This is a genomic window from Pseudomonas sp. R3-41 (genome assembly GCF_054161485.1).
On record NZ_CP096421.1, the window covers coordinates 3,963,600 to 4,020,700 of the forward strand.

Genomic DNA, 57,101 nt, shown 5'->3' on the forward strand with positions numbered 1-57,101 from the left:
GCGATATCGGCCACGTTCAGGTCAAAACGCTGCTCCGGTGGCAGGCTTTCGCTGGATTTGGTCTTGAGGATGTCGAAGCCTTCGGCGAAGGCCTGCATCATGCCGTACTCGATGCCATTGTGGATCATCTTCACGAAATGCCCTGCACCGGCCGGGCCTGCGTGGATGTAGCCGCGTTCGGCGCGGTCATCGTCGGATGTGCGGTCACGGGTGCGCGGAATGTCGCCCATGCCCGGTGCCAGGCTGTCGAACAGCGGGTCCAGGCGCTTCACCACCTCGGCCTCACCGCCAATCATCATGCAGTAGCCGCGCTCCAGGCCCCAGACACCGCCGGAAGTACCGACATCGATGTAGCTCAGGCCTTTTTCCGACAGGGCCTGGGCGCGACGGATGTCGTCCTTGTAGTACGTGTTGCCACCATCAATGATCACGTCGCCCGGCTCGAGCAGCTCGCTGAGGACGTTGATGGTGTCTTCGGTGGGTGCGCCGGCCGGCAGCATGACCCAGACCGCTCGTGGCTTGTCCAGGCCGGCGACCAGTGCCGGCAGGTCCGCGACGCCCGTTGCGCCTTCCTGGCTCAGGTTTTCGACAAAAGCGGTATTGCGGTCATAGACGACGGTGGTGTGCCCATTGAGCATCAGGCGCCGCGCAATATTGCCGCCCATGCGGCCCAGTCCAATGATCCCGAGTTGCATGTGCTGATGCTCCCTACTACAAATAAAGGTGTGTCAAAGGTTTAGCTCAAGGGGACTTGTGGAGGCTAGTCCAGAGCATTGCTGCATAGTTTCCGGGTAAATCGCCCGATCACAAAGGATAACGTTCAAAAACCGGCCGAAGACACGGCGACCATGAAAAATAAAAAAGTTCCATTCACGAGCAAAAGTATTCAGAATCGGCGCCGATAAAGAGGTGTCGACCAAAAAAACTGGCGACATCTCTCTAGTTGATGTACGCCATTTGCGAGGTGAGCAATGGGCCCAGTCGTTACCGCACGTCCTCCCCAAACCCTTTATGTGACCATTCGTCGCGATGAATTGCGCCTACTCAAGGAAGAACGCGATCTACTGCTTGATGAAGTGACGCAACTGCGCATGCAGCTGCAACACGCACAGCTGTCCCACCAGAGCCAGTCCCTGGCTCGGTAATCGCCACAGAGGCATAACGTCGGGAAAGTGGCACCAGCCCCAAGCCGGTGTCACCCATACACCCTCTATATAACGGCGCTAGCTGTGGCGGGGGAGCATGCTCCCGCTCGGTTGTGCAGCAACCGCCGAACCTTTGGGGTCGCTACGCGACCCAGCGGGAGCAAGCTCCCTCGCCACAGGATGGGGCGCCTCTCGCCTGTCTTGATTGCCTGATTCACTCCCACCTGCGTTTTGTAACCGAAAAACTAACAAAGTTTTCACAACCGGCTCGTAATACTCCCCGCCTTTAAGATTGCTCGGCGTATGCCTGCGGCCACCAGTCCGGTGCCAGCAGCTTCGTCGACAGAGGCTGGAGCGCTTGATGAGCTTGTTCAAACGCAGCAAAACGACTGCGAAAGGTTTCGACTGGGCCGGATTCGGCTGGCTGTTTCTGTTCTTCTGGTACTTCTCGGGTATCACCCAACTACTCATTCTGCTCAGTGACACCTCGGGTTTCGCCGGCTTTCGCCAAGCGTTCGTGATGAGTGCGGTGTGGCTGGCGCCCCTGCTGCTTTTCCCTGCCCGTACGCGCTTACTGGCGGCATTGATCGGCGTGGTGCTGTGGGCTTGCTCCATGGCCAGCCTGGGCTACTTCTTCATTTACCAGCAAGAATTTTCCCAAAGCGTCATCTTCATCATGTTCGAATCGAACGTGTCTGAAGCCGGCGAGTACCTGACCCAGTATTTTGCCTGGTGGATGGTGGCGGCGTTCCTGGCCCATACCGCCGTGGGTTATTGGCTCTGGACCCGCCTGCGCCCGGTGTACCTGCCCCGGCGCCAGGCCGTGGTTGTCGCAACCGTCATCGTGCTCGCCGTGGTCGGTTATCCGCTAGTCAAGCAGACCCTGCGCACCGGCAGCTTCGCCCGTGGCCTGGAGAAGTTCGAAAACCGGATCGAGCCGGCGGTGCCCTGGCAGATGCTGGTGGCCTACCGTCGCTATGGTGAGCAGTTGGAAAACATGCAAGGCATGCTCCACAGCGCCAGCAAGATCCCTCCCCTGAGCAACCTCAAGGACGGCATGGCAGAACAGCCGGCCACCCTGGTGCTGGTGATCGGCGAATCCACCAATCGGCAGCGCATGAGCCTCTACGGTTACCCGCGGGAAACCACACCGGAGCTGGATAAGCTCAAGGACCAGCTGTCGGTGTTCGACAATGTCATCACCCCGCGCCCCTATACCATCGAAGCACTGCAACAGGTGCTGACCTTCGCCGACGAACAGAACCCGGACCTGTACCTGAGCACGCCTTCGCTGGTGAGCATGATGAAGCAGGCCGGCTACAAGACTTTCTGGATCACCAACCAGCAGACAATGACCAAGCGCAACACCATGCTCACGACCTTTTCCCAACAGGCCGATGAACAGGTGTACCTGAACAACAACCGCAACCAGAACTCCGCGCAGTACGATGGCGACGTGATCGAGCCGTTCAACAAGGCCCTGGCCGACAGCGCGCCGCGCAAGCTGATCGTGGTGCACCTGCTAGGCACCCACATGAGTTATCAATACCGGTACCCGCCGACGTTCAACAAGTTCACTGATCGCCAGGGCGTACCGGCGAGCCTGCGTGATGATCAGGTCCCGACCTACAACAGCTACGATAACGCGGTGTTGTACAACGACTTCGTCGTCTCCAGCCTGATCAAGGATTACGCCAGGACCGACCCCAACGGTTTCCTGCTGTACCTCTCGGACCATGGTGAAGACGTGTTCGATTCGCAGGGTCACGGCACGCTGGGCCGTAACGAAGCCAAGCCGACAGCGCCGATGTATACCATTCCCTTCATGGCCTGGGCTTCGCCCAAGTGGCGCGAAAACCATGACTGGAACTTTGCCGGCGATCTGTCACGGCCCTACAGCAGCTCGCACCTGATTCACACCTGGGCAGACCTGGCCGGCCTGAGCTTCGATGAACTTGACCGCAGCAAGAGTCTGGTCAGCGATGACTTCAAGGCCCGTCCGCTGCTGATCGGCAATCCATATGAAGCCCCGCGCAGGGCTCTGATCGACTTCAGCCTGATGCAGCCCAAGGCGCCCTTGGCTGAAGTGGTGCAAAAATAATCGCACCCCACCAGAAGCCCGCTTTTACAGGGGCTTGATCCAGAACTGCATAATGCCGTGGGCCGGGTCGAACATGCCGGCGGCAAAGCCGAACTTGGCGTAGCTGCCCTGGGCGACGGCATTGCCTTCAAGCACTTCCAGGGTGATCTTGCAGCAACCGCGCTGACGGGCAATGTCCTCGACCTTCTGCAGCATCTTCTGGCTCAACCCGAGGCCGCGAAATTCCGGCATGACCGCCACGTCGTGGATATTCACCAGAGGCCGGCAGGCAAAGGTTGAAAAACCTTCGAAGCAATTGACCAGCCCCGCCGGTTCTCCATTGACGAACGCCAGCACGCTGAAGGCATGGGGCCGCTTGGCCAGTTCCTCCGGCAAGTGCAGCAGTACCTCGGCCGGCAACGGATGCCCCCCACCCATCGGATCCTGCGCATAACCGTTGAGCACATGACAGATCGCTTCGGCGTGGACCGGGTTGGTGTAGCTGGCTTGCAGAACAAGGATGTCCTTGGCTTCTTCCATGACCTTCCATCTCACTTCAGTAGTACCGCGGCACAATGCCGTCGGCGGGATACAGGTCAGGCGTACTGACCAAAACGTTGCATTTGCATTTCCTGGAGGCGACTGAGCGTACGGCGAAACGGGAATTGCAGATAGCCCTCGGTGTACAACTCATCCATCGGCACCGCGGCCGAAAGACACAGCGGCACCTTGCGGTCATAACATTCATCGACCAGGGCGATGAATCGTCGCACGCCGTCGTCGTGGACCGACAACTGCGGTAACTCACGATCACCGGCCACGACCCGTTCGACGCCGTCCTCGGTGCCACGAGCAATGCGCCCTTCACGCTGTTCAGCGCTCAGACAAGGCACGTCACTGAGCAGGATGACATTGAAGCGGTCGCACAGCGCCATGAAATCCAACGCTGAAAACGGTTGCTCGCACAAGTCGGCGTAACGGCTCCACAGCACGGCATCGCTGGCCTGGACCGGTTCCAGCAGACGATGGCCCACTTCAATCGGCGCTCGGCTCGACACCTGCCCGGCGATCAACAGCTCGAAGACATCGCCCAACGGGTCGGGTTGCCCTGGATCGCGCAACCAGTAACGCTGCTGCAATTGGCCTGGGTGTTGGCGATGGTCTTGCCAGCCGTTCACCGGCACGATCTGCATGTGCTGCTTGATCGCGGTGATGGTCGGCAGGAAGCGCTCGCGGTTGTGGCCGTTGGCATAAAGCTCTTGCGGCGGCAGGTTGGAGGTACTCACCATCACCATGCCCAGCTCGAACATCACCTGGAACAAACGCCCGAGGATGATCGCGTCACCAATGTCGTTGACGAACAGCTCGTCAAAACACAGCACCCGTACTTCCGCGCTCAACTCCCTGGCCAGCGCTTGCAAAGGGTCCGGCGTGCCGGTGAGCTGGAACGAACGCTGGTGCACCCACGCCATGAAATGATGGAAGTGCTGACGGCGTGCCGGCACCTTGAGGCTTTCATAAAAGCGGTCCATCAGCCAGGTCTTGCCACGCCCCACCGGCCCCCAGAGATAAACGCCCTGGATCGACTTGCGCCCTTCGTGCAACGCCTGGTGGCATTGCTCCAGTGCCATGATGGCCAATTCCTGGGCCTCATCCTGGACGAAACCGCGGTGTTCGATGGCGTGCTGCCAAGCACTCAGGGGGGAGTCGAAAGTCATACGGCCCGGGTCCGAAAAACGAAGGTGGGGAGTATGCCATGACAGCATGGGGTGATGAGTCATTCACCTGCTTGTGGACTCAACGCGAACCCCTGTGGCGAGGGAGCTTGCTCCCGCTCGGTTGCGCAGCAACCGCAAAAACTTGGGGCCGCTGCGCAGCCCAGCGGGAGCAAGCTCCCTCGCCACAACAGCGTTCACCTCCTGGCACAACAGCAATCATTTCAGGGGGCAGGACGCTAGATTGAAATATCCAACCGACTGATCTTGCCCTGCTCATCGAGCCGGAAGGTATAGCGCAGCTCCAACGGGCTGCCGGGGAATGTGCCGGAGATCAGGTTGTGCACCAGCACCTTGCCTGTGCGTTGCTGCACATCGAGAACCTCGACTCGCGGCTGGAAGCGCTGGGCGGTGTCTTCCATCCATTGGGCGATGGCCTGGGTGCCGACACGGTGCTGGCCTTCATCGAACACATTGGCGTCCTCGGCGAAGAAACGCGTCACCGCCGAACTGTCACGGGCATTGGCAGCCGCGATGTAGCCGGCGATGGCCGGGGCCAGGGAAGAGACGGGGTTGGACATGGCATGGCTCCTTGTTTTATCGATCTGGCACCATGCTAGAACAACGCTGTGTCAGTTTTTGTCAGGAGTGAAACGCCCGGTTTCGTCCAGCTTCATCAACGCAAACCAGTCCCGCAGCAAATCGCTGCGCCGGCCTGGATAGCGCTCGCCCTGCTCGGTGGCCGAGGCAATCCGGTCGGTGCGAAAGGTCCGATAGGCGCCGCGCAATTCGCACCAGGCCACCACTACCCGCGCCTCATTGAAAAAGCCCAGGGCCAGCGGCCAGATCAGCCGTTGGCTCGGGGTCTTGTTCACGTCGGCGTAGTCGATGTGCAGCTTGGCCTGGGCGCGAATGGCCTGGCGGTAGACATTCAGTTCCACGGTGTTCTGCGGATAGCCATAACCCGGCGGGCCAGGCAGCACTGTGGGGTTGCGCAACGCGTCCCGCACATCCGGGGCCAGCACCGCGGCGACCTTCGCCAACGCGTCGGCGGCCGCCTTGCCCAATACTTCGTCGGCACGCTGATCCACGTAGCGCAAGCCCAGCACAATGGCCTCGATTTCATCGGCGGTGAACATCAGTGGCGGCAGGAACAGGCCGCTGCGCAATACATAACCTATGCCCGCCTCGCCCTGGATCGGCGCGCCAAGGGCCGTGAGTTCGGCAATGTCGCGGTACAAGGTGCGCTCGGAGACGTTCAGTTCCCTCGCCAATGTCGCGGCGGTGACGGGGCAACGCTTGCCCCGCAGGACTTGCAACAAAGTGAGCAGCCGAGTGGTACGCGACACGATGGACTGTCCGCAAAGAAAAGATGACGCAGATTAGCAGAGGCTGGTGTCAGAAACTGTCAGGAGCCCTTTGACGGATGAGTCAGTGTGGTATGAATCTGTGGAATGAGTCTTTGTGGTGTGTGAGCTTTTGTGGCGAGGGAGCTTGCTCCCGCTGGGCTGCGCAGCGGCCCAAGCTGTTGCGGTTGCTGCGCAACCGAGCGGGAGCAAGCTCCCTCGCCACAAAAGCGCTCTCGCCAGGGTATCGTGCTCAATCGCTTCCGAGTTTTTTCATTCACTGAGAGTCTATCCATGCGCAGAATCCTCGGCCTTTCCGTATTCCTGATCACGCTCAGCCTGAGCGCCTGCGCCCTCTTCCCGCACCGTGACCCGTTGAACATCAACGTGGTGGGCATCGAGCCATTGCCCAACCAGGGCTTGGAAGTGCGGTTCGCGGTGAAACTGCGTGTGCAAAACCCCAACGAAACCGCCATCGACTACAACGGCATGGCCTTGGACCTGGAGGTCAATGGTCGTACGCTGGCGACCGGGGTCAGTGACCAGGCCGGTTCGATCCCGCGCTTTTCCGAAGCGATCCTGAGTGTGCCGGTGAGCATTTCGGCGTTTTCCGTGCTGCGCCAGACCCTGGGCCTGAGCCAGACCCAAAGCCTGGACAACCTGCCCTATGTACTCAAGGGCAAGCTCGCCGGCGGCGTGTTCGGCACGATGCGCTTCGTCGACCGCGGGAACCTCGAGCTGCCGGGTTCCGCGGCGACGTGGTGAATCACCCTGTGAAGCGCACGCCGGGCTTGGCGCGTTCGTCCACCACCAGTTCGAACACGTCCGGCCTGGCGTAGTGTCCGACCACATCATAGTCATAGCGCGCCCGCACCAGATCATCGGTGTCGATTTCGGCGGTCAATAACCCTGCGGTGTCTTTCAGCGGCCCGGCGAGCACATCCCCCATGGGCCCGACTATCACACTGCCACCGGCGATCAGCGGCCGTTCGGCCGGCCAGTGCGCGACGTCAATGCCCAGGGACTGCGGCGACGCCTGGACCTGACAGGCACTGACCACAAAACAGCGCCCTTCGTGAGCAATATGGCGCATGGTCACCTGCCACATCTCCCGCTCGTCAACCGTTGGCGCACACCAGACTTCCACGCCCTTGGCGTACATCGCGGTGCGCAGCAGCGGCATCATGTTCTCCCAGCACACCGCGGCGCCGACCCGGCCGACCTGGCTGTCGATCACCGGCAAGGTCGAACCATCGCCCTTGCCCCAGATCAGTCGCTCGGTGCCGGTGGGCATCAACTTGCGGTGCCGGGCCACGAGGCCTGCATCGGGTTCGAAATACAGTGCGGTGCAGTACAGGGTGCTACCGACGCGCTCGATGACGCCCAGCACCAGGCTCGCCCCGGTGCGCGCCGACAGCCCGGCCAGCGCTTCGGTTTCCACGCCGGGCACGTCGATGGCGTTGGCAAAGTAGCGGGCAAACGCCTCGCGCCCCTCCGGCAATCGGTAACCCAGTTGCGTCCCGAACCCCTCGCCCTTGGGATAGCCACCCAACAGCGCTTCAGGCATGACTACCAGGCGTGCACCGGCTTGGCGAATGGCGTCTTCGTAGGAAAGGATCTGCGCCAGGGTCTCGCCCTTGCCACCCGGCAAAGAACCGATCTGCAGGGCAGCCACAATGGATTTGGGCATGGTTTTTCAACTCCTTGATCATCAGGTGTTGCTGATTCTCAAGCAGCGGCCGATCATGAATAAAGCCCCGAATGCTGCTAAATGATATGAACCTCATGAATATCGCCGACATCGACCTCAACCTGCTCAAGACCTTCGAAGCCCTGCATGACGAATCCAGCGCCAGCCGCGCCGCCGTGCGCCTGGGCGTGACGCAATCGGCCATCAGCGCCGCATTGCGCAGGCTTCGCGATGTGTATGGCGATCAGTTGTTCGTGCGTACGGGACGGGGGTTGGCGCCGACGTTGCGGGCCAATCAATTGAAACCGGTGATCAGCGAAGCCCTGGACAAATGTCGCCAGAGCCTGGCGATGATCGACCCGGACGCCAGTCATTATGACGGTCGTTCGGTCATCGTCGGCCTATCGGACGATTTCGAGATTGCCCATGGACGCCGCCTGATCGAGGAAGTGGCCCGCCGCGCGCCGGGCCTGCGCTTGATTTTCCGCCAGACCCACAGCCAGATCGTCGGCCGGGCCTTGATGGAGCGCGACTTTGACCTGGCGATCACGGCGGGCGGTTTCGCCCAACGGTTGCTCAGCCGCCAGGTGTTGGGCGAAGGCGACTACGCCTGTCTCCTGGACGCGGCGAGCCTGGCCCAAGGCCAACGAACCCTCAGCCTGGAGGCCTTCGTGGCCCGTGAGCATCTGCTGGTGTCTTCGGGGGGCTTCATCGGCATCACCGACGAAGGGCTGGCCGGGCTTGGCCTGAGTCGGCGGGTCTGTGCCTCGACCACGCATTTTGCCGGGTTGCCGTTCCTGCTCAAGGGCAGCCAGGCCGTGGCGACGATTCCGACCCACGCCGCCCGGGCCATCGCCGACCTCAGCGGCCTGGCCTTGCTGCCCTGCCCCCTGGCCTTGCCCCGCTACCCCATCGAACTGGGCTGGCGAACCCACACGCAAATGGACCCAGCGGTGATCACGGTGCGCGAGGCCATTACCGCGACGTTCGCCTGAGGCTTACTTGTTGGCGGCCATCAGGCGATTGACTTCACTGCGCACCATGTTGGCGTATTCCGGCGGCGACATGCCGTCCAGTTCGGCACGCACCCACTCGGCCCACTTGCCCTTGCGCTTGGAGCGCTCGCCGAACAGGCGGGCGGCATCGCCCTTGGCCTTGCCCAAATTGTTTTGCCACAGTTCAAAGAGTCGGGATTTTTCGTCTTCCAGCGCGGCGCGCTCGGCCAGGGGCTTGTCAGCCAGATTGAAGCTCATGGGAATTACCTGTTGCGTAAATAGGCGCCATCTTACACCTTGCAGGGAAACGTCTTAACCACGATTTGCGATGGAATGCCCTGCCAGGGCCGCGCGCTGCAACTTTTGTGCAAGCGCAACACTCCATTGTTCAATGCCATCATCCACAAGGAGCATTTCCATGGCCCGTAAAGGCACCGTGCAAACGAACGGAGAGCAAATCAAGGATCAAGCCTTCAGCGAACTGAAGGCATTGATTGAAGAATCGGAGAAGCTGCTCAAAAGCAGTGCCTCGCTGGTGGGCGAAGAAGCCGAAAACCTGCGCGGCCAGGTCTCCCAGAAACTGCAACAGGCCCTCGATTCGGTCGCCAGCGCCCGGGAGCGCACCCGTCCGATGGTCGATGCCACCGAGGTCTACATTGGCGGCCACCCCTGGCAGACCGTGGCGATTTCCGCTGGGTTCGGGCTGGTGGTGGGCTTGCTGTTGGGGCGGCGTTAAACATCACCACCTGTGTGCGGGCAAGCCCGGCTCCCTCAGGGACCGGTGGCGCACACAAATATTGCCTACACCACAGAGCCACTGTGGGAGCGGGCTTGCTCGCGAAGGCGGTGTGTCAGTTAAAGATAATGTTTACTGACACACCGCCTTCGCGAGCAAGCCCGCTCCCACATAGTTTTGTGTTTAGCCCACCGCACCGGCCCGCAGGATCGACGCATCCTCCCCGCGATACAACGCCTCCACCTTCCCTGCCCGCCACTGCAACACCGCCCGCTGGTTGATCGAGCCCTTGTCGGTGATTTCACCGCGGTCGATGGAGGCCGGCTCATCGAGCAAGGCAATCCACTCCACTCGACTGGCGTTGCCACTGGCCTCGCGGTTCAGGCGTTGCAGCCACTCGGCGAACCATCGGCGTACCGGCGGGCTGCCAAGGACCTGGGCATCGCTGGCCGCAGCCCCCAGGCCTGACAGGCGTCGGCATTCCGCAAGGCGTGGAAACACCAGTGCGCCCAGGCACTCGCGATCCGGCGCGGTGATCACCAGGTCCTGGACATAGGGCGTGCCTTCCAGCACCGCTCGGTTGCGCAACGGGCCGACGCTGACGAATACCCCGGAGGACAATTTGAAATCCTCGGCGATCCGTCCATCGAACATCAGCCCCAGTTGCGGATTGCTGGCATCGGCCAGCTTGATCGCATCCCCGGAACAATAAAAACCGTCCTCGTCGAACACGTCAGCGGTCTGCTGCGGCGAGCGCCAGTAGCCAGGCATGATGTGCGGCCCGCGAAAGCGCCCTTCGAACTTGCCGTCCACCGGCACCAGCCGGACTTCGCAACCAGGCGCCGGTAGGCCAATGTAGCCGGCCATGGACAAGGGCCCGGTGGTGAAGGTGCAGGACGGCGACGCCTCGGTCATGCCCAGGCCGGCCATCATGCGGATACGTTCGCCGCAATGCTGCTCGGCGACCTTGTCGAGCCGGTCCCAGGTCGTTTGCGACAGGCCCGCCGCGGCAAAGAAGAACAGGCTGATACGCTTGAAGAAACGCTCGCGCAATTCACCGTCCTGCTCCAGGGCGCTGACCAATTCCTCCCAGCCCTTGGGCACGGTCAGGTAGGCCGTCGGCGAGATTTCCTTGAGGTTGCGCAGGGTCTCGGCGAAGCCTTGGGCGGTGGGTTTACCGTCGTCCAGGTAGAACGTGCCGCCGTTGTACAGCACGATGCCGAGGTTGTGGCTGCCACCGAATGTGTGGTTCCACGGCAGCCAGTCCACCAGCACCGGCGGCGTCTCGCCGAATACTGGAAAGGTCTGCAGCAGCATCTGCTGATTGGCGCAAAGCATGCGTTGGGTGGTGATCACCGCCTTGGGCAGCTTGGTGGAGCCCGAGGTAAACAGGAACTTGGCAATGCTGTGCGGCCCGGTGGCGGCGAACGCCTGCTCGGCTTCGATACCACCAGGTTGGGCCAGCAGGCTGGCGAAACGGGCCCCAGGCCGGCCCGCCATCTCGCCACGCACGGTGATCAAGGGGACGTCCGCCGGCAATACGGCATTGATCGCCCGTTCGAAAGGTGCGGCTTCGCTGACAAACACCAGACCCGGCTGCAACAGATCGCAGACGTGGCGCAGCTTGGCGAAATCCTGGGACAGCAATGAATAGGCCGGTGAAACCGGGCAATAGGGAATGCCGGCGTACATCGCGCCGAGGGCCATTTGCAGGTGCTCGATGTCGTTGCCGGAGAGCAACGCCAGGGGTTTTTCCGCCGACAATCCGTAACTCAGCAGGCTTTGGGCGATGGCCCGGACGCTGTCGAGCATCTGCGCATAGCTGACTCGACGCCAGTCGCCACCCGCTTCACGGGCCGCGATAAATGTCTGCTGTGGGCGCACCTCGGCCCAGTGCACCAGGCGCTCGAGCAAACGCGCCGGCAAGGGGGCCAGGGGTTCCAGGGAACGCATGTGCAAGATGCCACGCTCTTCCCGGACTTCGACGGCAGGGTGACCAATCGACACCTGGCGATAACGCCCGGCCTCGGGTCGGGAGGACGATCTGGACTCGGAACTCACGTACATTTCCTCCACCAAGGCACACTCGGGTCGCGATGCGAGCGGAGCGTGGCAACACAGGGCTGCGGCCTTGTCATTATTATTCTGGCCTGCATCCGGGCGGCGGCCTTCATGGCCGGGCCGCCCGCGATGCGGCGGGTTTCAGATCGGGTAATGCCGCGGACCGTTCTGCAAGGTCACCCAACGCAACTGGGTGAAATGCTCGATGGACGCCTTGCCGCCAAAGCTGCCGTAACCGCTGGATTTGACCCCACCAAAAGGCATTTGCGCCTCGTCGTGCACGGTCGGGCCGTTGATGTGGCAAATGCCCGACTCGACCCGCTGGGCCAAGGCCAGCGCGCGGCTGGTGTCGCGACTGAAGATGGCGGCCGACAGGCCGAACTCGGAATCGTTGGCCAGGCGCAGCAGTTCTTCATCGCCGTCACCGCGCAGCAGCACCGCCACCGGCCCGAAGGACTCTTCGCGGTACAGGCGCATGTGTGCGGTGACGCCGTCGAGCAAGGTCGGCTGCAGGATGCTGCCTTCCAACTGCCCACCGCTGACCAGCGTCGCGCCTTTGGCCAAGGCATCGTCGATCAGCCCCTTGATGCGCTGGCCGGCACTGGCATCGACCAACGAGCCCAGCACCGAATCGCCAGCCGCCGGATCGCCGGCACGCAAGGTGGCGATCTTGGCGGTCAACTTGGCGACGAACGCATCCGCCACGCGGGCATCGACGATCAATCGCTCGGTGGACATGCAGATCTGGCCCTGGTTGAAGTAGGCCCCGAAGGCAGCCGCTTGCACCGCTGCATCCAGGTCAGCGTCGTCCAACACCAGCAGCGGCGCCTTGCCGCCGAGTTCCAGCAACGCTGGCTTGAGATGGCGCGCCGACAGTTCGCCGACGATGCGCCCGACATGGGTCGAGCCGGTGAAGTTCACTCGGCGCACCGCCGGGTTGGCGATCAACCGTTCAACAATGGCTGGCGCATCCGCCGGGGCATTGCAGATCACGTTGACCACACCGTCGCCCAGCCCGGCGTCTTGGAGCACCTGGCCAATCAAGCGGTGCACCGCCGGGCTGATCTCGGAAGCCTTGAGTACCACGGTGTTACCGCAGGCCAGGGGCATGGCGATGGCGCGGGTCGCAAGAATCACCGGGGCGTTCCAGGGGGCGATGCCCAGCACCACGCCACAAGGCTGACGCAGGGCCATGGCGAAACTGCCGGGCACGTCCGAAGGAATGATTTCGCCGTTGATCTGGGTGGTCATGGACGCGGCTTCGCGCAGCATGTTCGCCGCCAGGTGCACATTGAAGCCGTACCAGTTGGCCATGGCGCCGGTCTCGCCGGCGGCGGCGATAAACTCGCCACTGCGGGCCTGCAATTGCTCGGCCGCACGCAACAGACGTGTACGGCGCTCGTTGGGCGCCAGCGCGGCCCAGGCGGGAAACGCCGCTTGGGCGGCGGCCACGGCGGCATCGGCGTCTTCCAGGGTGGCGGCAGCCACGCGAGACACCACCTCACCCGTCACCGGGTTGCAGCGTTCGAAGGTCCGGCCATCGCGGGCCGGGCACGACTGGCCGCCAATCAACAGGGGCACGTCCAGCATGGTGATTCCTCTTTAATTGTCTTTATCGGGAACACATTGCAGCGATGTAACAGTAGCGTCAGGGCGATGCAGCGAACAGCGGGATGCGGCCCACCGCTCGCCGGTCGACTCAGCGCTTATAGGTTTGCAGGCCCGGCTTGATGCTCTTGTCGTCCAGGAACTGTTTCATGCCCTGCTCGCGGCCACCCTCGGTGTCGAGCAGGCGCGACTGGTCGAGCTTGGCGTACAGGTAATCCTCGTTCTGCTCCCAGGTCAGTTCGCGGCAGCGCTTGAAGCCATGCTTGGCAGCGCGCAGCACCACCGGGTTTTTCTCCAGCAGGTTGCGCGCCAGTTCCACCGTGACTTCGCGCAGTTGCGCCAGGGGCACGCTTTCATTGACCAAGCCCATCTCGGCGGCTTTCTGCCCGCCGAAGGTCTTGCCGGTCATGATGTAGTACAGCGATTGGCGATGGCCCACCGTATCGGCCATGGCCTTGCTGACCAGGTTGCCCGGCGGGATACCCCAGTTGATTTCCGAGAGACCGAAGGTCGCTTCGTCGGCGCAGATCGCCAGGTCGCACGCCACCAGCGGGCTGAAACCGCCACCGAAGCACCAGCCATTGACCATGGCGATGGTCGGCTTGGCGTACATGCGCAGCAGTTTCCATTGCCACTGCGACGCTTCGCGACGGATCTTCTCCTGGAGGATTTCCGGCCCGGCATCCACTTCGCGGAAGTATTCCTTGAGGTCCATGCCAGCAGTCCACGCATCACCGGCCCCAGTCAGCACCAATACGCCGGCGGCGGGGTCCTGCTCCAGGGTCTCGAGCACGTCGATCATCTCGCGATTGAGGGTCGGGCTCATGGCGTTGCGTTTTTCCGGGCGGTTGAGGGTGACCCAAGCGATGCCCTCTTCGATATCGACCTTGACCGTTGTCCAGCGACCTTCGTAATTGCTCATGATGCGGGCTCTCTTGTTCTTGGCTGAAGATGATCAAAAACTAAACCGGAAAAATAGTTATGTCAATTAACTATTAATCGATTTACCTGTATTTTTCAGAGGCTGGGTTGAAGATTTAAAAAACTGAATGTACCCAAGCCCATAGCCAGCGCGCCGCAACCTCGGCAAACTGGATAGCCTTATTAATCACTTACTTTGAGGAAGCTCACTTCGATGGCCAAGTCTTCCAAGCTTGCCGAACCCGCCGAGCCCCTGGTCGCCGGTACCGACGCGCAGGCACCGCTGGACTCCGCGCTGGACGACCTGATCGGCTATGCCCTGCGTCGCGCCCAGTTGAAACTGTTCCAGAACCTGATCGGCCGGCTCGCCGTCCACGACCTGCGCCCCGCCCAGTTCTCCGCCCTGGCGATCATCGACCAGAATCCCGGCCTGATGCAGGCCGACCTGGCCAAGGCCCTGGCGATCGAACCGCCGCAGGTGGTGCCACTGCTGAACAAGCTGGAAAGCCGCGCCCTGGCCGTGCGTGTGCGCTGCAAACCGGACAAGCGCTCCTATGGCATTTTCCTGAGCAAGACCGGCGAAACCCTGCTCAAGGAACTCAAGCACATCGCCGTCCAGAGCGACCTTGATTCCACCACGGCCCTCTCAGCGGCTGAGCGTGAGGAATTGCTGCGGTTGTTGAAGAAGGTTTATCAATAAGGAACACCGCTTCCCCTGTGGCGAGGGAGCAAGCTCGCGCAGGGTCGCGTCCGCAGGAGCGGTGTAGGAGCTGTCGAGTGCAACGAGGCTGCGATCTTTCCCCACACACTTGAATCTCAAGCGAAAGTCAAAAGATCGCAGGCTTCGCCAGCTCCTACAGAGCCCAGCGGGAGCAAGCTCCCTCGCCACGAGAGCACTGCGTCGCACCCCAATGCATCACCAGATCGGCACGCTGTACGTCACCAGGAACCGGGTCTGGTTTTCATCGCGAAACGCCGCCGTACCCGGGAAGTCGTTGCGGTAGATCGATTTGCGCGCCAGCAGCCCGACGTTTTTCAGTGGGCCGCTCTGGACCACATACCCCAGCTCCATCTGGAACTCGCGCTCCTTGCGATCCTCGGCATTGAGGGCCGCCAGCTCGATGTGGTCACCACGCACATAACGCAATCGGCTCCTCAGGCCCGGCACGCCCACGGCAGCGAAATCGTAGTCATGAATGGCCTGCCAGGTGCGTTCCTTGGCATTGAGGAAATCCGAGCTCATGGTCATTTCGCTCAAGCCCATCAGCTCGGTGCCGGACACATACGGCGTGGCCGTATCGCCACTGGCGTGCATGTAGCCCAGGCTGACGCGATGCCCCCACAGGCGATAACCGACCAGCGCCGAAACGTTGCGGTTATCCACCTTGCCTGCCTTGGCCGCGCCGTCTTCATCACTGAAAAAGCTGCGCAGGTCGGTGGTTAGCACACCGTCGCCCAATGGCAGGTTGTGCAGCAATGCCAGGGTATTCTGTTGGTACAGATCCGCGACTTCGGCGTGGTAGGCCCGCAAGCTGAGGTCTTTGTTGACCTGGTAGTCGCCGCCCACATAGGCCATATGGGATGAAGTCGCCGCACCGTTGAAACGGCGATTGGGCGAGGCGATGCTCATGGGCTGGTAATCGGTGGAATCGCGCCGGGCGATGCGGTCGATGTAACCCGTGTTCAACACCAAACCGTCGAAATCCTTGGAGCTGAGGGTCGTACCGCGAAAGGTCTGAGGCAACAGCCGCGACGGGCTGGCGAAGGCAAACGGCAGGAAAATCGACACGTCGCCGGTCTTCACTGTGGTTTGCGCGAAACGCAGCTTGCCGGTCACGCCCAGGCGCGAATATTCATCCGCCGCGCGCTTGTCGCTGCTCGACACAGGCAGTAGTTCAGTCCCGCTTCGGTCCGGCGACGAGTCGAGCTTGATGCCCAGCAATCCCCTCACGTCGAGGCCGAACCCGACGGTGCCTGGGGTAAATCCCGACTCGACGTTCATGAACACGCCTTGGGCCCATTCCCTGGCTGCGGTCTTGGCGCCGTCGTCCTTGTAGTCGCGGTCCATGTAGTAGTTGCGCAAGGTCAGGGTGCCGTGGCTGTCGTCGATGACGCCTTCCGCCCACGAGACCGGAGAACCCAGGCTCAATCCGAGACAGGCCAGCAGAGGGACAAGGGATGAAACAGGGCGCGCCTTCAGCGCATCCCGGGCAAGGTTTGGCATGTTTGGTGTCCATTTATTGTTGTTGTTTTGATCGGCCCAACCTTGGCGATGGGGGCCGCGCGAACAAAGAATGGAAACGGTACGGGCGCTTCGTCAATCCAGAATGTCCGATAATCGAACATTAATGTAATTAACTAATTTACTTTCTCGCTCGAGGATTCTGCCCAAGCCTCTGATTTACATCATGAACTGGTCGATTGTTGACGTCCTGTCCGCACCCTTCATTTTTTAGTTAGCTTTGTTAATCTTAAATGCACCCACCGGTTTTCCTTCGAGCCGGTGTTCCCTCACAAAAACAATAAGAGGATTTGCCATGGACCGTCCGGCGCGTCGTGCGACGCTGACCATCGCCTTGTGTTTCATCGTTGCGTTGATCGAGGGTTTCGACCTGCAGTCAGCCGGCACCGCCGCCGCAGGGTTGCGACAGACGTTTGCCCTCGACCCGAAAATGATGGGCTGGGTGTTCAGCGCCGGCATCATCGGGTTGTTGCCGGGAGCTTTCTTCGGTGGCTGGATCGCTGACCGCATCGGTCGCAAGAAAATCCTCATCGCGGCAGTCTTGCTGTTCGGCGTGTTTTCCCTCAGCACCGCTTATGTCGAACATTTCTCCAGCCTGTTGCTGGTGCGCTTCATGACCGGCCTGGGTCTTGGGGCCGCCCTGCCCAACCTCATTGCCCTGTGCGCCGAAGCCGTGGGCGAGCAGCGCCGGGGCACGGCCATCAGCGTGATGTACGCGGGGGTGCCGTTGGGTGGTGCGTTGGCCGCCGTGGTCGCCATGCTGTTTGGCGAGCACTGGCAGATGACGTTTTTTATCGGTGGGTTGGCACCCTTGCTAGTGGTCCCGTTGATGCTCCTGTGGCTTCCCGAATCCAGCGCCTTTCGCCAGGCACAGGGTGACAGCGGCTCCTCGCGCGGTTCCACCGCACAGGCGCTGTTCGGTGAAGGTCGCGGTCGTACTACCTTGGCGCTGTGGCTGAGCTACTTCTTCACCCTGACGGTGATGTACATGTTGCTCAACTGGCTGCCATCGTTGTTGCTGGAACAAGGCTTCAGCAAACCCCAGGCCGGCCTGGTGCAGATGCTCTTCAACATTGGCGGAGCCCTTGGCTCGTTGCTGGGCGGCCTGTTGCTGGACCGTTGCAATGGGGTCAAGGTGGTGCTGTTTGTCTACGCTGGTCTGCTGAGCGCCCTGGCCGGGGTCGGGTTGTCCGTTGGTATCGTGCCTATGGCCATCGCCGGGTTTGCCGCCGGGTTGTTTGTCATGGCTGCGCAGTTGGTTCTCTATGCGTTGGCACCGCCCTCCTATCCTACGGCGGTGCGTGCGACGGGGGTGGGTGCCGCGGTGGCCATCGGGCGCCTGGGGTCGGTGGCTGGGCCGCTAGCCGCTGGGCAGATCCTGGCGGCCGGGGGTGGGACCACGGCTGTATTACTGGCGACTTCGCCTGGGTTGGTGGTTGCGACGTTGGCTGTTCTTGGTGTGATTCGTTATTCGGCTGGGCCGGGGTTGAGGGCTAGGAATCCGATGCCGGAGAACTCCTGACTGGGTGTGAGTATCCGTTATTTTGGCTGAACCACCGCCTTCGCGAGCAAGCCCGCTCCCACATTAATCTCCGCCGGGCGCAAAATTTACATCCAACACAGAAACCACTGTGGGAGCGAGCCTGCTCGCGAAGAGGCCAGCCAGCACAACATTCATGTGACTGAACCACCGCTATCGCGAGCAAGCTTTGCTCCCACAGATCTGATGGGTGTACGAGCGGGAGAGCCAGGTCGGCTTTAAGGCCGCCTCGGCTTGGCTTTTGATCTTGAGGCCCCGTTAACCACGCTGGCCGAGCGCAGGTATTGCGCAGTGGGCATCCCGGCATGGATGCCGGGATAGCCGCGCTGGGCCATGGCATGGTCAGATCCTCGAAAACCGACCCTGCCAGTTAAAAACTGTTACCTATGTGCGTGAACTGATTTGTAACCTATGTGGGTGAGTCATACCGGCGGAACCCTAAGTAGCCGTTACCCAAATAACGGATATTCACCCTGAGAAAACATCACCCCCGAACCCACCGCTCCCGCCGACTAAGCACAGGCTTTTTTACAAACACCCTCTGCGGCAACAGTAACCAAGCCAAGGCCGGCAGCAGAATCAAGGCCCCAAGCATGTTCACCAGGAACATAAAGGCCAGCAACACCCCCATGTCAGCCTGAAACTTGATCGGTGAAAACGCCCAGGTCGACACCGCCACCGCCAATGTCATGCCCGTCAGCAACACCACTTTTCCGGTAAACAGCAGCGCCTGGTAATACGCCTGGGCCAAGGTGTCGCCAGCACGCATCCGCACCAGGATCACGCTCAACACATAGAGCGCATAATCGACGCCAATGCCCACGCCCAAGGCAATGACCGGCAATGTCGCGACTTTCACCCCCATGCCCAGCCCCACCATCAGCGCCTCGCACAGGATCGAGGTGAGCATCAGCGGCAGCATCGCGCACAGGGTCGCCCGCCAGCTGCGGAAGGTCAGTAAACACAGCAGGCTGACCGCACCGTAGACCCAGAACAGCATCTCGCGCATGGACTTCTTCACCACGATATTGGTCGCCGCTTCGATCCCCGCGCTGCCGGCCGCCAGCATGAACTTGACCTCCGGCATCTGATGCCCGGCAATGAATCGCTCGCTGGCCTCCACCACCCGGTTCAAGGTGTCTGCCTTGTGGTCGGCCAGGTAGACGTACAACGACAGCATCGAACACCCCTGGTTGAACAACTCCCGCGGTGCGCGGGTTTGCACGGCACCCAGCGCGCCGTCGTTGGGGATCAGTTCATACCATTTGAAGTTGCCTTCGTTATAACCGGCTGTGGCGATCTTGCTCAGTGCCGCCATCGAGGTGGTCGACTCCACACCGGGCAATTGCTCCAGTTGCCAGGCCAGCGCGTCTACCGCGGACAGGCTGGCGTAACGGGTGCACTGATCCTCCGGCGTCTTGATCATGACCACGAAGATGTCCGAGCTGGCCGCGTAGTTTTGCGTCATGAACAGCGCATCGCGGTTGTAGCGCGAGTCGGCCCGCAGCTCCGGAGCGCCGGGGTCCAGGTCGCCGATTTTCAGGTGCAGGCTCACGGCAAAACCAAACGCGGCCAACAGCAAGCCAACCAGCATGGCGCCCATGGCCCAGCGCCGTTGGGTGAACAGATCGAGCACGCGCCACAGCGGATGCTTGATCTGCGCCTGTTGCTCATGGGTTTCCGCACTCAAGCTGCGTTGCGCCGCTGCCGGGCTGACGCCGATGTAGCTGAGCAGGATCGGCAGCAAAATAAGGTTGGTGAAAATCAGCACCGCCACACCGAGGCTGGCGGTGATCGCCAGGTCCTGGATCACCCGGATGTTGATCAGCAGCAACACCGCAAAACCGACCGCATCACAGAGCAACGCGGTGATCCCGGCAGCGAACAGCCGGCGGAAGGTATAACGCGCGGCGACCACCCGGTGAGTGCCACGGCCGATGTCCTGCATGATGCCGTTCATCTTCTGCGCGCCATGGCTCATACCGATGGCGAAGACCAGGAACGGCACCAGTGCCGAGTACGGGTCCAACTCATAACCGAGCAAGGCAAGCAGTCCCAGTTGCCAAAGCACCGCGGCCAGTGAACACGTCACCACCACCAGGGTGCTGCGCGCGCAACGGGTGTAGCCGAACAGCACCAGCACCGTCACCAGGACCGCCACCACGAAGAACAGCAGGACTTGGGTCATCCCCTCGATCAGGTCGCCGACGATTTTGGTAAAGCCGGTGATGTGAATCCGCAGGTCGTCGGTCTGGTACTTGTCCCGTAGCGCCTCCAGTTGCCGGGAGAATTCGCCGTAATCCAGCGCCTTGCCCGTCTGCGGATTGATTTCCAGCAACGGCACGAAGATCACGCTGGACTTGAAGTTGCCCGCGACCAATTGCCCGACTTCCCCGGAGCGGCCCACGTTGGTCCGCACCTGCTCGATGCTGGCGGCCGAGCCGTCGTAGTCGTCGGGGATCACCGTGCCGCCGTCCAGACCTTCTTCGGTCACGGCGGTCCAGCGCGTGGTCGGGGTCCATAGCGACTTCATGTAGGGACGGTCGACGCCCGGCAACAGATAAAGCTCGTCGTTGAGCTTGGCCAGGGTGTCGAGATAGTCCTTGGTGAAAATACTCCCCTGCTTGACCTCCACCGCAATGCGCAGCGAGTTGCCCAGGCCGCTCAACTCGCTGCGGTTCTCGAGGAAATTGGCGACATAGGGATGCCCGGTGGGAATGGTCTTCTCGTAGCTGGCATTGATGCCGATGCGGGTGGCTTGCCAACCAAGCACCAAGGTCACCAGCAGGCACAGCAGGACCACCACCGGACGATGGTTGAAGATCGCCCGCTCGGCGAAGTTGCCCGACGCCCGGTCGAAGTCTTCCTGGCGGCCGATCACGGTTTGGGTTCTGTCGTCTTTCAAGTTTGACTCCTGTTGCACGAGCCGTGGCCCGATAGCGCTACACCGTGAAGTTTCAAGGTTTACCCGAGGCGCGCGGATCCTGGTCAGCGGCCACGCCGCTCAAGCCGACGCTGGCCAGGCTGCCATCGACCGCCTGTTGCACGGCAGCGACGGTCCCGCCACTGCGACTCTGACGTTTGTCGAAGCTGCGTCCCTGGTCATGACTGAAGAGAAGCTCGCCACTCTGGCTGGCCAACAGCAGGCCGCCGTCGCGCAGTTCGAGGGCGCTTGCCAAGGTTGATTCGATGCCGGTTTCCAGACGTCGCCAACTGCCGCCACGGTCATCGGACCACCAGGCGTTGCCGCGCAAGCCATAGACAATCAGGGCCCCATCGCGGGTGCCGAGCAGGCCGAAAAAGCTGCCTTCATAAGGCGACTTCAAGGCCTGGAATGACTGCCCGGCATCGGTCGAACGCAACAACAGGCCGCGCTCCCCCACCAGCAGCAAATCCTTGCCCAAGGCACGGATGCCATACAGGTTCAAGCCCTGGGGATTGTCCACATGCTGCATCCACGGTTGCCAGCTTCGCCCGCCATCGTCGGTGCGGTAGATCTGGTTGTAGGCGCCCACGACGTAGCCGTGCAGACGGTCGCTGAAGTACAGGTCAAGAAACGGCTTGTCCGGCCCGTCATCGAGCATGTGCCGTGCCTGCGCCAAGTGGCTGGCACCGCCAGGTTGGTTGGCATCGCGCTCAGCGACTTGCACCGCCAGGGCGATGGCACGCTCGCCGTCGAGTTGTTTTTGCCAGGTTTCGCCGCCGTCCTGGGTGCGCAGCACCACGCCCAGATGACCGACCGCCCAGCCCTGCTCGGCATCGACGAACTGCACTGCCGTCAGGCTGACGCTGACCGGCACCTTGGCCTGGCGCCAACTCACGCCTGCGTCATCGGAAAGCAGCACGATCCCGCGCTCGCCCACTGCCACCAGGCGTTCGCCGGCCCGGCCCAGCCCGAGCAAGACCGCGCGCGGCGCCTTGGCCGTCGGCAGTGCCGGTTGCTGCAGCACCGCCAGGGTCGTGGCCTGTACGACCCAGGGCACGCTCGCCAACAGGCATCCGAACAAGGCGCAAGCCCCCCATAACGGACCGCGGCGCGCAAAGATTTTTTCAACGTTCATATCGTTATTCCGCCTGGAAAATCGTAAGCGACCGCGACGAACCGCCTCCTCGCCACGGCCGCCACCGGTTCAACGCATGTTTTCGTTGGCCATGGCATCCGGGGTGAAATAGGACGCCGAAGGCTTCGCGACTTTCTGGTACTGAACCGTCAGGTCGTTGCTTGATGAGTTGAGGAAGTAGGCCCCCGTGTCGAGGTTGTAGCTGCCCCACATGACCTGGGCGGTCAGGGCCGGGAGGTCCGGTGCCAGCAGCGTCAGCGAATACATCTGCCGGCCGAGCTTGCCCTGGGCGTCATAACCGTCGGCCATCAGGATCTGCCAGGAGTCCTCATCGACGTAGTAAGTGCGACGTGGCACGACATGGCGCTTACCAGATTTGAGCGTGGCCTCGACCACCCAGACCCGATGTTTCTCCCAACGCACCAGATCGGGGTTCAGGAAGTTCGCCTTGACCAGGTCGTCGCTCTTGGCCAGCGCAGCGCGGTTATTGTTGTAGGCGACGATCAGCTCTTTCTTGCCCACCAGCTTGAGGTCATAACGATCGGTCGGCCCGAACAGCATGAACGCTTCGTCGAACAAGCCGACGCCGGAGGTCACGAAGTCCGGCGTGTCATAGGCAATGTTCGGCGCCCGACGAACCCGGCGCTGACCAACCAGGTACTGCCAGGCCGCCCGATTGGCCGGGTCCAGGTCCCAATGGGTCATCAGGCCTTCGCCGGCCTTGGACGACGGCAGCTCGGTGAACAGCTTGCCCAGCAGGTACTTGCCCGAATAGTTTTCCAGGCTGCCGCCTTCGACGTAGTAGGGAAACTGGTAGGTGTATTGGGCCCGGGTCGCCTGGACTTTCTTGCCACCGGCGGTCATCAGCCAGGTATCGAATGGCGAGCTGATGGTGTCACCGCCCTGCCAGGACAGCCGATAATTCCACAGCACCTGCGCACCGTTTTCCGGGATCGGGAACGGGATGCCGCCGTACGCACTGGAGACCTTCTCACTGTCCACGTCCAGCGTGGCGCGGGTGGCGTTCTTGCTGGTGTTGTCATAGACCCATTGCGGCGCGGCAGCCGAGCGATGGGTCGGGTACACGTCCAGGCGGTAGTCCGGGTACTTTTTCAGCAGCAACTTGGTGCCTTCGGCCAATTCGCCAGCGTACTGCTCCATGTTCGCGGCCTTGATCGAATACAGCGGTTTCTCGCTGGCGAACGGATCGGCGCGCTTGTCGCCCGGTTTATAGCCGGGCGTGACCTGGGTGTAACCGCCCTGCCATGCCGGGATGCTGCCATCGGCGTTGCCGGCACGCTCGCCGCCCAGGGGGGTCAGATCGGTTTTCAAACGGGCGGCCTGTTCAGGCGATACCGCCGCCTGCGCCAGCCCCATGCCGGCGAGGGCCAGGGTCAGGACGCAGGTGTTCAGGAAAGCTGTGTTCTGCATGGCGAATCCACCTTATTAGAATGAGGTTTTCACGTAGAGCGAGACGAAGTCGCGGTCGGCCAACGACTGTCCGTAACTGAAATTGCCGTCCTCGCGCAGCCCGGCTTTCGGGGCACCGAAGAAGTTCACGTAATTGAGGCCGACGTCCCAGCGTTGCAGGTAGGTGGCTTTGAGCCCGACACTCCAGTCACCGGAATGGGTGTTGCCGAAGCCGGATTTGTTGACGGCCGATGAGCGCCCATCGAGCACGATCCCCATGCCGATCGGCACCGTCAGGTCGATCCCGTCGATAATCTGAAAGTACGCGGGCTCCAGCAGCACGCGCAGCGCCGTGGCATCGCGAGTGGTGTTGGAATCCAGGGCGGCCGGGTTCTTGGTCACGCTCAGGGTGCGGTTCCAGGCCAGTTCGGCCAGGGCCGAGCCGCCGTCCCAGAACGCATTGGGCGATAACAGGTAAATCGCCGACAGGTTGGCGTGGGCGGTCTTGCCCCTGGCGAACAGCTCATTGTCGCCACCATCGGCTTCCACGCCGGGGGCCACCACTTGCAGGTTGCTCACCAACGGCGCGTTCCAGCGCAACGACGTTTCACCGGCAAAGTTGAACGGGCCATAGGCGGTGGAGAAACTGACGCCGGCCGTCTTGATGTCTTCGGCGTAGACCTGACGATAGGAACCCAGGATCGGCAACCCGCTGGCCGCTGCCGCCGGACCGTCCAGGTAGGCATACAACCCGATCGGCGCTTTATCGTGATACTGGGCCGCGTAGAAACCCAGTTCCAGCTCGGTGCCGCTCGGCTTGAAGCGGATCTGCATGCCGCCCTGCCCTGAATTGCGCGGTTTCAGGTCGCCGTCATTCACCGTGTCATTGCCAAAGACTTCGCGCAGCGGACCGCTGCCGTAACCGATGGCATCGACGTCGCTCAGGTAGCTGCCGGCGCCGGGCAGGTTGGAACGCTCCCACTCGAACTGATAGTAAGCGCCCACGGACAATTGCGGGTTGATCTGCAACTGCCCGGAGATCTGATTGACCGGGCGCAGGATCTCCTTGAACTGCGTACCCGGCACGCTGAGCAACTTGACGACGTCGGTCGGCCCCTGGGCATTGGCGATGCCGTTGCCACCGTAAAATAGGCTCTCCCCGTAGATCAGGCTGTGGCGGCCCAGGCGCGCCACGCCCTGGGAGTCTTCACCCAGATCACCGCGCACGAACACGAAGGCATCGAGAATTTCCGCGTCGCGACCGTGGAGCTCGCGGGTTTCGCTGAGGAAATGCGGTTGCTCGCTGCTGTCGGTGTCCTGGTTGTAGATATCGTCGTACCAGGCCGCGCCGCTCACTCGCAGGCCATAGTTTTGCCGGCTGAGGTCCATTTCGGAGAACAGGTCCAGGCGGTTGGAGACCAGGCCGCGACTGAAGTTCTTGTCACCCTGGCTCTGGATCGAGGGGTACAGGCCGTTGGCGGTCGGCGCGTTGACCAAGCGGCTGTCCTGCCCTTGCAGGCGCCAGGCCTGGCTGTACTTGATGGTGTTGTCCCAGCGCAGTTTCCAGTCGGAGTCACCCAGGTCCATTTGCATGGCTTCGACCCGATCGACCATCACACCGGTGCTGCATAACGCCAGGAACAGCGCGCAATGCTTGAAACGAAAGCTCTCTTTGACGTTATCCATGGACGCTTCTCATTATTGTTATTTTTGGGCATGGCTTTGGCAGCCAACACGCTCAGGTCGCGGCTTGCGCCGCTTTCCACAGGTGCGCATTTCAAACGTAGGTGGAGGCCAATCCCCCATCGACCGGCAGGTTCACGCCGTTGATCCAGCGCGACTCGTCGGCACACAGGAACGCGATCACCGCCGCCACCTCATCGGCGTAGGCGGGACGTTTCATGCGGTGGGCATCGGCCTGGGTCCGCGCCTCGCCGAGCATGCTCACGAAGTCGTCGAGGATGGGCGTGAACACCGGGCCTGGGGCGACACTGTTCATGCGCACCGAATGCTCGAGGAACCAGGGCTGGGCCTGCAGGTAGTTCCAGACGATCAAGGCTTCCTTGAAGTACTGGTAGCAGGTCTGGTCCGGCACCGGGTGGTCGGCCAGCCAGGCTTGCGCGGCGGCAAAATCCTCGATGCGCGCCAGCGCCTTGTGCTGTTCCAGACGCAGCGGCCATTCGGCGCCAAGGATCGAGGCGATATTGACGATGCTGCCGCCAGCGCTGATACGCGGCAGCAGCGCACGGCTCAGGTGGCGCAGCCCAAGGTAGTTGACCCGCGCCAGCAGTCGCGGATTGGCGGTGCCCGGCACACCGGCAATGTTGCACAGGCTGTCGAGCCGTGCGGGCAGCTGTGGCAGCAGGCGGTCGATGTTCTCGGCGCTGCTCAAGTCGCCCTGTACAAAACCGTCCAGGGTCATGTGCGGCGCCTTGAGGTCCACGCCAATCACCTGGGCGCCGTGGGCACGCAGCAAGCTCGCCGTGGCAGCACCGATACCCGACGAGACACCCGTCACCAGCACAATCTTGTTGTCGAGTTTCATGTTGAGTCCTCTTCTTATTGTTGTGTACTCGCCGGGCCCAGCTCATCGGGCCCGGTAAAAACGGCCGGTCAGAACGGGTAGACCGGCGCCGTGTCCTTGATCGTGACCCACTGCCATTGGGTGTATTCGTCCCAGTCCGCCGGGCCGCCGACACTGCCGCCATTGCCCGAGGCGCCGCGTCCGCCGAACGGGTTGACGCACTCATCGGCGACGGTCTGGTCATTGATGTGCAACATGCCGCACTGCAACCGCTCACCGATGGCCATGGCCCGGCCCACCGACGGTGAAATGATCGCTGCGGCCAAGCCGTACTCGGTGCGATTGGCCAACTCGATGGCTTCGTCGTCGGTGGCGAAGCTGACCACCGTGGCCACGGGCCCGAAGATCTCTTCGTCGAAAGCACGCATGCCCGGCTTCACGCCGCTGAGCACAGTGGCCTCGTAGAACAGCCGATCGTGGTCGCCGCCCGCTTCCAGCCGAGCCCCGGCAAGCACGGTGTCGCTGACGATGTCGTGGACCCGTTGCAACTGCCGCTGATTGATCAGCGGCCCCATCGCGGCTTCTTCCCGGGCAGCGTTGCCAGTCGTCATGGCCTGGGCCTTTTCCACCAGTTTGCGGGTCAGCTCGGCGGCGATGGATTCATGGGCGAGGATCAAGCCGGTGGCCATGCAAATCTGCCCTTGGTGCAGCCAGGCGCCCCAGGCCGCGTTCCGGGCCGCGAGGTCGAGGTCGGCATCTTCGAGAATGATCAGCGGGTTCTTGCCACCCAACTCCAGGGCGACCTTCTTCAGGTTGCGCCCGGCCACTTCAGCGACCTTGCGCCCGGCGCCGGTGGAACCGGTGAAGGCGATCATGCGCACGTTAGGATCGCGGCACAGCGCCTCACCGGCATCCGCCGCGCCGGGCAACACTTGCAACAAGCCCTTGGGCAGGCCCGCCGCCTCGAACAAGCAGGCAATGAGGAAACCGCCACTCACCGGGGTCTGCGGATCCGGCTTGAGCACCACCGCGTTGCCCGCCGCCAGGGCCGGCGCGACAGAGCGCATGGACAGCACCAAGGGAAAGTTGAAGGGTGAAATTACCCCGACCACGCCGTGGGGCTGACGCCGCGCATAGGACAGGCGCCCCGCCTCGCTGGGCAAGACCACCCCATGGGCCTGGGACAACAGGCCGGCGGCCTGGTGCAACAGCACGATGGCTTCGCGTACCTCGTGCTGTCCCTTGAACAGTGCAGCGCCGGTCTCCCGGGCCACGTACAACGCCAGTTCGTCGAAGGACTGCTCGGCTACATCGGCGGCCTTGCGGAAGATCGCCGCCCGTTGCCGCGGGCCCAGGGCCGCCCATGCCGGCTGAGCGAGGGCTGCGTCGCGACTGGCCTTGGCGATGTCGGCGGTGTCGGCCGTGGCACAGCGCATCAGCCGCTCACCGGTGGCCGGTTCGATGATCGTTTGCAGCGGGCCCGAGGCAGGCACCCAGTCACCGTTGAAGACACATTCCGACTCGATCACCTGGGACAACAGGTGGCTCTTGGATGCAGACATTTAACACTCCCGGCTCTTTGTTGTTGTCATCGTTTGCCGCACCTGGACGGTGTCGACGCAAACGCCGTGCAAGTGCTTGAGCAAGCGCTGTGCCGGTTTTGCCCGCAGGCCTTGATAAACCTGGCGCAGGGCTCTGGCCCAGGGTTCTTCGCCGGACACGACGGGGCGGGAGCCGTCGCTATCCTGGCCGTTGGCCAGCTGCCGCTTGTTCATTTGATAAAGTTATGCTTAATAACTATCTCGCCAGGTGATCATTTCGATCACTCCGCCATCAGGGGCATAACAATGAATAATCCCCACTGCCAGTTGCCGGACCGGATCGCCACCGAGCATTTCCATCCACGGGGCGACAGCAAAGAGCTGAGCGACAGCAGTTCGCCCACCACGGCAGAGCTCACCGCGTGCCTGTTTTTCTCCCCCGACGATGGCCGTATCTGGCTCAACGACCAGCGCATGTTGCTGCTGCACAGTTCCTCCTTCGGTGCGTTGCGCCGGGAAATCATCGAGCGCCAGGGGCTGGAGCAGGCCCGCGGCATGCTCACCCGCACCGGCTATTCGTCCGGCGCCCGCGACGCCCGGCTGATTCGTGAACGCTGGCCCCATGCCGATGCCGCGGCGGTGTTCCGCGCCGGCACGCACCTGCATACCCTCGAAGGCATGACCAAGGTCGAGCCGCTGCATTTCAAATTCGACGCCGACTCGGGGTTCTATGAAGGGGAATTTCTCTGGCATCACTCCTGCGAGGCCGATGAGCATGTCGCCGCCTATGGCACCGGGCAGGATCCGGTGTGCTGGACCGAACTGGGCTACGCCATCGGATTCGTCAGCGGGCTGTTCGGGCAACTGGTGGTCTTTCGAGAAGTGGAATGCCGGGGCATGGGTCATGAACGCTGCCGAGTCGTCGGCAAGACTGCCGAGCAATGGGGTGACATCGAGCAGGACCTGAACTACCTCAATGCATCACCGACGACGGTCGTTCCGCGCGCCGATACTCAGTCCGACAACGTCGCCGGAACCGCCCCGCTGCCGGACAGCGAACAGCCGCTGATCGGTGCCAGCGCCGCCTTCAACGCCGCGACCCAGGCCTTGCAACGGGTGGCCTTGACCCCCGCCACCGTGCTGGTCAGCGGCGAGTCCGGCGTCGGCAAGGAGATGTTCGCCCGCCAGTTGCACCAACTGAGTCGCCGCCGTGACGGTCCGTTCATCGCCCTCAACTGCGCGGCCATCCCCGACAACCTGATCGAGGCCGAACTGTTCGGCGTCGAGCGCGGTGCCTACACCGGCGCCACCCATTCACGCCCCGGACGTTTCGAACGCGCCCATGGCGGTACGTTGTTCCTGGACGAGATCACCTGCCTGAGCCTGGCCGGGCAAAGCAAGCTGCTGCGCGCCTTGCAGGAGCGGGAAATCGAACGGGTTGGCGGCGGCCATGGCATCAAAGTCGATGTGCGAGTCGTGGCGGCCACCAACATCGACCTGCGCAAGGCCGTGGCGGACGGCGCGTTCCGTGAAGACCTGTTCTACCGGCTCAACGTCTACCCCATCGCCCTGCCGCCCCTGCGCGAGCGTCGCGACGACATACCGTTGCTGATCAATGCCTTTCTCAAGCGCTTCTGCCAGGAATACGGCCGCACGCCGATGGGGCTGACCATGCGCGCCTTGAAGGTGCTGTTGCGCTATGACTTTCCGGGCAACGTGCGGGAATTGCAGAACCTCATCGAACGCGGCCTGATCGCCAGCGAAGAGGGTCAGGCGATCGATCTGGTCCACCTGTTTCGCAATGAGCAATTGCCGGTGGATGCGTACTCCGTGGACCACCTCGGCGGCCTCTCGACCATGGGCCTGGTCGGCAACGACGTGGCAGAAAAACCGGCGCTGCTCCGGTCACTCAGCCAACTGGACGCGGACTTCTCCATTGACGGGCTGGAATCGCGGCTGATCAACGAAGCCCTGCAACTGAGCAGCGGAAACCTGGCGGCGGCCGCACGCTCGCTGGGGCTGAGCCGGGCGCAATTCGCCTATCGGTTGAAGAAGCATCAGAAAGGTGTCCAAGTCTAAACACCGAACTAATGTGGGGGGCTTGCTCGCGAAAGCGGTGGGCCAGCTTGCATGTATGTCGAATGTGCTGACGCCTTCGCGAGCAAGCTCGCTCCCACACTGGTTTCTGGGTGGCCGCACGATCTGTATCCACCCCAGATCTCCTGTGGGAGCGAGCCTGCTCGCGATGGCGGTGGGTCAGGTGGCGTTGATGTGGGCTGGGCTGACGCTTTCGCGAGCAAGCTCGCTCCCACATGGGTTCCGGGTGGTTTCGAGGCCTGTGTTCAGGCTGATCAATCCGTCGTACTTGCAGCCAGCACAGCGAGCGTGCGGCGCTTGGGGTTCCAGATGCTCAGGCACCAGACGCCCCACCACTCCAGGCCATCGTCGAAATAATCGCTCCAGGGCTCACGGGCCGGATCGGGTTCGTCGCTGGCGGTCCAGTTGAAGTTGAAGTTGTCGACCCAACTCAACACCACGACATCGATCCCTTCTTCGAGCCCGAGCAAATCGAGCCATGCCTTGAACAGCGCTTGCGGCGTTTCGTCGCTGAAACGGGTGCCATAGGGCGGTTCGCAGAAGTCCGCGTACAAGGCGTAGGGCTGCTGATTGTGTTCGCCCACGTCGGTGCGCATGAGTCGGGTCACCTCCTCGTGGGTCAGCGGCTTGGCGACAGCCTTGTCCAGATCCCAACTCATGATGGGCGACGCAACCTCGGCATCGCGCGGATCGAGGGTCAGTTGGCGGTGACGTTCCAGCCATATGGCCTTGATCTGCTGGAACAACAGATCCACGGCCTGGCGATGGAGCGCCTCGTCAACCGCCTCATTCGACTCAGGCGCGAGTATCAGGAATTCGAAGGCGCAACCGGCCCTCTCCATCCGTTGGCGCAACAATGCACTGGTTGGCTGTTCAACGACGTTCAACATGACAGTCTCCGTCAGACAGGGGAAAAGCGCCCCGCCGATACTCGCTGGGGGTCTGGTTCATTTCGATGCGGAAATGCCGGTTGAAGTTGGACAGATTGTTATAGCCCACTTCAAAACAGATGTCGGTCACCGGCATTTCGCTTTGCAACAACAAACGGCAGGCGCGCTGGACCCGCAACTTGCGCATCAGGTCGATGAAACCGTGCCCGGTGATGCGCTTGAAGAATCGCGAGAAGCCTGGCTCGCTCATGTCCAATTGGCGGGCGATCACCGACAGTCTCAGGTCGCCGGTGAGTTCGGCTTGCAGGTACTCGAAGGCTTTGTGGATACGCTCGGAACTGCGGGCATCGAGGGCCGGTGCGTAACATGGGCTCGCCAGGCTCAGGACCTCGTCACCGGGAGCCTGGTTGAGGGTGTGGAGCAACTCCAGGAACAGCGTCAATCGCGCCAGCCCCTGGGCCGGGCCGATGGTTTCCAGCAGGTGCGCAGCCCTCAGTGCGGTGTCTCCTGCGAAGGCCAGCCCACGGCGGGCTCGTTCGAACAGCCCCTGCAGATCCCCCAGTTCAGGCAGGGTGCGACGCAAGGTCAGCAGCGTGGCGCCGTCGAATTGCAACACCACGTCACGTCCGATCAAGTATTCCCCCGACGCCAGATCGCCCATCCAGTCGTGGGGTAAATCCGGGCCGATCATCGCCACATGACCGGGGCCAAACGGGCCGATGTAGTCGCCCGCCAACAGTTTGCCGCTGCCCTGGCGGATCAGGTGGATCTCGAATTCAGGATGATGGTTCCAGCGCGCCAGCGGGTACGGGTAATCGTGCTCGTACCAGCGAAAACTGTGTTCGGGTTCGGGCAGGATGACTTCCAGTTCGGCCGGTCGCTGCTCGAACAGGGGCGTTCGGTGATCAGGCATGTCGCGCCTCTTTTAGCGTTATAGCGGGCACCTTACGCCGAGTGCGCAGCGCTTAGCCAGCCTCGGCCAGACCGACCGCTGGTACTTTTTTAACCCGCGCCTGTCACGTTCAGCGACGTTAAAAAAATATCAGCCCACGATTCTCCCCGCGTTTGTCCTCCTCCACGGGCGCTGCTGTAATCGGCTTATCCATGACCGCAATGCTGTTCACTTAAGGCAATCGGCAAACCCGTGGCGAGGGAGCTTGCTCCCGCTGGGCCGCAAAGCGGCCCCAAAACCTGCCAAGTGCGGCGTATCAGACACACCGCACCCGCCGGTTTACGACTGCTTCGCAGTCGAGCGGGAGCAAGCTCCCTCGCCACAAGGGCTGTGTGCACCGCCTACTCCCTAGACTGACAGGAAAACCCCATGAAACGACTCGAAGGAAAAAGTGCCCTGGTGACCGGCGCCGCCCGTGGCATCGGCAAGGCATTCGCCCAGGCCTATATCAACGAAGGCGCCACCGTGGCGATCGCTGATATCGACCTTGACCAAGCCCAGGCCACCGCCATCGAACTGGGCGGCTGCGCCTACGCCGTCAAAATGGACGTGACCGACCAGGCGTCGATCGACCAGGCCATCGAGGCCGTGGTGGCCCGGGCGGGCAAGCTGGATATCCTGATCAACAACGCCGCGCTGTTCGACCTGGCGCCCATCATCGACATCCCCCGACAAAGCTACGAGCGGCTGTTTTCCATCAACGTCGCCGGCACGCTGTTCACGCTGCAGGCGGCGGCGCGGCAGATGATTCGCCAGGGCCATGGCGGCCGGATCATCAACATGGCCAGCCAGGCCGGCCGGCGTGGCGAGCCCCTGGTGGCGATCTATTGCGCCACCAAGGCCGCGGTGATCAGCCTGACCCAGTCCGCCGGGCTGGACCTGATCAAGCATCGGATCAACGTCAACGCCATCGCCCCCGGCGTGGTGGATGGCGAGCACTGGGATGGCGTGGACGCGCTGTTCGCCCGTCACGAAAACCTGCCGCTGGGGGAAAAGAAGCGCCAGGTTGCGGAGCAAGTACCCTATGGCCGGATGGGCACCGCCGAGGACCTCACCGGAATGGCGATTTTCCTGGCCTCGGCGGAGAGCGAATACGTGGTGGCACAGACGTATAACGTCGATGGGGGTAACTGGATGAGCTGATAATCGAGGTTTTTATGGCCTTGAAACGACGGAAATGGACTTATTCGCTTGAAAACTGATCCCACTACTTGAGGATTGTCCCGAACGGTGCCCAACGGTACCGTTCCAAGGGATTTCAAGAGAGCGTGAATACCGTTGCCCCGGCGGGGCAAAAATTGCGCATCATAGGCGCCGTCCGCTCAAGGGAGATTTACATGCGTGCCATTTCATCCGTCATGGGTCTTGTCGTGCTGTCGCTGGGCCTGGCGTTCACCACCAGCGCCACGGCCACCGAAGAGACGCAACTGGTCGAGTCCATCAACCTTTACCGCAGCCAATCCCAAAGCTGTGCCGGCCAGGCCTCGTTGGAGCTGCCGCCGCTGGCGATGGACTCCCGGCTGATCCTGTCGGCCAATGGCATCGGCGACCTGCAACAGGCGCTGGCGCGGGCGGCCTATCCCATGGTCAACGTGCAAGCCATCAGCCTGTCCGGGCCGCGGGATGCGCAATCGGCCATGAAAGCCGTGCAGGAAAGCTTCTGCCAGGTGGTGCTCGACCCACAGTTCGTCGACATCGGCGTCAGCCGCCTGGATCGCGAATGGCGCATCGTGCTGGCGCGCCCGTTGCTGTCAGCGCGCCTGGGTGATTGGCAAGCGGAGGGCCAGAAACTGCTGAAGCTGATCAACAGCGCCCGCGCCCAGCCGCGTCGCTGCGGCACCGAAGCCTTCGCCGCCACCACGCCGCTGGGCTGGAACGCCACCCTGGCCCTGGCCGCCGTCACGCACACCCGGGCCATGGCCAACAACAATTTCTTCGACCACAAAGACCGCGACAACCGCACGCCCGGCGACCGCGCCGAACTGGCCGGCTACCTGGGCCAATTGATCGGCGAGAACATTGCCGCCGGACAAGACACCGCGCTCAAGGTGGTGGATGGCTGGCTGGCCAGCCCAGGGCACTGCGCCAACCTGATGAACCCGCAGTTCCGCGAATTGGGCGCCGGGTATGCGACCGATCCGAAAAGCGATGCGGGGATCTATTGGACGGCGATGTTTGGCACGCCGCAGTAGCGGTGCCATCGCGAGCAAGCTCGCTTCCACAGTGGGATTTTTTGGCGGCCATGCGATCAAGTCCCAGCGCCAGCCAGTGTGGGAGCGAGCCTGCTCGCGAAGGCGGCGGCATATTCAACATCGATGCAGTCTGAACCACCGTTTTCGCGAGCAGGCTCGCTCCCACAGGGGATTTATGGCGGTCATGCGCTCAAGTTCCACCACCCGCCAATGTGGGAGCGAGCCTGCTCGCGAAGGCGGTGGCATATTCAACATCGATGCAAACTGAACAACCGTTTTCGCGAGCAGGCTCGCTCCCACAGGGGATTTATGGCGGTCATGCGCTCAAGTTCCACCACCCGCCAATGTGGGAGCGGGCTTGCTCGCGAAGGCGGCGGCATATTCAACATCGATGCAGTCTGAACCACCGTTTTCGCGAAGCAGGCTCGCTCCCACAGGGGATTTATGGCGGTCATGCGCTCAAGTTCCACCACCCGCCAGTGTGGGGGCGAGCCTGCTCGCGAAGGCGGTGGCATATTCAACATCGATGCAAGCTGAACAACCGTTTTCGCGAGCAGGCTCGCACAGGGGATTTATGGCGGCCATGCGATCAAGTCCCAGCGCCAGCCAGTGTGGGAGCGAGCCTGCTCGCGAAGGCGGCGGCATATTCAACATCGATGCAGTCTGAACCACCGTTTTCGCGAGCAGGCTCGCTCCCACAGGGGATTTATGGCGGTCATGCGCTCAAGTTCCACCACCCGCCAATGTGGGAGCGGGCTTGCTCGCGAAGGCGGTGGCATATTCAACATCGATGCAAGCTGAACAACCGTTTTCGCGAGCGAGCCCGCTCCCAAAGGGGATTGGCGGTGTTCATCAATAGCGTGTCCCACGCGCTCCCCCTGTGGGAGCGAGCTTGCTCGCGATAGCCAGCTCAGCGCCCATGGCTGACCTCATCCTGCCGCAGCACCTGCCGCACATGCCCCATGAACTGGCTCAACGAAGGTGATGGGGCCACCGGCTTGCGCTGCAACAGGCCGATCGAGCGTTTCGCCGGCTGGTCGATGGCAGTAACCGTGCACTGCTCGCCAATGTTGAACACGGCCGTGCAACTGGCCGGCAGCAGGGAGAATCCCAATCCTTCGCGCACCAACGCCGTGGCGGTGCTCATGTGCGCGACCTCCCACGCCGGAACCGCATCGACGTTCAGATAGCGCAACGCAGCGTCAGCCAGGGGACGGATGCTGGTGTCGGGCGTAAGCGCGATGTAGGGCTGCCGCTTCCAGTCGTCCAGGGCTTCGCGCAGGTGATCCTTGTGGCTCAATAGCACAAGGTTGTCATCCAGCAGTCGCTCGAAACTCAATCCGGAAAGATCGTCAGGCAGCGAACTGATGCCGGCGTCCACCTCGCCTCGCTGCACCCAGCCCATGATTTCCCCCGCACGGCCATCCAGCAAGCTCACCGTCACGCCCGGGTTCTCACGCTGGAAAGCAGCAATGGCGATCGGCAGGAACGACGCGGCGGCGGTAGGCAGGGCCGCCAGCCGGAGCGTACCCCGGCTCAGGTTGAGGGTGTCACGAGCATCGCGCACGGCATCGTCCATGTCCCGGAGCATGCGCCGGGCCTGGGGCAGGAAGTGCTCACCGGCGGGCGTCAGTTCGACGCTGCGGGTGTTACGCGCGAGCAATTGCAAGCCCATGCTCTCTTCCAATTTGCGAATGCTGTAGCTCAACGCCGGTTGGGAAAGGTGCAGTTGTTCTGCCGTGCGGGTAAAGCTCGACGTCTCGGCGATCAGGATGAAGGCACGAAGCTGACGAAAAGAAACGTTCATGGCCCACTCATAAAATTACTGAATCAATTGATTCTATCTTTAAAATTCAAAGAATAATCCAGCCCCTTCACTATGGAGCCACCCTTCAGTGGAACTCGGACATGACAAAAACAATTCTCGTCGGGTGTGGCGCCGGTTTCGCCAATGATCGACCCGACGCCGCCCTGCGCCTGGCCCAGGACCTGGCGCAACGCAGCGGCCAGCGCTACATCATGCTGGAGCTACTGGCTGAGCGGACCCTGGCCGAGGCGCAGCTACGCAAACGACTTGATCCAGAGACAGGCTACTCCGCCCGCCTGTTCGACTTCCTCGAACCCATGCTCGACCTGTGCATCAAGGCCGGCATCCCGATCATCACCAACGGCGGCGCCGCTAATCCCCGGGCGGCGGCGCAACGGCTGCGCCATGGGTTGGCGGGTCGTTTCCCTGAGCTGAAAATCGCCTGTGTACTGGGCGATGACCTGTTGGAAGAAACGCCTCCCCGCTACGAACGATGGTTGTCATCGGCCCCCTTGGAGCACCCCGTTTCGGTGAACGTCTACACCGGGGCCGACGGTATTGCCCAGGCGTTGGCCGAGGGCGCCGGCATCGTGCTGTGTGGCCGGGTCGCGGATCCGTCGCTGGCGGTGGGGGCGATCCGCCATGGGCTGGGTTGGGCGGCTGACGATTGGCAGAAAATGGCCGTCGCCACCACGGCCGGGCATCTGCTGGAATGTTGCACCCAGGTTACTGGCGGCTACTTTGCCCATCCTGGGGTGAAAGACATTCCAGACCCAGCCAATCTCGGTTGCCCAATCGCCGAGGTCCACCAGGACGGCCGCCTGATCATCGGCAAGACTCGCAACAGCGGTGGCCGGGTCAGCGAACAGACCGTCAAGGAACAACTCCTCTACGAAGTACATGACCCTCGACGCTATCTGACGCCAGATGTGGTGCTGGACCTGGGCCAGGCCCGCGTCCAGGATTTGGGTGGGGACCGTGTCGAGATCAGTGGCCTGCTTGGTCATCCACGTCCCTACACGCTCAAGGGCCTGGCGGGGGTGCGCGGCCTGTGGTTCGGCGAGGCGGAAATCTCCTACGCAGGTCCCGGTGCCGTGGCGCGTGCCGCGCTGGCGCGGGAGATCCTGCTGCAACGTTTTGACCAATTGGCACCGGGAATACAGCCCTGGATCGACCTGTCCGGGGTTGCCAGCCTTTTCAACGACCACGGCGGTCGTTATCTGCAAAAGCAACTGGCCCAGGCGCCTTCCCTGGAGGATGTGCGCGTGCGCATCGGCTTGACCCACACCGACCGATTGCTGGTGGAAGCGCTGCTGGCAGAGGTTGAGTCGCTCTATACCAACGGGCCCGCGGGCGGCGGTGGCGTGCGCCGGCACCTCGCCGAGACTGTCACCACTCGCAGCTTCCTGCTGCCGCGAAATGAAATCCACACAACCCTGGAGTGGTATTGATGAACCTGGTCACCCTCGCTGACTATGCCCATGCCCGTGCTGGCGACAAAGGCAACATTCTCAGCATCGCCCTGTTTCCCCACGATCCTGCCCACTACCCCTGGCTGCTACGGGAACTGACCTGCGCCCGGGTGGCCGAGCAATTCGCGACGCGCCAGCCCTCCAAGGTGCATCGCTATGAGCTGCCGAACCTGAACGCATTGAATTTCGTACTTGAGGACGCCCTGGAGGGTGGGGTGAACCGCAGTTGCGGTCTTGACCGTCACGGCAAAAGCCTGAGTTACCTGCTGCTGGCCTTGCGTTTGCCAGGCCCGCAAGGCTGACCGAGCCACCGCCCGCGCACCATCCGACAACAATAAAAAGAGAGGCTGCAACATGATTACAACCCTGGGTTTCCTGATGATGTTCGCCATCATCGGCTTGATATTGCTGCGCAGGATCAGTCCGGTCGTGGCGTTCACCACCCTTCCCGTGGTCGTTTGCCTGCTGGCCGGTTTCAATCTCGGACAGATCGGCGAGTTCATCAAGGCCGGCCTGATTACAGTGGCCCCGACCGCCGCACTGTTTCTGTTTGCCATCCTGTTTTTCGGCATCATGCGTGACCGCGGACTGTTCGATCCGTTGGTCAATCTGCTGATCCGCAGCACGGGCGGCAAGCCGTTGGCCGTGGCGTTGGTAACGGTATTGGTGACGTCGGTGGTTCACCTCGACGGCGTCGGCGCCGCCACGTTCTTGCTGACCATCCCGGCCCTGCTGCCCTTGTACAAACGCCTGAACATGAGCCCAGCGATGCTGTTGTGCCTGGTCGGCACTACCGCCGGTGTCATCAATATGGTCCCTTGGGGCGGCACGACCGCACGGGCCGCCGCGGTGTCGGGGCTGGATGCCACGCAGTTGTGGCTAGGATTGCTGCCGGTGCAGATGGTGGGCCTGGCGTGCATGCTGCTGGTCGCGACCGTATTGGGCCTGCGCGCCCAACGTCGCCAACCGATGTCCCTCGGGGCAGCGGCGACGTGCGACCTCGACGGCCTGCAACCCCAGGACCGGGAATTCAGCCTCTCGCCCCGAGAGCTGCGCTACTGGCTGAACGTGGCGCTGACCGCTGGGATCCTGGTGTGCCTGTTCACCGGTATTTTCCCCCTGTACGCCTGTTTCATGGTGGGACTGGGCATCGCCCTGCCCTTGAACTTCCCGTCCCTGGACGCCCAGGCCGAACGCCTCAAGGCCCATGCGGCCGACGCGCTGCAAATGGTCCTGGTGATGATGGCCGCTGCCGTCCTGTTGGGCGTGCTCTCCGGTGCGAAGATGTCCGACGGGATGGCCTTGGCACTGATCGATATCCTGCCGGCGGGATCCGCCCAATACCTGCATGTGATCGTCGGTTTCTTCGGCGTGCCCCTGGGCATGATCTTTTCACCGGACGCCTATTATTTCGCCCTGCTTCCGGTGATCAAGGACGTGGCCGCCGCCGCGGGTGTTCCTCTCGAAGCCGTGGCCCGGGCCATGCTGATCGGGGAGAACACCGGCTTTTCCATCAGCCCGGTGGTGCCCAGCGTCTATCTAGCACTGGCGTTGTCCGGGGTGGAGCTGCGCAAGCACATCACCTATACGTTCTTCTGGGCCTGGGGCGTCAGCCTGGTGATGCTTGCCTTTGCCGTGGCAACCGGCGCGGTACAGGTATAACGCTCAAGGGCCGGCTTCAATGCGCATCGAAGATCAGCGAACGATGCACCCCGGAGCCCGCCCTCACCCCATCGCCGACCGCCAACGCGACTGACCCGAACGGCATCGCCGCATCGCCACAGACATAAACACCCGGGACGCTGGTTGCACGCGTCATCGGGTCGGCCTGGATGAACGCCCCGAGCGGGCCGTCTTCAAAAGCACAGCCCAAGGACGCCGCGAGTGAACCGGCCACCTGGATGCGTGGCAAGACAAACAAGCCGTCAATGGCGATCACCCGTCCGTCCGCCAGCACCACGTCGGCCCGGTCGCCTTCAATACGTTCGACACGCTCCGGCACCAGGGTTACGCCGCGTCGGGCCAGGCTGTCCTGTTGCTCAAGGTCGGGCTCGAACACGCCATTGGTGAAGAATGTCGTCGGCCCCCAATCAGGCAGCATCAAGGCATGGTGGAGCGACATCGGCGAGGTCGCCAACACCCCGATGGGACCTTGTTCCAGTTCATAGCCGTGGCAATACGGACAATGGAAGACGCTTTTGCCCCAGCGCTGCGCCAGCCCTTCCACGTCGGGCAACTCATCGATGACCCCGGAGGCCAACAACAGCCGCTGGGTGCTGTAGCGTTGCCCGTCATGGCTCTCCACGATGAAGCCACCCGCCTCCTGGCTGGCCTTGCTCGCGGTACCCGATACCCATTCCACCGTTGGGTAGGCCAACAGCTGGCGGCGGGCCTCTTCGGCGATGTCCCCGGGCGCGCGGCCATCCTGGCCGAGAAAACCATGGGCGCTGGCCGCGAACCGGTTGCGCCGCTGGCCGGCATCGATGACCAGCACTTTGCGGCGGGCACGGGCCAATTGAAGGGCTGCGGACATCCCGGCGTAGCTGCCGCCTGCGATGATGACGTCGTAGTGCATGATCAATCTCCTGGGTGGTCCGGCGGAATTGATGAAGTCTCGACACATCGTAAGTTCCTTGAAAAGCGCCTGTCAACGATCTCGTAACTTTTGCAATTACAGGCGATACTCAGGCCGGTCTTCGCCACGGAACGCTGCAACGCTCATGAGAACCGACACCCGCCTGTCCCGCATGCTCCACGTTTTGATCCACATGGATCGCCACCAGCAATCGGCCACGTCCGACACCCTCGCGCAAATGCTGGGCACCAACCCGGTGGTGGTGCGCCGGACCATGGCGCTGCTCAAGGAACAGGGGTATGTCACGTCGGAAAAAGGCCATCGTGGCGGCTGGACCTTGAGCAAGCCGCTGTCGGAGATGACCTTGCTGGACATCCACCAGGCCTTGGGCAGCACGTCGATCTTTGCCATTGGCCTGTCCACGGATCATCCGCAATGCCTGGTGGAACAGGCGGTGAACGGCGCGCTGACGGATGCGTTCGATGAGGCCCAGGCGTTGCTGCTCAAGCGTTTGGGAGCAATTACCCTGGCGCAGTTGGCGGAGGATTTTGACGCGCGGTTTCGACAGGTGTGCGCAGAGGATGGGGCAGACCTTTCGCAGATCGGGCATTGATGTTGGCGGGCCCGCCGATATCGCGAGCAGGCTCGCTCCCACAAGGGATTCGCGGCGAATAGAAGGCTTGCGGTCAAGTCTGCCCCCTGTGGGAGCGAGCCTGCTCGCGATAACGGCGGCACATCCAATATCACCTGTTCAGATGAATCGCCATCGCGAGCACGCCCGCTCCCACATTAGGGGTTAACCGAGCGCCCAATATAAAAACGCCGCTCATTTGAGCGGCGTTTTTAGTACGACTTCAGACAGCGTCCGGCTTACAGCGCCATGTCAGCCGCTGGGTTGGCTTGCGGGGCGGCGCCCGGCTTGGCCGGTGCCACGGGGGCGCCAGGCTTGCCAATCACCGGCGGTGTGTCCAGTTGCAGGACTTCGCTGGTGTACGCCCATTCCTGGGCTACGCGCTCAGGGCTATCGTTGAGCTTGGTGCCGTAGCTCGGCACGATCTGGCGCAGTTTTTCCTGCCAGGCCGGGCTGGCGACCTTGTCCTTGAAGACCTTCTCAAGCACGGTCAGCATGATCGGTGCGGCAGTCGAGGCGCCTGGGGAGGCGCCCAGCAGGCCGGCGATGCTGCCGTCCTGGGACACGACCACTTCGGTGCCGAGTTTCAGCACGCCGCCCTTCTCTTCGTCACGCTTGATGATCTGCACGCGCTGGCCGGCCTGCCACAGGCGCCAGTCTTCTTGCTTGGCGTCCGGGAAGTACTCTTTCAAAGCGTTGAAGCGGTCTTCATCCGACAGCATCAGCTGGCCGGCCAGGTATTCGACCAGTGGGTACTGTTCGATACCGACCTTGGTCATCGGCCACACGTTGTGGGTGGTGGTGCTGGTCAGCAGGTCGAAGTACGAACCGTTCTTCAGGAACTTGGTGGAGAACGTTGCGAACGGGCCAAACAGGATCACCCGCTTGCCATCGAGCACACGGGTGTCCAAATGCGGAACCGACATCGGCGGTGCGCCCACCGAAGCCTTGCCATACGCCTTCGCCAGGTGCAGTTGGGCGACGGTCGGGTTTTCGGTGACCAGGAACGAACCACCTACTGGGAAACCGGCGTATTCACGCGCTTCCGGGATGTCGGACTTCTGCAGCAGGTGCAACGCACCGCCACCAGCACCGATGAACACGAACTTGGCGTCGGTCTCGGTTTCGGTACCGTCTTTCAGGTTCGTGTACGAAACGCGCCAGGTGCCGTCTTCGTTGCGGGTGATTTCTTCCACTTCGCTGGACAGCTTGAGGGAGAAGTTCGGCTTGGTTTGCAGGTAAGTCGCGAACTGGCGGGTGATTTCGCCGAAATTCACGTCAGTACCCAACGGGCTCCAGGTGGCCGCGACTTTCTGGCTAGGGTCACGCCCTTGCATCATCAGCGGAACCCACTTGCTGATCTGTGCAGGGTCTTCGGAATACTGCATGCCGGCGAACAACGGGCTGGCCTGGAGCGCTTCGTAGCGCTTCTTCAGGAACGCGATGTTGTCATCACCCCAGACGAAGCTCATGTGCGGCGTGGAGTTAATGAACGAGCGCGGGTTCTTCAGCACACCGTTCTTGACCTGCCAGGACCAGAACTGACGGGAGATCTGGAACGCTTCGTTGATCTCGATGGCCTTGACGATCTCGACCTTGCCATTCTTGTCTTCCGGCGTGTAGTTCAGCTCGGCCAGTGCAGAGTGACCAGTACCGGCATTGTTCCAACCGTTGGAACTCTCTTCGGCAACACCGTCCAGGCGCTCGACCATTTCCATGGTCCAGCCCGGCTCCAGCTCATTGAGCCAGACGCCGAGAGTCGAGCTCATGATGCCCCCACCAATGAGCAAGACATCCACTTTTTTTGGCTCGGCGGCGTGCGTGGTCGCAAGACCCATCGCCATCGCCAGGCCCAGTAGCGCCGTGTGTGTTTTCTTCAACATGTGTGTATCCCTAGGATGAACGCCATTCCGTCCACCGGTCCTGATCAAGGATAGATCACATCCACGGCCAGCAATGCTGGGGGATGGATCGAGACGGACTGGAGGATGGACCTACAGGGCCGAGCATATTCGTCGGCCTCTCGTTTATGTCTCTCCGGCGCTGACTTCTTGTAGGTCTTGGCTTCAGCTGGGTGAGGGACGCTGCAAACGGTGTTCATCGGGCCTGGCGTGGCCGTGCCCGATTGTCGCAGCGGGGGGAGTTTACATAAGGAAATAAACAGACCGAAGCGCATTTTTACATTCTTGGCAAAAACGCCGACCAAATGACGGCATTTTAATAGCCCTGGTAACCATTCGCGTAGGAACTGTGCGTGACCCGTGTAGGAGCTGACGAGTGCAACGAGGCTGCGATCTTGCCCTGGCCGCTTGAGTTTCAAGCGGATGAATCAAAAGATCGCAGCCTCGTTGCACTCGACAGCTCCTACGCAACTCCTACAGCGCCAACCTATCCGAGGATCTGACTCAACACCGCCCGCAACTTGCCAGGCTTGACCGGTTTGTTGAGCAGCGGAGCATCCAGCTTGCGCAGGGCGCGGCGGCACTGGTCGCTGCGGTCGGCGGTGATGATGACCGCCGGGATTGCCTGGTGGAAATGCTCGCGCAGGTGCCTGACCACTTCACAGCCGACGACCCCATGATCCAGGTGAAAATCCGCCAGGATCAACTCCGGCGCGCGGTTTTGCAGCACGTCAAGGGCGCCCGCCTCGTCGGTGGCGGTCAACACCTCGCAACCCCATTGCCCCAACAGCGCGGCCATGCTTTGCAAGATGCTCAGTTCGTTGTCGATCACCAACAAACGCCGCCCCGGCAGTGGGTTGCCGACGACCGCCTGGGCCGGGGCCTGGGACACGGGTTGCGGTTTTTCACTGGACAGCGGCACCTCGATGCTGAACACCGAACCCCGTCCCGGGCGCGAACGCACCTGTACCCGGTAACCGAGGATATGGGCGATGCGTTCGACGATCGCCAACCCCAGGCCCACGCCTTTGCGATCCGCCGCCCGGCCGACGTCCAGTTGGTTGAACTCGAGGAAAATCGACTCCAGGCAATCGGCGGCAATGCCCCGTCCCGTGTCCCAGACTTCCAGGCTCAGGCGCCCTCCCCGGCGTCGGGCCGCCAGGAGAATGCCGCCCTGGTTGGTGTAGCGGCAGGCATTGCTCAGCAGGTTGCGCAGGATACGGCTGATCAATCGCAGGTCGGTCAGCACCGCTTCGTCGCCAAAACGTACCCGCAGCTCCAACCCGGCGGCACCGGCCACCGATTGAAACTCCGACACCAGCGGCCCCAGCAACTCATCCAGCCGATACGGCGCCAGGTCGGGCTTGACGGCGGCCTGGTCGAGCCGGGAAATGTCCAGCAGGTCAGTGAGCAGGTCTTCGGCCCCTTCGAGCGCTTGATGAGTGCGTTCCACCAGCACGTGCTCGGCGGCAGGCAACTGGCGTTCACGCAAGGTGGCGATCAGCAGGCGGGCCGCGTTGAGGGGCTGCAACAGATCATGGCTGGCGGCGGCCAGGTACTTGTCCTTGCTGCGGTTGGCGGCCTGGGCGACATCCCGGGCATCGCGCAATTGCTGCTCTATCTGCTCGCGCTGGGCAATCTGCTGCTGCAGGTTGTGGTTGGCTTCCAGCAACGCATCGGTGCGCTCGGCCACCCGTTGCTCGAGTTGGTCATTGAGTTGTTGCAGGTGTCGGCGGGCCTGCTCCAGCTCATCGAGACGGGCCGTCAGTTCCGGGTAGTGACTCTTGCGCGTCGAGTGATTGCCCAGTCCCAGCAGCCCGGCCAGGGCTTTTTGCTGCTCGTCAGAGGGCTTCGCCATAGACGACCTCGACATCCCGCTGGCTCGACTCCCGAGGGTTGGTGAGGATGCACGGGTCGTGCATCGCATGTTGCGACAGGAACGGAATGTCCGAAGTGCTGACACCGTGCAGGCCCAGGGTCTCGTGGAAACCGATGGTGCGCTTGAGGGCAATCAGGTGCTCCACCAGCCGGCCGCGGATCTGCCGGTGATTGAGCCCCCGGCAATCGATGCCCAGGGTCTCGGCAATCACCTTGAAACGCTCCGGTGCCGAGTTGTAGTTGAACGCCACCACATGCTCCACCAGTACCGCGTTGCACAAGCCATGGGGCAAGTCGAGGAAACCGCCCAGGCTGTGGGACATCGCATGCACCGCCCCGAGGATCGCGTTGGAGAACGCCAACCCGGCCTGCATGCTGCCCAACATGATTTTTTCCCGCAGGGCGACGTCCGCCGGGTTGGCGATCATCTGCACCAGGTGGTTGTTGATCAGGCGCATGGCTTCCAGCGCATGGGGGTCGGTCAACGGACCGTGGCCGGTGGACACGAAGGCCTCGATGGCATGCACCAGGGCGTCGATGCCGGTACAGGCGGACAGGAACGGGTCCATGCTCAGGGTGGTTTCCGGGTCGATCAACGACACGTCCGGCACCGCCGCCTTGCTGACGATGGAAAACTTCATGCGTTCTTGCTGGTTGGAGATGATCACGAACTGCGACACGTCCGCCGACGTCCCCGCCGTGGTGGGAATCAAGATCAGTGGCGGGCTGGGCACGTGCAGGGTATCGACGCCTTCGAACTCGAGGATGTTGCGGCCGTGGGCGACGACAATGCCGATGCCTTTGCCGCAATCCATCGGGCTGCCACCGCCCACCGCGACGATGACATCGCAATGGTTTTCCCGGTACAGGTCAGCGCCGAGCATCACTTCCTCGACCCGGGGATTGGGCGAGACCGCGCTGTAGATGCAGTAATCGATACCTTGGGCCTGGAGGCTGGCTTCGACGTCCGCCACCCAACCGGCGGCGATTACCCCAGGGTCGGTGACGATCAGCACTTTGCGCGCGCCGAAGGTCTTGGCGTAGTTGCCGACATTGTGCCGACAACCGGCACCGAACATGATTTCAGGGGACACGAACTTGCGCAGCGGGCTGAGGCTCATCTTTTCAGTGACGTGGCTCATCGGTAAGCCTGTTGTTATTGTCTGGAATACCTTGAGCCTAAAGCATCCCACCGTGATTGCAATCAGACCAATGGGGTAGCCCGGCCTGAACGCCTCAGGCCGGGCCGGCACTCATCGGTTGGCGAAGTACATCGTCACTTCAAAGCCGATACGCAGGTCGGTGTACGCGGGTTTAGTCCACATGGGTCTTTCCTCTTCTTGTACCGGGCGATTCCGGCAAGGTCATTAATGCACGCCACGCCTGGGGCTCGAATGCTACTTTCGAAGCGGTGGGTGGGGTGCGTTGGTACTACTGGAGCAGCGAGCACTTGTGGCGAGGGAGCTTGCTCCCGCTGGGCTGCGCAGCAGCCCCAAAAATAGCAGCCACACAATCAATATGTGCATCAAGGAAAGGGCCGCTTCGCGGCCCAGCGGGAGCAAGCTCCCTCGCCACAGGGTCCCTGCAACTGCCTTGTTATCTCCCAGGGTTAGAAGAACCCCAGCGGATTGATGTCATAGCTCACCAGCAGGTTCTTGGTCTGCTGGTAGTGGTCGAGCATCATCTTATGGGTTTCACGACCCACGCCGGACTTCTTGTAGCCACCGAACGCGGCATGGGCCGGGTACAGGTGGTAGCAGTTGGTCCACACGCGACCGGCCTTGATCGCCCGGCCCATGCGGTAGGCGCGGTTGATGTCGCGGGTCCACAGGCCGGCGCCGAGGCCAAACTCGGTGTCGTTGGCGATGGCCAGGGCTTCGGCTTCGTCCTTGAAGGTGGTCACGCCCACCACCGGGCCGAAGATTTCCTCTTGGAACACGCGCATTTTGTTGTGGCCCTTGAGCAGGGTTGGCTGGATGTAATAGCCGCTCGACAAATCCCCCTCGAGTCGCTCGGCAGCGCCGCCGGTGAGCAGCTCGGCGCCTTCTTGCTGGGCAATGTCAAGGTACGACAGGATCTTGTCGAATTGCTGCTCGGACGCCTGGGCGCCGACCATGGTCTCGGTGTCCAGCGGGTTGCCGCGCTTGATCTTGGCGATCTTTTTCATCACCTCGGCCATGAACGGCACGTAGATCGACTCTTGCACCAAGGCGCGCGATGGGCAGGTGCAGACTTCGCCCTGGTTGAAAAACGCCAGCACCAGGCCTTCAGCCGCCTTTTCGATAAAGGCCGGCTCGGCTTGCATGATGTCTTCGAAGAAGATGTTTGGCGACTTGCCGCCCAGTTCCACGGTGGACGGGATGATGTTCTCGGCGGCGCACTTCATGATGTGCGAGCCCACCGGGGTGGAGCCGGTGAAGGCGATCTTGGCGATGCGCTTGCTGGTGGCCAGGGCTTCACCGGCTTCGCGGCCGAAACCATGGACGATGTTCAACACCCCGGGTGGCAGCAGGTCGGCGATCAGTTCCGCGAAGACCATGATCGACAGCGGCGTCTGTTCGGCCGGCTTGAGTACGATGCAGTTACCAGCGGCCAGGGCCGGGGCGAGTTTCCAGGCGGCCATCAGCAGCGGGAAGTTCCACGGGATGATCTGCCCGACCACGCCCAGCGGCTCGTGGAAATGATAGGCCGTGGTCAATTCGTTGATCTCGGCCGCCCCACCCTCTTGGGCGCGGATGCAGCCAGCGAAGTACCGGAAATGGTCGGCCGCCAGCGGCACGTCGGCATTGAGGGTTTCGCGCACGGCCTTGCCGTTGTCCCAGGTCTCGCTGACGGCGAGGATTTCCAGGTTCTGCTCGATGCGGTCGGCGATTTTCAACAGTGCCAGGGAGCGGTCCTGCACCGAAGTCTTGCCCCAGGCATCGGCGGCGGCATGGGCGGCATCCAGCGCCTTGTCGATGTCGGCGGCGTTGGAGCGTGGGAATTGGGCAATGACTTCGCCGTTGACCGGGGACGTGTTGGTGAAGTACTCGCCGTTGACCGGCGCGACGAATTCGCCGCCGATGAAATTGCCATAGCGCGGTTTGAAGGAAACGACGGCGCCTGGGGTTCCGGGTTGTGCGTAGATCATGATGGGGCCTCTGCCTGGTCGATGCCTGTCACGGGACAGGCGATAGGCCGATGGTAGAGAGCCCCGTGCCGTGGACGAATGCGTCATTGGCAGGGGGCTCTCTCGTTATTTGGTCGTAGGTTTCAAGCGATTGGCGCAAGTTCAAGGCCAGCGCAGGCCCTTGTGGCGAGGGAGCTTGCTCCCGCTCGGCTGCGAAGCAGTCGCCAAGAATCGGGAGCGCTTCGCACTCCAGCGGGAGCAAGCTCCCTCGCCACGGGTCCTGGCAGGTTTTAGCGCTTGGCGACAAGCTCTTTCGGCAACTTGAAGGTCCAGAGCATGCCGCCCTGGTTGAAGTCCTTCACGCGCTTGGCCACCTCGCCGCCCCACAGCGGCACCGCACCGCCCCAGCCGGAAACTACGGAGACGTATTGCTCACCGTCCATTTCCCAAGTGATGGGCGAGCCAAGCACGCCGGAGCCGGTCTGGAACTCCCAGACTTTTTCCCCGGTCTTGGCGTTGAACGCCTGGAGGAACCCTTCAGGCGTGCCGGTAAACACCAGGTTGCCCTTGGTGGTCAGGACCCCGCCCCACAGTGGCGCGAAGTTCTTGTGGCGCCAGACTTCCTTGCCGGTCTTGGGGTCGATGGCCCGCAGCACGCCGATGTAATCCTCGTTCAGCGGCTTGATGGTGAACCCGGCCCCGAGGAACGCCGCGCCTTTCTTGTAGGCGATGCCTTCGTTCCAGATGTCCATGCCCCACTCGTTGGACGGCACGTAGAACAGGCCGGTGTCCTGGTTGTAGGCCATGGGCATCCAGTTTTTCGCACCGAGGAAGGCCGGGGCGACGAACACCGAACTGCCCTTGGCTTCGCTGCCCGGTGCGCCCGGACGGCTGGCCTCGTTATAGATCGGCCGCCCGTCCTTGTCCAAGCCAGTGGCCCAGGTGATCTTGTCGACAAACGGGAAGCCGCGGATGAACTTACCGTTGGTGCGGTCGAGCACGTAGAAGAAGCCGTTCCGGTCGGCCGTTGCCGCAGCCTTGATGTCCTTGCCGCCTTCCTTGTAGTTGAACGAAATCAGTTCATTGACGCCGTCATAGTCCCAGCCGTCGTGGGGCGTACTCTGGAAATGCCACTTGATGGTGCCGTCGTCCGGGTTCAGGGCCAGGCGCGACGACGAATAGAGGTTGTCGCCAGGACGCAGGTGGGAGTTCCAAGGGGCCGGGTTGCCGGTGCCGAACAGCAGCAGGTTGGTTTCCGGGTCGTAGTAGCCCCCCAGCCAAGGCGCCGCGCCGCCGGTTTTCCAGAGATCGCCCGGCCAGGTCTTGCCCGCCTCGCCACCGGAGATACCGTTCTCGACCGCCTTGCCATCCTTGTAGACGTAACCCATGTGGCCTTCCACCGTCGGGCGGGTCCACAGCAGCTCGCCATTCTTCGGATCGTAGGCACTGATCTGGCCGACCACGCCGAATTCGCCACCGGCCACACCGGTGATCAGCTTGCCGTTCACCACCATGGGCGCGGCGCTGATGGAATAACCTTCCTTGTGGTCGGCCACCTTCTTGCTCCACACCACTTTGCCGGTGTCCTTGTTCAAGGCCACCAGCTTGGCGTCGAGGGTGCCGAAGAACACCAGGTCGCCATACAGCGCCACGCCGCGGTTGATCACGTCGCAGCAGGGACGGATGTCATCAGGCAGACGCGCATCGTACTGCCACAGTTTCTTGCCGGTGCGCGCATCCACCGCGAACACCCGCGAATAGGAACCGGTGAGGTACATCACCCCGTCCTTGATCATCGGCTGGGCCTGCTGGCCGCGCTGCTTTTCGCCACCGAAAGAGAACGCCCAGACCGGGCGCAAGTCCTTGATGTTGTTGACATTGAGACTGTCGAGCGGGCTGTAGCGCTGGCCCTGGACGCCCAGGCCGTTGGTCACGACCTGCTGCGGGTTCTTCGGATCCTGGAGAATTTCCTGATCGGTCACGGCGGCCAAGGCCGAACCTGACAGCAGCATGGCACTGAGCAGCAGGCTCACGGCGAAGGGTTGGCGACGTGCGGGATGAGTCATGACGGCTACCTCTGCGGTTATTGTTATACCCGGGAAATTTTCCCGGTCTGCCACAGATTCTTGGGCTCGGGGCCCTCGCCAACAATTGCCCGCTGTGTTGAGTTTTCTAGTTCCTTGGTACACATGAGGCGTCGTCGCATCCAGCTTCTTTGCCGGTGCCTCCCCCTGTGGCGAGGGAGCTTGCTCCCGCTGGGGCGCGCAGCGGCCCCAAAAATAGCCCAGCCAACATTGATAGCCAGGTTGAACGACAGGGGGCTGCTGCGCAGCCAAGCGGGAGCAAGCTCCCTCGCCACAGGGGTATGTGTTCAGTCGGGATCATGGGTATCCACTCGCTTCATCCCCGCCCGCTCATAACGCGGATAGAGATGACTGACGCTACGAATCAACTCATACCGACTCAAGCTGATCCCGGCAAAGCGCTCGGGAATAGGGCTGCGGATCATCTCGGCCATGTCGTCACCTCGGGTAGCACCATCGCGCATCAGTTGGTCGAGCCAGCCCAGGTAATCACGCATCTGCGCAAAAGGCTGGGTGTCACGCGCGACCGGGCCGTGACCAGGCACAATCTGCTTCCAGGGCAAGGCCTGCAAGGTGTCCAGGTCCTTGAGCCAGACTTCCAGACCGGGGCTGTTGGGGGTGGTCAGGGCCCGCTCGTAGAACACCAGGTCGCCGGCGAACAGCACGCCAGTGGTTTCATCCAGGATCGCCAGGTCCGCGCCGGTGTGCCCGGCCAATGCCAGCAGACGCAACGAATGATCGCCCAGCGTCAGCGTCTCGGCCGCCAGCACTTGGGTTGGCAGTACCACCTCGGTGCCGCGCATCCAGTCGCCCACCAGCCGGTACATGTTCTCCGCCAGCGCATCACCCTGTTGTCGCAGCAGGTCGGTGGTGCCCGCCAAGGCACCGATAGGCACGTCGCTGAACGCCTGGTTGCCCAATACGTGGTCAGGGTGATGATGGGTCAGCAAGACCTGGATGACCGGCTTGTCGGTGGTCGCGGCAATGGCCTGGCGCAGCGCCTCGCCGTAGCGTTTCGACGGCCCGGTGTCGATCACCACCACGCCGGCCTCGGTGACGATGAACGCCGTATTGACGATGTTGCCGCCGTTGGCCTTGGCAAAATTCTCGGTGCTGCCTTCCAGCAGCCAGGTGCCTGCGGCGATCTGCCGGGGCTTGAGTGAATAATTGGTGGCGGACCATGCCGGCAGGCACAGGCCAAGACAGAGCAGTAACAGCCAGCGCATGGCGCGCTCCTTCTGGTCAGGGAATGGCCGCCTCGAACGCGTTGCCGCTGTTGTCGCGCAGCACCAGGCGGGTCTGTCCCGGGCCTTGGATATCGAAGCCCAGGTTGGGGTTTTCGCTGACCGCCGGGAACAGCTCCAGGCGCGCCAACACCTGGCCGTCGGCGTCCAGCAGTTGCGCCTGGTTGAGGAAAAACTCCGGGATGCCGCTCACCAGGCCGTTGTCCATTGGATGGTTGACTTGCAGGCGCAGGCGACTCGAATCCCCTCGCGGATAACGGCCGCCCAGTACCTCGCCCAAGTGTTCCTCCCAGCCCGGCTGGGTGCGCACCACGCTGGGGGCAGTGCAGCCGCCACCGGCTGCATCGATCAGGGTCGAACCGACGTGCCACAGGCCATCGCGGGTCTGCACGGCGGCGCGCAACGGCGTGGCTTGCTCGATGCGAATACGGACCGACAGCCAAGGCAGCACCCGCTCCCCGGGTTGGAAGTCGACGATTTTCGGCAAGGGGTTCAGCTCGGCCCAGGCCAGCACCCGTACGACGTCGCCGGCAAAGGCCCGGGCATCGATTTCCAGTGGCACCTGGCGCGCATCTTCGGCAAACGGTGGCGCCAGCAGCCGCACTCGGTCGTCGAACACGAACGGCGCCTCCCCCAGCAACTGCTTGTGATAAAAGGCCCACATCACCGACGGCACCGGATCCTTCCCCGGCTCGACCGCCATCGCCAGCCACGGCAGGCACCCTAACAGCAGGCCATACGCTCGCCAGTTCATCCCTGCGCTCCTATTGGTACATTTCGGGTACGTCGTAGCGCAGGCCATAGCGGGCATACATCGCCTTGAGGCTGCCGTCGCGGATCAAGCCTTCCAGCGCCTCTTCCACCGCGTAGGCCAACTGACGGTTGCTTTCGTGCACCGCCATGCCGATTTCCCAGCGTTGCTTGCCCATGTTCGGATAGGCGTTCTCCGCCAGCGCCAACTGCCGATCGGCCGCCTCATGCACCTGCCAGTCAACTTCCCCGCGCATGGCCATGACGGCGTCGACCTCTCCGGCCTGCATGGCCCCGAAGGCCTTGGCGACGCTGGGGTAATGGCGAGTCTTGGCGCTGAGCATGCCGTTGAACACCGAGGTCAGGTAGAACGACGGCACACTGTCGACCTCCACCCCGATGGAGTGTTGCTGGAACACGGCGACACTGCCCACCGACGCCAGCCGGCGACGGTCATACGCCACCTGCCAGCATTCCTGCTGATAGGGACCGAACATCACCACCTGGGCGTTTTCCAGTTCCCCGATGTCGTTGCGCCTTTGCACGTAGTCGTGATCGTATGGCACCCGCATCATCAAGTCGGCCAGTTGCCGGTCGTGCAGCGGGCTGCTGCGCCAGATGTAATCGCGCAGATCGTCGTCGAGCTTCTCGCCGGGCGGTGCCCACATCAGTTTCAGACGCACGCCCATGGCCTTGGCCAAGGCTTGCGCCAATTCAACATCGACACCCCGGGGCTGGCCCTGATCCTCAAAACTGTAGGGCGCGAAATCCTTGTAGACCGCCACCTTCAACTCCCCGGCGGCGATCATCTGATCGTAGCTGCGCACCTGCGCCTGCACCGCCTGGCCACACAGCAGCACGCTGCACATCACCCACGCGAACAGGCGCATGGCGATCACTCCTCGACGTGCACGCTGTCGAGGTAAGTGCGCACCGCCCACAGGGCCTCCTGGCTCAGGTAATCGGCCATCTTCGGCATGTAGACCCGGCCGTCGCGCACCGCACCATGGCGTACGCGTTCGACGAACCATTCATCGCCGGCCTCGGCGGCGTCGAGCATGCGCAGGTCCGGGGCGATTCCGCCGGACTTGGCCTCCAGGCCATGGCAGGCCGCGCAGTTCTGGTTGTAGGCCGAGGCGCCGATCTCCACGGCTTTTTCACGCTCGGGAGCATTGCGATACGGGTTCTGGGCAGCCCACCCATCGGCGTCCAGCGGCAGGTTGGTGTCCTTGATCGGGGTCAGTCCCTTGGTTTCCACTGCTTGGGGCACTACGTTGCCATGGGCCCATGCGGAGCCTGCGCCGGTCAGCCCCATCCATAATGCGGTAGCGATGATGGCGTTGCGTTTTGTTGTCATTGTTATGCCCTCTGGATTGCACGCAAGACCTCTTGGCAGAGGCCGTGCCGTCATCTTAGGAACCCTGTGCCGCCAGCCGAATGCTGCTTTGGTGGCCGGGGTCTAGTTCCTTGGTAGCAGGCCATCCGACGCAAGTCGCAAAGACAGGCGGTTTGGGAAATCTTCCCGGCAAAGGCGGGACTTTTTCCGTATCGGCGGCCCCCGGCGCAACCCAACCTAGTCAGGCCAAAACCTTTCACTGGGAACTGCCACCATGAGAATAAAAACGCTACCCGCCCTCTCCTCCCTGACGGTTGCCTTGCTGCTGGCCGGCAGTCTGTCGCTGAGCCCCTTGGCCAGCGCCGCAGCGCCAGGGGTCAGTTGGGAAGACATCGCCAACGACCACCTGACCACCCAGGACGTGTTGCAATACGGCATGGGCACCAACGCCCAGCGCTGGAGCCCGCTGGCCCAGGTCAACGACAAGAACGTGTTCAAGCTGACCCCGGCCTGGTCCTACTCATTCGGCGACGAGAAGCAGCGCGGCCAGGAATCCCAGGCCATCGTCAGCGACGGCGTGGTGTACGTCACCGGTTCGTACTCGCGGGTGTTCGCCCTCGACGCCAAGACCGGCAAGCGCCTGTGGACCTACAACCACCGGCTGCCGGACAACATTCGCCCGTGCTGCGACGTGGTCAACCGCGGCGCGGCCATCTATGGCGACAAGATCTATTTCGGCACCCTGGACGCCCGCGTGGTCGCCTTGGATAAAAACACCGGCAAGGTGGTGTGGAACAAGAAGTTCGGCGATCACGCCGGCGGCTACACCATGACCGGCGCCCCGGTGCTGATCAAGGACAAGACCAGTGGCAAGGTGCTGCTGATCCACGGCAGTTCCGGTGACGAGTTCGGTGTGGTCGGGCAACTGTTCGCCCGCGACCCGGACACGGGTGAGGAAGTCTGGATGCGCCCGTTCGTGGAGGGCCACATGGGCCGCCTCAACGGCAAGGACAGCACCCCGACCGGCGACGTCAAGGCGCCCTCCTGGCCCGACGACAAGACCACCGAGACCGGCAAGGTCGAGGCCTGGAGCCATGGCGGCGGCGCACCTTGGCAGAGCGCCAGTTTCGATCCCGAGACCAACACCATCATTGTCGGCGCGGGCAACCCCGGCCCATGGAACACCTGGGCGCGCACGTCCAAGGACGGCAACCCCCATGATTACGACAGCCTCTACACCTCCGGCCAGGTCGGCGTCGACCCAAGCACCGGCGAGGTGAAGTGGTTCTACCAACACACGCCCAACGACGCCTGGGATTTCTCCGGCAACAACGAGCTGGTGCTGTTCGACTACAAGGACAAGGACGGCAAGGTGGTCAAGGCCACCGCCCACGCCGACCGCAACGGTTTCTTCTACGTGGTGGACCGCAACAACGGCAAGCTGCAGAACGCCTTCCCCTTCGTCGACAACATCACCTGGGCCAGCCACATCGACCTGAAGACCGGCCGCCCGGTGGAAAATCCCGGCCAGCGCCCGGCCAAGCCATTGCCTGGTGAAACCAAGGGCAAGCCAGTGGAAGTCTCGCCGCCCTTCCTTGGTGGCAAGAACTGGAACCCCATGGCCTACAGCCAGGACACCGGCCTGTTCTACGTCCCCGGCAACCAGTGGAAAGAGGAGTACTGGACCGAGGAAGTGAACTACAAGAAAGGTTCGGCCTACCTGGGCATGGGCTTTCGCATCAAGCGCATGTACGACGATCACGTCGGCAGCCTGCGAGCGATGAACCCCACCACCGGCAAAGTGGTCTGGGAACACAAGGAACCGCTACCGCTGTGGGCCGGCGTGCTGGCGACCAAGGGCAACCTGGTGTTCACGGGCACCGGCGACGGCTTCTTCAAGGCCTTCGACGCGAAGACCGGCAAGGAACTGTGGAAATTCCAGACCGGCAGCGGCATCGTCTCCCCGCCCATCACCTGGGAGCAGGACGGCGAGCAGTTCATCGGCGTGACCGTCGGCTACGGCGGCGCCGTGCCGCTGTGGGGCGGCGACATGGCCGAACTGACCAAGCCCGTGGCCCAGGGCGGGTCGTTCTGGGTATTCAAGATCCCGAGTTGGGATAAGGCGACGGCGCAGAAATAACCCTGACCTGTACCCCATCCCCTGTGGGAGCGGGCTTGCTCGCGAAAGCGGTGGTTCAACCAGCATTGATATTGACTGGCACTACGCCTTCGCGAGCAAGCCCGCTCCCACACTTGCCCGAGTTCATGCCATGAAATCATTGCCATTGCTGCTGCTGTTCATCGGCACCTTTGCCCATGCCGACGACCCCAACACCCCACTGGCCATCAACGGCTGCATCATCGCCGAATCCAGCCAATGCCCCGGCGCCAACCTGCGCGGCGCACAACTGGCGAATCAGGACCTGCGCAAGATGAACCTCAGCGGCGCCGACCTGCGCGATGCCGACCTGCGGCACGCGCGGCTGGACTTGGCCAACCTTGAGAAAGCTCAGCTACAAGGCGCCAACCTGACCCGTGCCAGCCTGCAACAAAGCAACCTGCGCCTGGCGGACTTCAGCGGTGCCACGCTCATGGCGATCCAGGGTTGGGGCCTGTTCGCCCAAGGCGCGCAATTCCAGCGTGCCGACCTGACGGCGGCCTACCTACAATTCGCTCGCCTGTCCGGTGCCCGCCTGCACGAGGCCAATCTGCAAGCCGCGGACCTGGAAATGGCCTGGCTGAGCAAGGCCGACCTCAAGGGCGCCAACCTGCGCGACGCCAACCTGCAAGAAGCCAAGCTCGGCGAAAGCAACCTGGAACAGGCCAACTTGAGCGGTTCTCGCCAGCATTATGGGAATTTCCAGGATGCGAATATGCAGGGCTGTACCGGGTGCCCAACGTCCTGGGATAGATGAGCCTGTCGCGCCCCTGTGGCGAGGGAGCTTGCTCCCGCTGGGGTGCGAAGCAGCCCCCAATAGGGTCAACTCAATGAGCCTGACACACCGAGGTGCCGGGTTTTGGGGGCGCTCCGCACCCCAGCGGGAGCAAGCTCCCTCGCCACAGGTGATCGCATTTCAAATCAAACATTAACCGGCCACCCGCACCACGCCCATATCGATCCCCAAATGCACCAGTTCGGCATGGGAACTGACCTGCAGCTTGCTCTTGAGCAGCGTCAGGTGGTTGGACACGGTCTTGGCGCTGATGCACAGCTGCTCGGCGATGGTCCGGGCCGGGGTGCCCTTGGCGAGCATGACGAAAATCTCCAATTCCCGTTGGGTCATGCATTGCAGGCGCGGGTCGGCATCGTGTCGGGAGCTGGCGCAGGCCAGTTGCGTGGCCAGGGATTGTTCGATGTAGGCATGCCCGGCCAGCACCCGGCGCACCGCCTCCACCAGCACCGGGGGCGCCGAGTTCTTGGTCAGGTAGCCCGCCGCACCCGCATCCAGCGCCTGGCGCACCAGCGGCAGTTCGTCGTGCATGCTGAAGAACAACACCCGCAGTTGCGGCAGTCGCTGGCGCAGCCGCCGGGTGGTTTCCAAGCCACTGATCCCGGGCAAGCCGAAGTCCATGATCACCAGATGAGGCACCTGCTCCTGCACCTGGCTCAGCGCCTCTTCACCCGTGGCTGCTTCGCGGACCCGCAGGTCCGGCATCAGTACCTGCAACAAGCTGGCATAGCCCTGCCGCACCACCGCATGGTCATCCACCAACAAAATGTTCATCACGCCTCCCAGGCAATATTCAAGGCCAGCGCCCAACCGGCACCGGGCTGGCTGATGACGCGCAACTCACCGCCAAGGCTGCGTGCCCGTTCGGCCATCGAGTGCAGGCCCACGCCCGCACGCGGTGGTTGCGGCGCGCCGCGACCGTTGTCGCGCACCAGCAAGCGCAAGCGTCCGGCGCGATGTTGCAGGCGAATCCGTACCTGCGTGGCACCGGCATGTCGGGCAACATTGGTCAACGCTTCCTGCAACAACCGATACAGATGGGTCTTGTCGGGCCCCGACATGGGCGGCAGGGCTGTATCGATCCGCAACTGGCAGGCGATGCCCTGGGTTGCCTGCCATCGCCCGGCCAACACCTCGATGGCTTCACATAACGGCAGGTGCTGTAACACCACCGGGTACAAGTCATGCACCAGCGCCCGGAACCCCTGCTGCAAATGCTCGCAATGGTCTTCAAGCTGGCTGACGGTCTGTTCCAGCGTCGGCGGTTGATCCATCACCAGCCGCAGCAGGCAGGCACGGGCACGAATACCGGCCACGTATTGCCCCAGGTCGTCGTGCAGGGTCTGGGCCAACCGGGTGCGCTCCTGCTCCTGCACCGCCAGCAAGGCCTGGGTGAGCCGGGCGTTATCGGCCTGGGCCTCGGCCAAGGCAGCGGTCATGCGATTGAAATGCCCCGCCAGTTGCTGCGTCTCCGGCACACCTTCAGTGCCCAGGCGCACCTGCAGGTTTCCCGCAGACACCTGGCGCAGCGCTTGCAGTAGCTCGTCGAGCAAGCGCATGCCACGGCGTACGGCCCAGCGGATCACCAACAGGCTGAGCAACAGCGCCAAGGCGCAG

Annotated in this window: 50 protein-coding genes (2 of these 50 cut by a window edge); 16 read left to right on the forward strand and 34 right to left on the reverse strand. The window is 62.4% G+C overall.

Annotated features, from left to right (window positions below; genetic code table 11):
* On the reverse strand, window positions 1–719 hold the 5' portion of the coding sequence (gene gnd, locus M1D99_RS17385) for a phosphogluconate dehydrogenase (NAD(+)-dependent, decarboxylating) (protein ID WP_446533917.1). It extends 286 nt beyond the left edge of the window; 719 of the gene's 1,005 nt are visible here — the first part of the coding sequence; it begins with the start codon at window positions 717–719; the stop codon falls past the left edge of the window.
* 252 nt (window positions 720–971) lie between these two features.
* Here gnd and M1D99_RS17390 point away from each other — a divergent pair, with 252 nt between their 5' ends.
* Together M1D99_RS17390 and M1D99_RS17395 are read left to right on the forward strand one after the other, a co-directional pair.
* Complete coding sequence (locus tag M1D99_RS17390) at window positions 972–1,145, forward strand: DUF6026 family protein (RefSeq protein ID WP_013693491.1); 174 nt, start codon at window positions 972–974, stop codon at window positions 1,143–1,145.
* Between the two features lie 361 nt (window positions 1,146–1,506).
* Window positions 1,507–3,246, forward strand: a complete 1,740-nt coding sequence (locus tag M1D99_RS17395; RefSeq protein WP_458130502.1) for a phosphoethanolamine transferase CptA — start codon at window positions 1,507–1,509, stop codon at window positions 3,244–3,246.
* A 24-nt stretch (window positions 3,247–3,270) separates the two neighbouring features.
* On the opposite strand, the gene M1D99_RS17400 is transcribed toward M1D99_RS17395, so the two are convergent.
* From M1D99_RS17400 to M1D99_RS17415, 4 genes are all read right to left on the reverse strand, one after another.
* Window positions 3,271–3,765, reverse strand: coding sequence for a GNAT family N-acetyltransferase (locus M1D99_RS17400; protein WP_186707649.1), 495 nt, complete (start codon window positions 3,763–3,765; stop codon window positions 3,271–3,273).
* Window positions 3,766–3,821: 56 nt separating this feature from the next.
* Window positions 3,822–4,943, reverse strand: a complete 1,122-nt coding sequence (gene zapE / locus M1D99_RS17405) for a cell division protein ZapE (RefSeq protein WP_458130503.1) — start codon at window positions 4,941–4,943, stop codon at window positions 3,822–3,824.
* 236 nt (window positions 4,944–5,179) lie between these two features.
* On the reverse strand, window positions 5,180–5,521 hold the full coding sequence (locus M1D99_RS17410; RefSeq protein ID WP_186707647.1) for a nuclear transport factor 2 family protein: 342 nt from the start codon (window positions 5,519–5,521) through the stop codon (window positions 5,180–5,182).
* Window positions 5,522–5,572: 51 nt separating this feature from the next.
* Window positions 5,573–6,289: a helix-turn-helix transcriptional regulator gene (locus tag M1D99_RS17415; protein WP_434570664.1), complete on the reverse strand. Its 717-nt coding sequence runs from the start codon at window positions 6,287–6,289 to the stop codon at window positions 5,573–5,575.
* Window positions 6,290–6,580: 291 nt separating this feature from the next.
* Here M1D99_RS17415 and M1D99_RS17420 point away from each other — a divergent pair, with 291 nt between their 5' ends.
* Entirely contained in the window at window positions 6,581–7,051 is a 471-nt protein-coding gene (locus M1D99_RS17420; protein WP_434570666.1) for an LEA/WHy family protein, read from the forward strand.
* A 1-nt stretch (window position 7,052) separates the two neighbouring features.
* Here the strand turns inward: M1D99_RS17420 and M1D99_RS17425 are convergent, their stop codons facing one another.
* Window positions 7,053–7,976, reverse strand: a complete 924-nt coding sequence (locus tag M1D99_RS17425) for a carbon-nitrogen hydrolase family protein (protein ID WP_434570668.1) — start codon at window positions 7,974–7,976, stop codon at window positions 7,053–7,055.
* An 86-nt stretch (window positions 7,977–8,062) separates the two neighbouring features.
* Between M1D99_RS17425 and M1D99_RS17430 the strand changes: the two genes are divergently transcribed.
* Window positions 8,063–8,971, forward strand: a complete 909-nt coding sequence (locus tag M1D99_RS17430) for a LysR substrate-binding domain-containing protein (protein ID WP_434576527.1) — start codon at window positions 8,063–8,065, stop codon at window positions 8,969–8,971.
* A gap of 3 nt (window positions 8,972–8,974) precedes the next feature.
* Here M1D99_RS17430 and M1D99_RS17435 read toward each other — a convergent pair whose 3' ends face one another.
* On the reverse strand, window positions 8,975–9,229 hold the full coding sequence (locus tag M1D99_RS17435) for a hypothetical protein (RefSeq protein WP_003181187.1): 255 nt from the start codon (window positions 9,227–9,229) through the stop codon (window positions 8,975–8,977).
* A gap of 160 nt (window positions 9,230–9,389) precedes the next feature.
* Here M1D99_RS17435 and M1D99_RS17440 point away from each other — a divergent pair, with 160 nt between their 5' ends.
* On the forward strand, window positions 9,390–9,707 hold the full coding sequence (locus M1D99_RS17440) for a DUF883 family protein (protein WP_186707644.1): 318 nt from the start codon (window positions 9,390–9,392) through the stop codon (window positions 9,705–9,707).
* 183 nt (window positions 9,708–9,890) lie between these two features.
* Here the strand turns inward: M1D99_RS17440 and M1D99_RS17445 are convergent, their stop codons facing one another.
* From M1D99_RS17445 to M1D99_RS17455, 3 genes are all read right to left on the reverse strand, one after another.
* The gene (locus M1D99_RS17445; protein ID WP_434570671.1) at window positions 9,891–11,768 is read right to left on the reverse strand and encodes a feruloyl-CoA synthase; all 1,878 of its coding nucleotides are present in this window, start codon (window positions 11,766–11,768) and stop codon (window positions 9,891–9,893) included.
* Between the two features lie 141 nt (window positions 11,769–11,909).
* Window positions 11,910–13,358: an aldehyde dehydrogenase gene (locus M1D99_RS17450; RefSeq protein WP_186729847.1), complete on the reverse strand. Its 1,449-nt coding sequence runs from the start codon at window positions 13,356–13,358 to the stop codon at window positions 11,910–11,912.
* Window positions 13,359–13,467: 109 nt separating this feature from the next.
* Window positions 13,468–14,298 (reverse strand): p-hydroxycinnamoyl CoA hydratase/lyase, encoded by an 831-nt coding sequence (locus M1D99_RS17455; protein ID WP_207966573.1) that lies wholly within the window; start codon window positions 14,296–14,298, stop codon window positions 13,468–13,470.
* Window positions 14,299–14,511: 213 nt separating this feature from the next.
* On the opposite strand from M1D99_RS17455, the gene M1D99_RS17460 reads away from it, so the two are divergent.
* Window positions 14,512–14,997, forward strand: coding sequence for a MarR family winged helix-turn-helix transcriptional regulator (locus M1D99_RS17460; RefSeq protein ID WP_434570673.1), 486 nt, complete (start codon window positions 14,512–14,514; stop codon window positions 14,995–14,997).
* Between the two features lie 216 nt (window positions 14,998–15,213).
* Here M1D99_RS17460 and M1D99_RS17465 read toward each other — a convergent pair whose 3' ends face one another.
* Entirely contained in the window at window positions 15,214–16,521 is a 1,308-nt protein-coding gene (locus tag M1D99_RS17465; protein WP_434570675.1) for an OprD family porin, read from the reverse strand.
* A 313-nt stretch (window positions 16,522–16,834) separates the two neighbouring features.
* Between M1D99_RS17465 and mhpT the strand changes: the two genes are divergently transcribed.
* The gene (gene mhpT, locus M1D99_RS17470) at window positions 16,835–18,061 is read left to right on the forward strand and encodes a 3-(3-hydroxy-phenyl)propionate transporter MhpT (RefSeq protein ID WP_434570677.1); all 1,227 of its coding nucleotides are present in this window, start codon (window positions 16,835–16,837) and stop codon (window positions 18,059–18,061) included.
* A gap of 502 nt (window positions 18,062–18,563) precedes the next feature.
* Here the strand turns inward: mhpT and M1D99_RS17475 are convergent.
* The 7 genes from M1D99_RS17475 to M1D99_RS17505 form a co-directional block, all read right to left on the reverse strand.
* Window positions 18,564–20,984 (reverse strand): efflux RND transporter permease subunit, encoded by a 2,421-nt coding sequence (locus M1D99_RS17475; RefSeq protein ID WP_458130504.1) that lies wholly within the window; start codon window positions 20,982–20,984, stop codon window positions 18,564–18,566.
* A 52-nt stretch (window positions 20,985–21,036) separates the two neighbouring features.
* Window positions 21,037–22,140, reverse strand: a complete 1,104-nt coding sequence (locus M1D99_RS17480) for a WD40/YVTN/BNR-like repeat-containing protein (RefSeq protein ID WP_458130505.1) — start codon at window positions 22,138–22,140, stop codon at window positions 21,037–21,039.
* Between the two features lie 69 nt (window positions 22,141–22,209).
* The gene (locus tag M1D99_RS17485; protein WP_186707635.1) at window positions 22,210–23,571 is read right to left on the reverse strand and encodes a DUF1329 domain-containing protein; all 1,362 of its coding nucleotides are present in this window, start codon (window positions 23,569–23,571) and stop codon (window positions 22,210–22,212) included.
* Between the two features lie 15 nt (window positions 23,572–23,586).
* Window positions 23,587–25,236, reverse strand: a complete 1,650-nt coding sequence (locus M1D99_RS17490; RefSeq protein WP_458130506.1) for a DUF1302 domain-containing protein — start codon at window positions 25,234–25,236, stop codon at window positions 23,587–23,589.
* A 91-nt stretch (window positions 25,237–25,327) separates the two neighbouring features.
* The gene (locus tag M1D99_RS17495) at window positions 25,328–26,095 is read right to left on the reverse strand and encodes a coniferyl-alcohol dehydrogenase (protein ID WP_458130507.1); all 768 of its coding nucleotides are present in this window, start codon (window positions 26,093–26,095) and stop codon (window positions 25,328–25,330) included.
* Window positions 26,096–26,163: 68 nt separating this feature from the next.
* Window positions 26,164–27,636 carry a benzaldehyde dehydrogenase gene (locus tag M1D99_RS17500; protein WP_186707632.1) on the reverse strand — a complete coding sequence of 491 codons (1,473 nt, stop codon included), beginning with the start codon at window positions 27,634–27,636 and terminating at the stop codon, window positions 26,164–26,166.
* Window positions 27,637–27,849: a hypothetical protein gene (locus M1D99_RS17505; RefSeq protein ID WP_434570686.1), complete on the reverse strand. Its 213-nt coding sequence runs from the start codon at window positions 27,847–27,849 to the stop codon at window positions 27,637–27,639.
* 72 nt (window positions 27,850–27,921) lie between these two features.
* On the opposite strand from M1D99_RS17505, the gene M1D99_RS17510 reads away from it, so the two are divergent.
* Window positions 27,922–29,694 (forward strand): sigma 54-interacting transcriptional regulator, encoded by a 1,773-nt coding sequence (locus M1D99_RS17510; RefSeq protein WP_458130508.1) that lies wholly within the window; start codon window positions 27,922–27,924, stop codon window positions 29,692–29,694.
* 272 nt (window positions 29,695–29,966) lie between these two features.
* Here M1D99_RS17510 and M1D99_RS17515 read toward each other — a convergent pair whose 3' ends face one another.
* Together M1D99_RS17515 and M1D99_RS17520 are read right to left on the reverse strand one after the other, a co-directional pair.
* A complete protein-coding gene (locus M1D99_RS17515; RefSeq protein ID WP_458130509.1) occupies window positions 29,967–30,602 on the reverse strand; it encodes a hypothetical protein in 636 nt (211 codons plus the stop codon).
* Complete coding sequence (locus M1D99_RS17520) at window positions 30,586–31,515, reverse strand: cupin domain-containing protein (protein ID WP_434570692.1); 930 nt, start codon at window positions 31,513–31,515, stop codon at window positions 30,586–30,588. Before M1D99_RS17520 ends, M1D99_RS17515 begins: the two co-directional genes overlap by 17 nt.
* 408 nt (window positions 31,516–31,923) lie before the next feature.
* On the opposite strand from M1D99_RS17520, the gene M1D99_RS17525 reads away from it, so the two are divergent.
* Window positions 31,924–32,697 (forward strand): L-iditol 2-dehydrogenase, encoded by a 774-nt coding sequence (locus tag M1D99_RS17525; protein WP_434570694.1) that lies wholly within the window; start codon window positions 31,924–31,926, stop codon window positions 32,695–32,697.
* Window positions 32,698–32,891: 194 nt separating this feature from the next.
* Entirely contained in the window at window positions 32,892–33,746 is an 855-nt protein-coding gene (locus tag M1D99_RS17530; RefSeq protein ID WP_434570696.1) for a CAP domain-containing protein, read from the forward strand.
* A gap of 910 nt (window positions 33,747–34,656) precedes the next feature.
* On the opposite strand, the gene M1D99_RS17535 is transcribed toward M1D99_RS17530, so the two are convergent.
* A complete protein-coding gene (locus tag M1D99_RS17535; RefSeq protein WP_434570697.1) occupies window positions 34,657–35,553 on the reverse strand; it encodes a LysR family transcriptional regulator in 897 nt (298 codons plus the stop codon).
* Between the two features lie 101 nt (window positions 35,554–35,654).
* Between M1D99_RS17535 and M1D99_RS17540 the strand changes: the two genes are divergently transcribed.
* The 3 genes from M1D99_RS17540 to M1D99_RS17550 are packed head-to-tail and all read left to right on the forward strand — an operon-like array spanning window position 35,655 to window position 38,687.
* A complete protein-coding gene (locus M1D99_RS17540; RefSeq protein WP_458130510.1) occupies window positions 35,655–37,004 on the forward strand; it encodes an acyclic terpene utilization AtuA family protein in 1,350 nt (449 codons plus the stop codon).
* Window positions 37,004–37,327 (forward strand): AtuA-related protein, encoded by a 324-nt coding sequence (locus M1D99_RS17545; protein WP_003201468.1) that lies wholly within the window; start codon window positions 37,004–37,006, stop codon window positions 37,325–37,327. Before M1D99_RS17540 ends, M1D99_RS17545 begins: the two co-directional genes overlap by 1 nt.
* A 52-nt stretch (window positions 37,328–37,379) precedes the next feature.
* Window positions 37,380–38,687 carry a CitMHS family transporter gene (locus M1D99_RS17550; RefSeq protein ID WP_186707624.1) on the forward strand — a complete coding sequence of 436 codons (1,308 nt, stop codon included), beginning with the start codon at window positions 37,380–37,382 and terminating at the stop codon, window positions 38,685–38,687.
* A gap of 16 nt (window positions 38,688–38,703) precedes the next feature.
* Here M1D99_RS17550 and M1D99_RS17555 read toward each other — a convergent pair whose 3' ends face one another.
* Window positions 38,704–39,600, reverse strand: a complete 897-nt coding sequence (locus tag M1D99_RS17555) for an NAD(P)/FAD-dependent oxidoreductase (RefSeq protein WP_434570702.1) — start codon at window positions 39,598–39,600, stop codon at window positions 38,704–38,706.
* Window positions 39,601–39,745: 145 nt separating this feature from the next.
* Between M1D99_RS17555 and M1D99_RS17560 the strand changes: the two genes are divergently transcribed.
* Entirely contained in the window at window positions 39,746–40,213 is a 468-nt protein-coding gene (locus M1D99_RS17560) for an Rrf2 family transcriptional regulator (RefSeq protein WP_186707622.1), read from the forward strand.
* Between the two features lie 257 nt (window positions 40,214–40,470).
* Here the strand turns inward: M1D99_RS17560 and mqo are convergent, their stop codons facing one another.
* The 10 genes from mqo to pedF all read right to left on the reverse strand — a co-directional run bounded on the left by mqo (window position 40,471) and on the right by pedF (window position 52,554).
* Window positions 40,471–42,114 (reverse strand): malate dehydrogenase (quinone), encoded by a 1,644-nt coding sequence (gene mqo, locus M1D99_RS17565; RefSeq protein ID WP_458130511.1) that lies wholly within the window; start codon window positions 42,112–42,114, stop codon window positions 40,471–40,473.
* 505 nt (window positions 42,115–42,619) lie between these two features.
* Window positions 42,620–43,990, reverse strand: a complete 1,371-nt coding sequence (locus M1D99_RS17570; protein ID WP_458130512.1) for a NahK/ErcS family hybrid sensor histidine kinase/response regulator — start codon at window positions 43,988–43,990, stop codon at window positions 42,620–42,622.
* The gene (gene ercA, locus M1D99_RS17575; RefSeq protein WP_186707672.1) at window positions 43,974–45,131 is read right to left on the reverse strand and encodes an alcohol dehydrogenase-like regulatory protein ErcA; all 1,158 of its coding nucleotides are present in this window, start codon (window positions 45,129–45,131) and stop codon (window positions 43,974–43,976) included. The genes M1D99_RS17570 and ercA overlap by 17 nt, the downstream gene beginning before the upstream one ends.
* Window positions 45,132–45,263: 132 nt before the next feature.
* Window positions 45,264–45,335, reverse strand: coding sequence for a pyrroloquinoline quinone precursor peptide PqqA (pqqA, locus tag M1D99_RS17580; protein ID WP_003243383.1), 72 nt, complete (start codon window positions 45,333–45,335; stop codon window positions 45,264–45,266).
* Window positions 45,336–45,619: 284 nt separating this feature from the next.
* Complete coding sequence (gene exaC, locus M1D99_RS17585) at window positions 45,620–47,140, reverse strand: acetaldehyde dehydrogenase ExaC (RefSeq protein ID WP_458130513.1); 1,521 nt, start codon at window positions 47,138–47,140, stop codon at window positions 45,620–45,622.
* 269 nt (window positions 47,141–47,409) lie between these two features.
* Entirely contained in the window at window positions 47,410–49,185 is a 1,776-nt protein-coding gene (locus M1D99_RS17590) for a PQQ-dependent methanol/ethanol family dehydrogenase (RefSeq protein WP_250962029.1), read from the reverse strand.
* Window positions 49,186–49,490: 305 nt separating this feature from the next.
* Complete coding sequence (locus M1D99_RS17595) at window positions 49,491–50,429, reverse strand: quinoprotein relay system zinc metallohydrolase 1 (RefSeq protein WP_458130514.1); 939 nt, start codon at window positions 50,427–50,429, stop codon at window positions 49,491–49,493.
* 16 nt (window positions 50,430–50,445) lie between these two features.
* A complete protein-coding gene (locus tag M1D99_RS17600; protein WP_186707616.1) occupies window positions 50,446–51,201 on the reverse strand; it encodes a quinoprotein dehydrogenase-associated SoxYZ-like carrier in 756 nt (251 codons plus the stop codon).
* Window positions 51,202–51,211: 10 nt separating this feature from the next.
* Window positions 51,212–52,087, reverse strand: a complete 876-nt coding sequence (locus M1D99_RS17605; RefSeq protein ID WP_458130515.1) for a substrate-binding periplasmic protein — start codon at window positions 52,085–52,087, stop codon at window positions 51,212–51,214.
* Between the two features lie 5 nt (window positions 52,088–52,092).
* On the reverse strand, window positions 52,093–52,554 hold the full coding sequence (gene pedF / locus M1D99_RS17610; RefSeq protein ID WP_186707614.1) for a cytochrome c-550 PedF: 462 nt from the start codon (window positions 52,552–52,554) through the stop codon (window positions 52,093–52,095).
* Window positions 52,555–52,807: 253 nt separating this feature from the next.
* Between pedF and exaA the strand changes: the two genes are divergently transcribed.
* Both exaA and M1D99_RS17620 read left to right on the forward strand, forming a co-directional pair.
* Window positions 52,808–54,673, forward strand: coding sequence for a quinoprotein ethanol dehydrogenase (exaA, locus tag M1D99_RS17615; RefSeq protein WP_186707613.1), 1,866 nt, complete (start codon window positions 52,808–52,810; stop codon window positions 54,671–54,673).
* A gap of 130 nt (window positions 54,674–54,803) precedes the next feature.
* Entirely contained in the window at window positions 54,804–55,448 is a 645-nt protein-coding gene (locus M1D99_RS17620) for a pentapeptide repeat-containing protein (protein WP_458130516.1), read from the forward strand.
* A gap of 171 nt (window positions 55,449–55,619) precedes the next feature.
* Here M1D99_RS17620 and M1D99_RS17625 read toward each other — a convergent pair whose 3' ends face one another.
* Window positions 55,620–56,258, reverse strand: coding sequence for a response regulator (locus M1D99_RS17625; RefSeq protein ID WP_434570718.1), 639 nt, complete (start codon window positions 56,256–56,258; stop codon window positions 55,620–55,622).
* Window positions 56,258–57,101, reverse strand: partial view of a HAMP domain-containing sensor histidine kinase gene (locus M1D99_RS17630; protein WP_458130517.1) — the 3' portion only. The gene runs 410 nt beyond the window's last position; the window shows 844 of its 1,254 coding nt (coding positions 411–1,254); its start codon lies off the right edge, out of view — the gene reads right to left on this strand; its stop codon occupies window positions 56,258–56,260. The genes M1D99_RS17625 and M1D99_RS17630 overlap by 1 nt, the downstream gene beginning before the upstream one ends.

What these genes read in the sequence shown, in the direction of transcription:
- exaA (WP_186707613.1), top strand. Translation starts at nt 52,808, where the DNA reads ATGAGAATAAAAACGCTACCCGCCCTCTCCTCCCTGACGGTTGCCTTG.
- pedF (WP_186707614.1), bottom strand. Translation starts at nt 52,554, where the DNA reads ATGACAACAAAACGCAACGCCATCATCGCTACCGCATTATGGATGGGG.
- M1D99_RS17505 (WP_434570686.1), bottom strand. Translation starts at nt 27,849, where the DNA reads ATGAACAAGCGGCAGCTGGCCAACGGCCAGGATAGCGACGGCTCCCGC.
- mqo (WP_458130511.1), bottom strand. Translation starts at nt 42,114, where the DNA reads ATGTTGAAGAAAACACACACGGCGCTACTGGGCCTGGCGATGGCGATG.
- M1D99_RS17525 (WP_434570694.1), top strand. Translation starts at nt 31,924, where the DNA reads ATGAAACGACTCGAAGGAAAAAGTGCCCTGGTGACCGGCGCCGCCCGT.
- M1D99_RS17560 (WP_186707622.1), top strand. Translation starts at nt 39,746, where the DNA reads ATGAGAACCGACACCCGCCTGTCCCGCATGCTCCACGTTTTGATCCAC.
- M1D99_RS17535 (WP_434570697.1), bottom strand. Translation starts at nt 35,553, where the DNA reads ATGAACGTTTCTTTTCGTCAGCTTCGTGCCTTCATCCTGATCGCCGAG.
- M1D99_RS17540 (WP_458130510.1), top strand. Translation starts at nt 35,655, where the DNA reads ATGACAAAAACAATTCTCGTCGGGTGTGGCGCCGGTTTCGCCAATGAT.
- M1D99_RS17455 (WP_207966573.1), bottom strand. Translation starts at nt 14,298, where the DNA reads ATGAGCAATTACGAAGGTCGCTGGACAACGGTCAAGGTCGATATCGAA.
- M1D99_RS17515 (WP_458130509.1), bottom strand. Translation starts at nt 30,602, where the DNA reads ATGTTGAACGTCGTTGAACAGCCAACCAGTGCATTGTTGCGCCAACGG.
- M1D99_RS17595 (WP_458130514.1), bottom strand. Translation starts at nt 50,429, where the DNA reads ATGCGCTGGCTGTTACTGCTCTGTCTTGGCCTGTGCCTGCCGGCATGG.
- M1D99_RS17410 (WP_186707647.1), bottom strand. Translation starts at nt 5,521, where the DNA reads ATGTCCAACCCCGTCTCTTCCCTGGCCCCGGCCATCGCCGGCTACATC.
- M1D99_RS17485 (WP_186707635.1), bottom strand. Translation starts at nt 23,571, where the DNA reads ATGCAGAACACAGCTTTCCTGAACACCTGCGTCCTGACCCTGGCCCTC.
- M1D99_RS17600 (WP_186707616.1), bottom strand. Translation starts at nt 51,201, where the DNA reads ATGAACTGGCGAGCGTATGGCCTGCTGTTAGGGTGCCTGCCGTGGCTG.
- M1D99_RS17440 (WP_186707644.1), top strand. Translation starts at nt 9,390, where the DNA reads ATGGCCCGTAAAGGCACCGTGCAAACGAACGGAGAGCAAATCAAGGAT.
- M1D99_RS17605 (WP_458130515.1), bottom strand. Translation starts at nt 52,087, where the DNA reads ATGCGCCTGTTCGCGTGGGTGATGTGCAGCGTGCTGCTGTGTGGCCAG.
- ercA (WP_186707672.1), bottom strand. Translation starts at nt 45,131, where the DNA reads ATGAGCCTCAGCCCGCTGCGCAAGTTCGTGTCCCCTGAAATCATGTTC.
- exaC (WP_458130513.1), bottom strand. Translation starts at nt 47,140, where the DNA reads ATGATCTACGCACAACCCGGAACCCCAGGCGCCGTCGTTTCCTTCAAA.
- M1D99_RS17550 (WP_186707624.1), top strand. Translation starts at nt 37,380, where the DNA reads ATGATTACAACCCTGGGTTTCCTGATGATGTTCGCCATCATCGGCTTG.
- M1D99_RS17480 (WP_458130505.1), bottom strand. Translation starts at nt 22,140, where the DNA reads ATGAACGTTGAAAAAATCTTTGCGCGCCGCGGTCCGTTATGGGGGGCT.
- M1D99_RS17490 (WP_458130506.1), bottom strand. Translation starts at nt 25,236, where the DNA reads ATGGATAACGTCAAAGAGAGCTTTCGTTTCAAGCATTGCGCGCTGTTC.
- mhpT (WP_434570677.1), top strand. Translation starts at nt 16,835, where the DNA reads ATGGACCGTCCGGCGCGTCGTGCGACGCTGACCATCGCCTTGTGTTTC.
- M1D99_RS17395 (WP_458130502.1), top strand. Translation starts at nt 1,507, where the DNA reads ATGAGCTTGTTCAAACGCAGCAAAACGACTGCGAAAGGTTTCGACTGG.
- M1D99_RS17520 (WP_434570692.1), bottom strand. Translation starts at nt 31,515, where the DNA reads ATGCCTGATCACCGAACGCCCCTGTTCGAGCAGCGACCGGCCGAACTG.
- M1D99_RS17420 (WP_434570666.1), top strand. Translation starts at nt 6,581, where the DNA reads ATGCGCAGAATCCTCGGCCTTTCCGTATTCCTGATCACGCTCAGCCTG.
- M1D99_RS17495 (WP_458130507.1), bottom strand. Translation starts at nt 26,095, where the DNA reads ATGAAACTCGACAACAAGATTGTGCTGGTGACGGGTGTCTCGTCGGGT.
- M1D99_RS17625 (WP_434570718.1), bottom strand. Translation starts at nt 56,258, where the DNA reads ATGAACATTTTGTTGGTGGATGACCATGCGGTGGTGCGGCAGGGCTAT.
- M1D99_RS17620 (WP_458130516.1), top strand. Translation starts at nt 54,804, where the DNA reads ATGAAATCATTGCCATTGCTGCTGCTGTTCATCGGCACCTTTGCCCAT.
- M1D99_RS17430 (WP_434576527.1), top strand. Translation starts at nt 8,063, where the DNA reads ATGAACCTCATGAATATCGCCGACATCGACCTCAACCTGCTCAAGACC.
- M1D99_RS17510 (WP_458130508.1), top strand. Translation starts at nt 27,922, where the DNA reads ATGAATAATCCCCACTGCCAGTTGCCGGACCGGATCGCCACCGAGCAT.
- M1D99_RS17390 (WP_013693491.1), top strand. Translation starts at nt 972, where the DNA reads ATGGGCCCAGTCGTTACCGCACGTCCTCCCCAAACCCTTTATGTGACC.
- M1D99_RS17570 (WP_458130512.1), bottom strand. Translation starts at nt 43,990, where the DNA reads ATGGCGAAGCCCTCTGACGAGCAGCAAAAAGCCCTGGCCGGGCTGCTG.
- M1D99_RS17590 (WP_250962029.1), bottom strand. Translation starts at nt 49,185, where the DNA reads ATGACTCATCCCGCACGTCGCCAACCCTTCGCCGTGAGCCTGCTGCTC.
- M1D99_RS17460 (WP_434570673.1), top strand. Translation starts at nt 14,512, where the DNA reads ATGGCCAAGTCTTCCAAGCTTGCCGAACCCGCCGAGCCCCTGGTCGCC.
- M1D99_RS17435 (WP_003181187.1), bottom strand. Translation starts at nt 9,229, where the DNA reads ATGAGCTTCAATCTGGCTGACAAGCCCCTGGCCGAGCGCGCCGCGCTG.
- M1D99_RS17425 (WP_434570668.1), bottom strand. Translation starts at nt 7,976, where the DNA reads ATGCCCAAATCCATTGTGGCTGCCCTGCAGATCGGTTCTTTGCCGGGT.
- M1D99_RS17500 (WP_186707632.1), bottom strand. Translation starts at nt 27,636, where the DNA reads ATGTCTGCATCCAAGAGCCACCTGTTGTCCCAGGTGATCGAGTCGGAA.
- M1D99_RS17545 (WP_003201468.1), top strand. Translation starts at nt 37,004, where the DNA reads ATGAACCTGGTCACCCTCGCTGACTATGCCCATGCCCGTGCTGGCGAC.
- M1D99_RS17555 (WP_434570702.1), bottom strand. Translation starts at nt 39,600, where the DNA reads ATGCACTACGACGTCATCATCGCAGGCGGCAGCTACGCCGGGATGTCC.
- zapE (WP_458130503.1), bottom strand. Translation starts at nt 4,943, where the DNA reads ATGACTTTCGACTCCCCCCTGAGTGCTTGGCAGCACGCCATCGAACAC.
- M1D99_RS17530 (WP_434570696.1), top strand. Translation starts at nt 32,892, where the DNA reads ATGCGTGCCATTTCATCCGTCATGGGTCTTGTCGTGCTGTCGCTGGGC.
- M1D99_RS17465 (WP_434570675.1), bottom strand. Translation starts at nt 16,521, where the DNA reads ATGCCAAACCTTGCCCGGGATGCGCTGAAGGCGCGCCCTGTTTCATCC.
- M1D99_RS17450 (WP_186729847.1), bottom strand. Translation starts at nt 13,358, where the DNA reads ATGCTGGACGTGCCCCTGTTGATTGGCGGCCAGTCGTGCCCGGCCCGC.
- M1D99_RS17400 (WP_186707649.1), bottom strand. Translation starts at nt 3,765, where the DNA reads ATGGAAGAAGCCAAGGACATCCTTGTTCTGCAAGCCAGCTACACCAAC.